Here is a 55,213-nt window from a genome sequence, read left to right as displayed (position 1 = left end):
GCCGCGCCGCACGCAATCACGCTCTGGTGAGCGCTCACCCTTGCGCAACCAATCATGCTTCCGACATCATTCACGGCAACGTGAATGATGTCGGAAGCGCGAACGGCGGGGTGGGTCATGGCGGGGAACAGAACGGCGGCTGACGAGTCGAGGACGACGGTGAAGGCAGGGAAGACGGCGGAGGCCGGGGCGGCCACGCCGCCCGTCCCGCTGCGACGAAACCTGCGCTTCCAGGCGCTCTGGGCCGGCCAGGCCGCCGCGACGCTCGGCATGCGGATCGGCGACACCGCCTTCCCGCTGCTGGTCCTCGCGCTCACCGGTTCCTCCACCGCAGCCGGGGCCTTCGGGGCCGTACAGATGGTCACGACCCTGCTGCTGGGCGTCCACGGCGGCGTGGTCGCCGACCGCCTCGACCGCCGCCGGGTGCTGATCGCCTCCGACGCCGCCCGACTGCTCGTCACGGCGACCGTCCCGGTGGCCATGGCCTTCGACCGGCTGACCCTGGCCCACCTGCTGCTCGTCGCCGCCGCCGTCGGGGCGACCATCGCGTACAGCGGCCCGATCCGACTGCTGGCGCTGCGCTCGGTGGTGGCGCCGGAGCAGCTGCCGCAGGCGCTCGCTCAGGACGAGGCCCGGATGACCGGGGCCGCGCTGGCCGGTCCGCCGCTGGCCGGCTTCCTGTACGGGCTCGGCAGCGCGGTGCCGTTCCTCGGCACCGCGCTCGCCTCCCTGCTCGCGCTGGTGGCCGCGCTCGTGGTGCGCTTCCCCGGCCGCCCCGCCCCCGCACAACCGAGCGGCGAAGCCGACGCGCGGCCGAGCGGCGAAGCCACCGCACAGCCGAACCGCGAACCGGGCGGCACGGAGCCGGCCCCCAAGTCCGGCGGCGCCCTGGCCGGGTACCGCCTGCTCGCCGCCTCCCCGCTGCTGCGCTCCGCCCTGGCCGTCCTGCTGGTGGTCAACCTCGCCGGGACGGCCCTGATGCTGCCGGTGATGGTGCTGCTGCGGGACGGCGGCACGGGCAGCGCCGGAATCGGCCTGGCGCTGGCCGGCGAGGCGGTCGGGGCGCTGGCCGGAACGGTCCTGGTGTCCCGGCTGCACCGGCTGGCCGGGCCGGGCGTCCTGCTGCTGGTGGTGGCCTGGACCGCCGTGCCGGTGTCGCTGGCGCCGCTGCTGCCGGGCGGGGTGGTCACCGTGTTCGCCGCGCTGTTCGTGGTGGGGATCGGCGTTCCGGCCCTGCGGGTGATGCTGGACCTGCTGGTGTTCCGGCAGGTGCCGGACGAGCTCCGCGGCCGGGTGATCGCGGCGACCATGACGCTGCTGACCGCGGGCATGCCGGCCGGGACGCTCGGCAGCGGCCTGCTGCTGGACCGCCTCTCCCCCGCCGTCGCGCTGACCGCGATCAGCGTCCTGCTCGCGGCCGCCCTGCTGCCCGCGACCGTGAGCCGTACGCTGCGTCGCGCCGTCTGGCCGGCCCCGCAGGATCCGGCGGCCCGCTCCTGACAGTCGCTCACCCGTGCGGGTGCACGCCGCATGCGGCGTCCTCGGCAACCGGGTGAACTGGCCGGGTACGGCCCGCCCCGGGGCCCTTCCCGGGCGGCGTCCGCGCCCGGGGCGCCTCCCGCCCGGACGTCGCGCAGCCGACCGGGGCCGTACCGGAGGAGGACAGATGGGTTCCACGGACGCGCCCTCGCCCGGCCGGGGCGGCCCCGGCGAGGCCGCTGCCCCCGACGGTTCCAGCAGGCCCGGCGACCCGAGCAGCCCTGGTGAGCAGGGAGACCCCAGCGGCCAGGGAGGCCCCGGTGACCGGGGGAGCCCCGGCGGACCGAGGAGCCCCGGCGCCCCGACCACCCGCGAGCGGACCGGCTCGGTGGCCGCCCGGGTGGTCACCGCCCCCCGGATGTCCTGGCTGACGCTCGCCCTGATGACCACGAGTTCGGTGGCCAGCCTGCGCTCCGCCCCGACCATGGCCGTCTACGGCCTGGCCTGCGTCTTCCTCTACCTCGTCCCGGCGCTGGTGTTCCTGCTGCCGACCGCGCTGGTCTCCGCCGAGCTGGCGTCCGGCTGGGAGGGCGGCGTCTACCGCTGGGTCTCGGAGGGCCTGTCGAAGCCGCTGGGCTTCCTCGCCGTCTGGTGCCAGTTCGCGATGACGATCTTCTACTACCCGTCGCTGCTGGCGTACGTGGCGTCGACGATCGCGTACGTCGTGAACCCGGGGCTGGCCAGCAACGGCCCGTACACCGCCGTGGTGATCATGGTGCTGTACTGGACCGGCGTCTGGGTCTCCTCGCGCGGGACGAAGGCCGTGGCCGGCCTGTCCTCGATGGGCCTGGTGATCGGCACGCTGATCCCCGGCACGCTGCTGGTGGTGCTCGGCTTCGTCTTCCTCGGCCAGGGCAACGGCTCCGCCGCGCCAATGGACTCCGCGCACCTGCTGCCGCAGTGGGCCGGCCTGGCCAGCCTGGTGCTGATCGTCAACAACTTCCTCAGCTACTCCGGCATGGAGATGAACGCGGTGCACGTCTCCTCGCTGCGCAATCCGGCGCGGGAGTTCCCGCGCTCGATGTTCACCGCGTCCGCGATGGTGCTGCTGATCTTCATCCTGCCGGCACTGGCGATCAGCTGGGTGGTGCCGTCCAGCGAGCTGAGCCTGACGGCCGGCGTGATGCAGGCCTTCGACGCCTTCTTCCAGTACTTCGACATCGGCTGGCTCACCCCGGTGATCGCGGTGGCGCTGATCTCGGCCTCGCTCGGCGGCATGCTGACCTGGCTGGCCGGACCGTCCAAGGGCCTGTTGATGATCTCCCGGCAGGAGGGCTACCTGCCGCCGTTCCTGCAGAAGCTGAACCGGGAGGGCGTCCAGCAGAACCTGCTGGTCGCCCAGGGTGTGGTCACCACGGCGATCGCCCTGCTGTACGCGCTGATCCCGAACGTCTCCAGCGCGTACTGGATCTTCTCGGTGATCACCACGCAGGTGTACCTGATCGTCTACCTGCTGATGTTCACCGCCGCGATCCGGCTGCGCCGCACCCGGCCGGACCACCCGCGCGGCTACCGGGCCCCGGCGCTGGTGCCGATCTGCGTGGTCGGGCTGCTCGCCTCGGCGTGCGCGATGGCGATCGGCTTCGTACCGTCCTCGCAGTTCGGCAGCGGCAGCGTCTGGACGTACATCGGGATCGTCGGCGGCGGTCTGCTGGTCCTCGGCCTGCTGGTCCCGTACCTGTTCCTGCGGCTGCGCAAGCCCGGCTGGCGCTCCCCGGAGGCGGCGGCGGAGCTGGCCGCGCAGGAGTCGGCCGAGCTGCGCGGCGCCGCGGGCGGTGCGGCATGACCACGAGCCTGATGGCCTCCCGGCACCGCTGGATCTACCTCGGGGCGATCGGGCTGCTGGTCGCGATGCTGATCACCGGCCTGCTCTCGTTCACCCGGCTGCACGCCACCGACCAGGCCGACCGCAAGGCCGGGCAGCTCGCCCGGGCACTGGGTTCGGCCGGCTATCGGGTGCCCGCGCGGGACCAGATCGTGCACACCCTGGGCGAGGACGGCGGCGCCGTCTGCGCGAACCCGTCGAACGCGCTGACCCAGGCGCAGTGGACGTCCGGCATGTCCAACGGCGCCGACGGGCCGGGCCAACGGCCGGTGCTGTCCGACCGCGACGCGGTGCGGGCCGAGGCGATCGTGCTCTCGGTGTACTGCCCGGGCAGGCTCGCCGAGGTCCAGGACAAGATCGACGACCTCAACTTGCAGGACACCGTCCGCAAGTAGCCCGCCCGGCTTTCGAGGAGGACCCGACCGTGCCTCGACCCTTCACCACCGAGGACTACACCCCGCACGAGCTGGGCTTCGTCTCATGACGGGGCCGTCACCCCGCTGCTCCGCCGTCAGAACGGCAGCCCGGCTGTGCGATTTTCTTACGAGGCGGTCATGGTTCACCCAGCGTCCTCCAAGTTTGCGTTGGTAGTTTCGGTGAGCATGACCAAGCTGCTCAGCCCGGCCCCGCCCACCCCGGCGCGGGCCGGGCGACTGCGACCCCTGACCGCCCGCCCCCGTCGTACCGGCCTGTCGAGACTCCGGCTGCTGGCCTGGCCGGTCTACCTGACCGCGCTCGTCTGGTTCCTACGCACCCAGGGTATGGCCTTCGCCAACGACGTGGTGTTCCTGTGGCTGATCGGTGCCCTGCTGACGGCGGCCGTGCACAGCGGGCACGGCCGCCGCGGCTTCCTGCTGGTGCTGCGCGACTGGGTGCCGGTGATGGCCGCGGTCTGGACGTACTCGCTGCTGCGCGGCTACGGCGCGCACACCCCGTGGGCCCCGCACTGGCTGCCGCAACTGCGCGCCGACGAGGTGCTCGGCTTCGGCGAGACCTGGACCGTCCGGCTCCAGCACGCGCTGTGGACGCCCGGCTCGCCGCACTGGTACGACTACGCGGCGACCGTCGTCTACCTCTCGCACTTCTTCCTGGTCTTCGTCCTGCTCGCGGTGCTCTGGCGGCGTCGGCACGACCGGTTCCGCCAACTGCTCGCCTGCTACCTGCTGCTCACCTTCGCCGGCTTCGCCACGTACCTGCTCTACCCGGCCGACCCGCCGTGGCTGGTCGCCCAGGAGGGCCACCTGCCGGGGCTCACCCGGGTCGTGTGGGACGTGATCTCCACGAGCGGGCTGCCGCAGGCCAACTCGCTGGTCGAGAACGGCAGCCAGTTCGCCAACGACGTCGCCGCGATGCCCTCGCTGCACTCCGCCTACCCGGCGATGCTGCTGTTCTTCTTCTGGCCGACGGCCCGCCCCTGGCTGCGGGCGCTGCTGGTCGCGTATCCGCTCGCGATGGCGTTCACCCTGGTGTACGGCGCCGAGCACTTCATCGTGGACATCTTCGCGGGCTGGGCGTACGCGGCGGTGGTGGTGTTGGGCCTGCGCCGGCTGCGGAACCGGCGTACCCGGCTCATCAGGGAGCGGGCAGACTTGGCCGGGTGCCGAACCAGCCCCTCCCTCCCGTGAAGCCCACCGCCGAACAGCTCCAGGCGGCCAAGGACACCACCATCCCGGACGTCACCGGGCCCGGACTGCGGGTGCTGTTCTGCGGCATCAACCCGGGCCTGTGGTCCGGCGCCACCGGGCACCACTTCGCCCGCCCCGGCAACCGCTTCTGGCCCGCCCTGCACCGCTCCGGCTTCACCGCGCGCCAGTTCCGCCCGGACGAGCAGGGCGAACTGCCCGCGCTCGGCCTGGGCATCACCAACGTCGCCCCGCGCACCACCGCCAAGGCCGACGAACTGACCGCCGAGGAACTGCGCGAGGGCGGCGCCGCACTCACCGAGCGCGTGCTGCGGCTGCGCCCGCGCGTCCTGGCCGTGCTCGGCATCGGCGCCTACCGGACGGCCTTCGGGCAGCGGCGGGCCGCGATCGGCCGCCAGCCGGAGGGCATCGGCGACACCGCGGTGTGGGTGCTGCCCAACCCGAGCGGGCTCAACGCGCACTACACGCTGGACGCGCTGGCCGCCGAGTTCCGCCGGCTCCGGGGCACCCTGGACGGCTGACGACTGACGGCTGACGGCTGACAGCTGAGGGCTGACGGCTGAGGGCTGACGGCCGTCGGATCCAGTGGCACGACCCGGTCACTCCGGCAGCACGGCCAGCTCCAGGGCGGCCAGCCGGGCCGGGTCGGCGACCACCTCGTAACCGGCCACCAGGCCGTCCGCCACCGCCACCCGCAGCACCAGCCGCAACCGCCCGCCCGGGGCGATCACGATCCCCGGCACCCCGTCCACCAGCGCCACCGCGCCGAACCGGGCCCGCCGGCCGAACACCGTCGTCTCCCGGGCCACCGTCTCCGCGCCCCGGGCCACCAGGGAACGCCCGGCCGGCAGCGCGGCCGGATCGGCCCGGCGCACCACGTCCGGCGCCAGCACCGCCAGCAGCGCGGCCAGGTCCCCGCCCCGGGCGGCGGACAGGAACGTCTCCACCACCCGCCGGTGCCCGGCCAGCCGCTCCGGCGGCAGCGCGGCCGCCCCGCGCACCCGCTGCCGGGCCCGGCTGGCCAGCTTCTTGGCGGCCACCGGGCTCCGGCCGACGATCGGCGCGATCTGCTCGAACGGCACCGCGAAGCCGTCGTGCAGCACGAAGGCGACCCGCTCGGCCGGCCCCAGCCGATCCAGCACGACCAGCAGCGCCCGGCCCACCGAGTCGACCAGCAGCGCCTCCCGCTCCGGATCCGCTCCCTCGGCCCCCGCGCCGGCCCCCGCGCCGGCCGCCAGGGCAGGCAGGCCGTCCGGCAGCGCGTCACCGGCCGGCTCCTCACGGCGCACCGCGCGGGCCCGCAGCACGTCCAGGCAGATCCGCGACACCACCGTGGTCAGCCAGCCCGGCAGGTTGTCCACCTCGTCCGGGCCGGCCCGGTCCAGCCGCAGCCACGCCTCCTGGACGGCCTCCTCCGCCTCCCCCGTCGACCCGAGCATCCGCTGGGCGACCGCCCGCAGCCGCCCCCGCTCGGCCTCGAACCGCGCCGCCAGCACCTCGTCCCGGTCCATCGGTCACCTTTCCTCGGCCCCGCCCGTCACACCGATGACGATCCACCCAGCACCGAAGTGACGGGAGAACGCTGTGACCACCACCACCCTGCTGCACCTGGACTCCAGCATCAGCCTCGGCGACTCGGTCAGCCGCGCGCTGACCGCCCGGTTCGCCGCCGCCTGGCGCGCCCGGCACGGCACCGCCGGCCGGTACGTCTACCGGGACCTCGCCGCCGAACCGGTCGCCGCGATCGGCGCCGGGTACGCCCTGCTCGGCCGCCGCGTCGAACGCAAGGGGACCATCCCGGTCTCCGACATCGCCGCCCTCGCCGAAGGCCCGGACGAGGAACACGAGTGGTCCCTCACCCACCCGCTGGTCGACCGGCTGCTCGCCGCCGACACCGTGCTGCTCGGCGTGCCGATGTACAACCTCACCGTCCCGGCCGTGTTCAAGGCGTGGATCGACCGGATCAGCTTCCCCGGCGTCTACACCGACCCGGCCACCGGCGAGAGCCTGCTGCGCCGCACCCGGGTCGTCGTCGCGGCCGCCCGCGGCGGCGGCTACGGCCCCGGCACCCCGCGCGAGGCCTTCGACTTCCAGACCCCGTACCTGCGGGCCTACTTCGCCAGGCTCGGCGTCCCGGCCGAGCACCTGCACATCGTCCCGGCCGAACTCACCCGCGCCGACGACATCCCCGCCCTGGCCGGGCTGCAGCCGCTCGCCGCGAAGTCCCTGGCCGACGCCGAGGCCGCCCTGGACGCGCTCGCCACCGCCTGATCTGCCTGATCCACCTGGTCTACAGCGGGGTGACGGCCTTCAGCACCACCAGCAGGGCCACGGCGGCGTTGAGCGCGCACAGCGCCGACGCCGCCGTACCGGCCGCGGCGACCATCGCGGCCAGGCCCGCCCGGGTCTTCGCCGGGGGCCAGTTGCGGGACGTCGGCACCGGGCCGAGCAGTGCGGCGACCCGGCGCGGCACCGGGCCGGGCGCGGGTGCCGGGGCGGCGAAGGCCGCGAAGCCGGGCGCCGGCGCCGCGTGCGACACCAGGGCCGCCCGGGCCACCGCCCGCGCGGTGATCCGGCGGTCCCCCACCTCCTGGGCCGACTCCTCGTCCGCCCAGCGCTCCGCGCTGAACGCCACCGCGTACTGCAGCGGCCGCAGGAACGGGTTGACGCAGGCGGCCAGTTGGGTGGTCAGCAGGTACCGGTGGTGGCGGTGGCGCAGGTGCGCCCGCTCGTGCGCGAGCAGCGCCTCGCGCTCGTCCTCGGGCAGCCCGGCCAGCATCCCGGTGGAGACCACCACCCGCCCCGGCGAACCGGGCAGCGCGTACGCGTACGGGCTGCGGTCCGGCAGCACCGCGAGGTCGCCGGCCGACTCCGGCCCCGCCGGCAGCCCGGTCAGTGCCCGCCGGGCCCGGGAGCGCACCCGCAGGTGCCGGCCGACCGTCCGGGCACAGGCCGCGGCCACCATGACCAGCAGCCACATCGCGGCCGTCCCGAACGTCTCGTGGTACGGCAGCGCGGCCCGCACCTCCGGGTCGGACCAACTGTCCGGCAGCGGGTTGCCGGGGATCTGCGCGGTGCCCACCACGCCGATCAGGCCGAGGCAGAGCACACTGCACACCGCCATCACCGCGCTGATCACGGTCATCAACCGGGCCGCACCGCGCGGGTGCAGGTGCTGCTCGGTGAGACGCGCGATCGGCACCGCGGTCAGCGGCAGGATGAGCGGGAGGAAGACGAAGAAGCCCACGGGTCAGCTCTCACGGTCGGCCGCTGCCGGATCGACGGACGCGGCGTCCAGCAGCGCCCGCAGCAGGTCCTCGTCGTGCGGGAGCAGCGCGCTCACGAAGCTGGCCAGGACGGCGTCCCGGTCCGCTTCTCCGTCGAGCATCCGGCGCATCCGCAGGGCCGCCAGCCCGGCCGCGTCGGAGGAGGCCTGCCACAGGTAGGAGCGGCCCGAACGGGACCGCGAGACGGCGCTCTTGGCATGTAGCCGGGACAGGATGGTCATCACGGTGGTGTACGCCAGGTCGCCCTCCAGGCGCTCCTGGACCCACCCCGCGGTGGCCGGGCCGGGCGCCTGCTGGAGCACAGCGAGCACCTGTGCCTCCAACTCGCCCTGGCCGCGCCGTCTGACGGGCGCTTCCGCGGCCGCCGAGGCGTGCCTCTCGTCTGCCATGACGGCCCACTCCCTCCGGATGTCGCGCCCCGTAGCCGGCGGGGCACGCGTTCATCCTAACGAGCGCGGGCCCGGCGCGAACCGGTTCGCGCAGGGATTCCCGCCTCCACCGCCCTCGACGCGTCGCCCGAACGGCCCCGGCCCGGTTGCCCGGCGCCCCGGCCCGGCGGACGGTCGAAGTCCGTACGGTCCGCCCGTAGGCCTGTTCGGCCCCTGGAGGAGTCCATGAGCAGCCCGTCGCCCGACCCCGCGCAGCCGGAGCAGCCCTCTCACACCGGCCCCGAGCCCGGGCAGCCCCCGCGCACCGACCCCGAGCAGCCCGGGCGGACCTGGTACACCGGCCCCAGCACGCCGCCGCCGGGCAACGAGTTCCGCGACTGGGCGCCCGGCCTGGTGATGTTCGCCGGTGTGCTGATGCTGATCAACGGCATCATGGAGGCCCTCCGGGGCATCATGGCGGTCTCCAACGACGACCTCTTCGTCCACACCCCCCGCTACGTCTTCCGGTTCGACCTCACCGGCTGGGGCTGGGTCCACATCGTCGTCGGCGTGCTGGTCGCGGTGACCGGCGCGTTCTTGCTCAAGGGCGCCTCCTGGGCCCGCTACGCCGGTATCTTCTTCACCTCGCTGAGCGCCCTCGACAGCTTCCTGGTCCTGCCGTACTTCCCGCTCTGGTCGCTCGTGGTGATCGCGCTGGACGTCTTCATCATCTGCGCGCTCTGCGTCTACCGCCCCCAGGAGGGCACCACGCTCTGACGGCCCGGCGGTCCGCGCGCCCGGACCCGTCTCAGGTCCGGGCCCGCCTCAGGTCCGGACGCACCTCGGGCCCGGGCCCGCCTCAGGTCCGGGCCCGCTGGGTGACCGCGATGCAGACCAGCACCACCACCGCCGTGACGGGTGCGGCCGCCGGCAGGTCCTCGCCCAGCAGCAGCACCGACCAGACCAGCGTCAACAGCGGCTGCGCGAGCTGCAGTTGGCTGGCCCGCGGCACCCCGATCTCCGCCATCCCCCGGTACCAGAGCACGAACCCGCCGAACTGCGACACCGCCGCCGTGTACGCCAGCCCGGTCAGCGCCTTCGCCCCGAGGTGGACCGGCTCGGCGGGCAGCGCGAGGGCCGCGGTCAGCAGCGTCACCGGCAGCGCGGCCACCACCGCCCAGGCGATCACCTGGGCTCCCGGCAGGTCCCGGGAGAGCCGCCCGCCCTCCGCGTACCCGGCCGCGCAGATCGCCACCCCGACGAACAGGAGCAGGTCCGCGACGGTCGGCCGACCGTGGCTCTGCAGCAGGGTGAAGCCGAGGACGGCCGCCGCCCCCGCCACCGCCGCCGCCCAGAACGCCCGGGACGGCCGACGGCCGGTGCGCAGCGCCGCGCACACCGCGGTGGCCAGCGGCAGGACACCGATGACGACGGCCGAGTGGGCCGTCGAGGAGGTCCGCAGGGCGAGCGTGGTCAGCAGCGGGAAGCCCAGCACGCAGCCGCCCGACACCACCAGCAGGGCGGGCCAGTGCCGCCGCTTCGGCAGCGGGGCGCCGACGGCCACCAGGTAGAGCGCGGCCAGCACTCCCGCCAGGGCGCCGCGCAGCCCGGTCGCGGTCCACGGGCCGAAGCCCTCCAGGGCCCACGCGGTCGCGGGGAAGCTGAGGGAGAAGGAGGCCACCCCGAGGGCGGCCAGGGCGGTGCCGGAGGCGGGGCTTCGCGGTGCTACCGCCGACGGGCGGGTAGCGCTATCTTGTGCCGTCATGAACGAGCGTAGCAGTGTGACCGAACTCGCTGACAGCCTGCGGCGGGAGGTCGAGCGCTACCCGGAGGGGCGAAAGCTGCCCTCCAGCCGGGTGCTGGTGGAGCGCCATCAGGTCAGCCCGGTGACGGTCTCCCGGGCCATCGCGGTCCTCGCGGCCGAGGGCCTGGTGGTCTCCCGGCCGGGCGCCGGGGTGTTCCGGGCGGCGGCCTTCGCCGGGCGCCCGGCCGGCACCGCCGCGCCCGCCGCCCGTCCCGGCGACCTCTCCTGGCAGGAGGTCGCGCTCAGCGCCGACTCCGACCCCCGCGACCTGCTGGCCGCCCCGGTGTTCGCCACCCTCCGCGTGCCCCCGCCCGACGTCATCGACCTCAACAGCGGCTACCCGCACGCCTCGCTGCTGCCCGAACGCCTGCTGGCCACCGCCCTCGCCCGGGCCGGCCGGCGCCCGGGCGCCTGGAACCGGCCGCCCACCGACGGCCTCACCGAACTGCGCGGCTGGTTCGCCCGCGACATCGGCGGCACCGGCGGGCCGATCGGCGCCGGGGACGTCCTGATCACCTCCGGCGGCCAGGGCGGGCTCACCGTGGCCATGCGCTCGCTCGCCGCGCCCGGCGCGCCCGTCCTGGTGGAGTCGCCGACCTACTCGGGCATCCTGGCGGTCGTCCGCGCGGCCGGGCTGCGGCCCGTCCCCGTCCCGGTCGACGCCGACGGCGTGCGCACCGACCTGCTGGCCGACGCCTTCGAGGCCACCCGGGCGCGGGTCTTCGTCTGCCAGCCGCTGTTCCAGAACCCGACCGGCGCGGTGCTCTCACCCACCCGGCGCTCCGAGGTGCTGCGGATCGCCCGGGCGGCCGGCGCGTTCGTCGTCGAGGACGACTTCGCCCGCCTGCTCGTCCACGCGGACGCCCCCGCGCTGCCGCGCCCGCTCGCCGCCGACGACCAGGACGGGGTCGTGGTGCACCTGCGGTCGCTGACCAAGGCCGCCTCGCCCAACCTGCGGGTCGGCGCGCTCACCGCGCGCGGCCCGGCCCTGGCCCGGCTCCGGGCCACCCAGGTGGTGGACAGCTTCTTCGTGCCCCGGCCGCTCCAGGAGGCGACGCTGGAGCTGGTCGCCGACCCCGGCTGGGCCCGCCACCTGCGCGCCCTCGGGGCGGAACTGCGGACCCGCCGCACCGCCACCGTCGCCGCCCTGCACCGCGAACTCCCCGGCCTGCTCGGCGTCTACCGGCCCGGCGGCTACCACCTGTGGCTACGGCTCCCGGACGGCGTCGACGACGCCGCCCTCACCGCCGCCGCCCTGCGCGCCGGCGTCCAGGTCACCCCCGGCCGCCCGTACCACGCCGCCGAACCCCCGGCCCCGCACCTGCGCCTCAGCTACGCCGCCGCCGAGAGCTCCGCGCACGCCGTCGAGGGGATCCACCGCCTCCGCCGGGCCTACGAGGACCTGCCGGCCTGACCTCCGACCCCGCGCGGAGCAGGTCTCAGCGCCCGTAACAGGCCTCAGCGCCTGTAGCAGGCCTCAGCGCCCGTAGCCCGCCATCCGCTCCAGCCGGGCGATGCGCTCCGCCATCGGCGGGTGGGTGGAGAAGAGCCGGGCGCCGGCCTCGCCGGGGCGGAAGGGGCTGGCGATCATCATGTGGCTGGCGGTCTGGATCTGCGGCTCCGGCGGGAGGGGCAGCCGGCGGGTGCCGGCGTCGAGCTTGCGCAGGGCGCCGGCCAGGGCGAGCGGGTCGCCGGTGATCCGGGCGCCGTCGGCATCGGCCTGGTACTCGCGGGAGCGGCTGACGGCCAGCTGGATGAGCCCGGCCGCCAGCGGGCCGAGGATCATGATGGCGAGCATGCCGAAGAGGCCGGGCCCGTCGTCGTCGTCGCTGCGGCCGAAGGGGATCAGCCAGGCGAAGTTCACCAGGAACATCACCACCGAGGCGAGCGCCCCGGCGACCGAGGAGATCAGGATGTCCCGGTTGTAGACGTGGCTCAGCTCGTGCCCGAGCACGCCCCGCAGCTCGCGTTCGTCCAGCAGCTGCAGGATGCCGTCGGTGCAGCAGACGGCCGCGTTGCGCGGGTTGCGGCCGGTGGCGAAGGCGTTCGGCGCGGGGGTCGGGGAGATGTAGAGGCGCGGCATCGGCTGGCGGGCCGCAGTGGAGAGCTCGCGGACGATCCGGTAGAGCCGTGGCGCCTCGATCTCGCTGACCGGCCGGGCCCGCATGGCCCGCAGCGCGAGCTTGTCACTGTTCCAGTAGGCGTAGGCGTTGGTGCCGAGGGCGACCAGCAGGGCGATCACCAAGCCGGTTCGGCCGAAGAATCCGCCGATCACCAAGATGAGCGCCGAGAGGCCGCCGAGCAGGACGGCGGTCCTCAGTCCGTTGTGCCGGCGGTGCACGTCAGGCCCTCCAATGGTGCGGTGGGGAAGCCCTTTCTGCCTCGTCCCTCTTGCCCGGTCAACGGGTGGGGGCACGGGCCTTGTTCCCTTGTGACCGGCGTGACACCGCCGCGGCACCCCGCCGGGCCGGGCCGCGACGGCCGGCCGGGCGGGTGCGCGCTCAGAACAGGCTTCCGCCGACGACCTGGAGGACCAGCTGCGGGGCGAAGGAGAGGACCACGGCCACCGAGGCGGTGAGCCCCAGCGTGGCGGTCAGGGTGGCCGGCAGCCGGCCTTCGGCCCCGGCCTCGCCGACCGGTGCGGCGTCCGGTGCGGCACCCTCTTCGACACCCGGCGCCGGGGCGAACAGCCGGGTCGTCCAGAGCAGGTAGTAGTACAGCGCGACGACCACGTTGACGGCCATCACGACGGCCAGCCAGCCCAGCCCCGCGTCGACGGCCGCGCGGAACACCACGACCTTGCCGAACAGGCCGATCACGCCCGGGGGCAGCCCGGCCAGGCAGAGCAGGAAGAAGGCGAGCGCGAGGGCCGTCCAGCGGCGCCGGGCGAACAGGCCGCGGAAGTCGTCCACGCTGGTCCCGGCCCGGCGGCCGACCGCCGCGACCACGCCGAACGCGCCGAGGTTCACCACGCCGTAGATCAGCGCGTACGCGGCGGTGGCGCCGAGCGGGTCGACCCCGGTGGGCGCGTAGCCGGCGGCGGCGAGCGGCACCAGCAGGTAGCCGGCCTGGCCGACGGACGACCAGGCGAGCAGCCGCACCGCGCTGTAGCGGGTGTCGAAGCGCTGGCGCAGCGCGCCGACGTTGCCCACCGTCATGGTGACGGCGGCCAGCACGGCGAGCGCCAGGCCCCAGGTGTGCGCGTACGGGCGGAAGGCGATGGTGGTGGCGAGCGCGAGGCCGGACAGGCCGGCCGCCTTGCCGACCACCGAGAGGTAGCCGGCCACCGGCAGCGGGGCGCCGATGTAGGTGTCGGGCACCCAGAAGTGGAACGGGACGGCGGCGACCTTGAAGGCGAAACCGACCAGGGTCAGCACGGCGCCCGCCTCGGCCAGCGGCTTGAGCTGCCCGGGGGCGTGTTCCAGGCCCTGGGCGACGGCGCCGAGGTGCAGGCTGCCGCTGGCGGCGTAGACGAAGCCGACGCCGAGCAGCATCACGGCCGTGGCGGTGACGGAGGAGATGAAGAACTTGAGCGCGGCTTCGGCGCCCCGGCCGTCCCGGCGCAGCGCGACCAGCGCGAAGGCGGGCAGCGAGGCGACCTCCAGCGCGATCACCATGGTGGCGAGGTCGCGGGAGGCGGGCAGCAGCGCGGCGCCGGTGGCGCTGGAGAGCAGCAGGAACCAGTACTCGCCGCCGGGCAGCTTCTCCTCCTCGACGGTGTGCGCCGAGAGCAGGGCGGCGATCAGCGCGCCGCCGAGGGCGAGCAGCTGGAACACCAGGGCGAAGTGGTCGGCGACGTACGAGCAGCCCGCATTGTCAGACCCCCCTGCTACGTTCTGCACACAGAAGGTCGCCCGGGGTGATCCCCCGGTGAGGGGGAGGAGTGCGATGAGGGCGAGGGCGAGTCCGGCCGCGGCGAGGCGGCCGAGCCACTTCCGGTGCCGCTCGGGCAGGAACAGGTCGGTGAGCAGGACGGCGAGGGCGGCCACCGCGGCGATCAGCGGGGGCGCGATCGCCACCCAGTCCACGGACTGGATCAGGCTGCCCGGGTTGGCTACGGCGAGGGAGGTCACAGTGTGCTGCCCCGTGGAGTGAGGTCCGAGTGCGGCGATCTGGGCTCCGAGCACGGTCAGCCACCCCCGAGGAGGTGCTTGACGGCGGGGTCGGAGAGGCCGAGCAGGAGCGCGGGCCAGAGGCCGGCGAGCAGGGTGAGGGCGGCCAGCGGCGTCCAGCTGACGGCCTCGTACGGGCGCAGGTCGGCGACCTGGTCCACCGGGGCGGGCTGCTGGGGGTCGCCCATGCAGACGCGCTTGACCACGATCAGCAGGTAGGCGGCGGTGAGGAGGGTGCCGAGACCGGCCAGGACCATGTAGGTGACGAACGCGGGGCGCGACAGGCCGTCGGCCGGGTCGAACGCGCCGAACATGGCGAGCAGCTCGCCCCAGAAGCCGGCCAGGCCGGGCAGGCCGAGGCTGGCCACGGCGGCGAAGGCGAGCAGCGCGCCGATCCGCGGGGCGCGGCCGTACAGGGCGGCGCCGGTGGCGCCGGAGAGGGTGTCGAGGTCCGCCGTGCCGTAGCGGTCCTTGAGGGCTCCGACGAGGAAGAACAGCAGACCGGTGATCAGACCGTGGGCGATGTTGGCGAACAGCGCGCCGTTGACGCCCACCGGGGTGAGGGAGGCGATGCCCAGCAGCACGAAGCCCATGTGGCCGACGGAGGAGTACGCGATCAGGCGCTTGAGGTCGCCCTTGGCGCCGGGGCGGGCCAGCGCCAGACAGGCCAGTGATCCGTAGACGATGCCGACGGCGGCGAACGCGCCCAGGTAGGGGGCGAGCGTCGCGGTGCCGTCGGGCACGACCGGGAGGAGGACGCGGACCAGACCGTACGTGCCCATCTTCAGCAGCACGCCGGCGAGCAGCACCGAGCCGACCGTCGGAGCGGCGGTGTGCGCGTCCGGGAGCCAGCTGTGCAGCGGCCAGGCGGGGGCCTTGACCGCGAGCCCGACCATGATCGCCAGGGCGGCGATCACCTGGGTGGTGTGGCTCAGGCCGTTGCCGTGCGCGGCGGCCAGGGCCTGCATGTCGAAGGTGCCGGCCTTGCTGCCGATCAGCAGGAAGCCGAGCAGCATCACGGCCGAGCCGAGCAGCGTGTACAGGATGAACCGGTTGGCGGCCGGGGCCTTCGCCCCGCTCCCCCAGCGGGCGATCAGGAAGTACATCGGGATCAGCACGATCTCGAAGGCCAGGAAGAAGAGCAGGAGGTCCAGCACCGCGAAGGTGGCGAGCATGCCGACTTCGAGGAGGAGGAACAGCCCGACGAAGGCCTTCGCCGACGGCACGCCATCCCCGCCCGGCAGCCGCTTCTCCGAGTACAGCGCGCAGAGGAAGGTGAGCAGTGCGGTCAGCACGATCAGCGGCAGCGAGATGCCGTCCACGCCGAGGTGGAGGCGCACGTTGAGGGCCGGGATCCAGGACACGTCGGTGGTGGCCTGCATCCGGGCGGGCTCGTCGTGGTCGAAACCGGCCGCCAGGGCGATGGTGAGCAGCAGCACCGCGCCGGTGACGACACTGTTCAGCCGCAGCGCCCGCCGGTCGGCGGCGGCCGGCTCCCGGCCGAACACCGGCGCCAGGGTGAGCGCGGCGCCGAGCAGCGGCAGCACCAGGAGGGCGATGAGGACTGCGTTCATCGGGGGCTCCTACGGGCGGCGGTCGGAATCGGGAGAACCGGGGAGAGGGGGTACGGCATCCGCTACACCGCCACCAGGACGGCCAGCAGGACGACGCCGGCGAGCAGCGCGCTGAGGTAGGTCTGCGCGTTGCCGGTCTGCGCGAGCCGGACGGCCCGGCCGAGCAGGTTGGCGCCGGCCCCGCTGCCACGCACGTAGGTCTCGACGACCTCGCGGTCGAGGAAGCGGACCAGCCGGGCGGCGGCGGTCACCGGGCGGACGAACAGCGCGTGGTACAGCCGGTCGACGCCGAAGCCGTGCCGGGCCGGGCCGAACAGCGGGCCGAGCAGGGTGCGCCCGGGGTCGGCGACGATCACCTCGGCGGCCGGGGCTCCGGCCTGCTCGGGCACCCGGCCGGCGTCGGCCGGGGCCGGGCGGCCGGTGGCCAGCCGCGCGGTCGCCGAGCGCCAGGCGCCGTACGCCGCGAGCACGCCGACCACGGCGAGCCCGGTGCCGATGACGGCGGTGACGGCCGAGGGGCGCAGCGAGCCGCCGTCCAGCAGCGCGGGCAGCCAGTCCGAGCGCAGGCCGGCGACGCCGAAGCCCATGGTCGGGATCGCCAGCACCCAGAGCGGCCAGCGCATCGCGGGCGGCTCGGCGGTGGCCGGGTCGGCCTCGTCGAGCTCGGGCGAGTACGGCGCGCCCGCCTCGTGCCCGGCCGCAGACGCCACGGCCTGCGGCACTGCGGCCTGAGACGCCCCGGCCTGCGACGCCCCGGCGGCCTGCGCCCCGCCAGCCTGCGGGCTGTGGAAGCTGACCAGGAAGAGCCGGGTCGCGTACGCGGCGGTGAGCAGCGCGGTGAGTCCGGCGGAGATCAGCACGATCCACCCGGCGGCCTCCGGCACGGCCGAGGCCGGGCCGAGCCCGTTGGTGAGCGCCTCGCCGTTGGCGGCGTGCTCGGCGGCGGTCAGCACCGCCTCCTTGCTGAAGAAGCCGGAGAACGGCGGCAGCCCGACCAGGGCGACGAGCGCGATGCCCATCGTCCAGTAGGCGTCCGGGACGCGCTTGCGCAGCCCGGGGATCCGGGACATCGCGGAGATCGAGTTGGTGTGCGCGGCGTGGATCACCACACCGGCGGCCAGGAACAGCAGCGCCTTGAAGGCGCCGTGGCTGACCAGGTGGAAGACGGAGGCCTCGCGGTCGCCGGTGGCCAGCGCCCCGGCCATGTAGCCGAGCTGGCCGACGGTGGAGTAGGCGAGCACCCGTTTGAGGTCGTCCTGGGCGAGCGCGCAGAGCGCCGAGCCGATCATCGTCACGGCGGCCATCACGGCCAGCACGACCAGCGCCGCGCCCGACAGCAGGAACACCGGCAGCAGCCGGGCGACCAGGTAGATGCCGGCCGCGACCATGGTGGCGGCGTGGATCAGCGCGGAGACCGGCGTCGGGCCGGCCATGGCGTCCGGGAGCCAGGTGTGCAGCGGGAACTGCGCGCTCTTGCCGGCCACCCCGGCGAGCAGCAGCAGGGCGATCAGCGTCGGGTGGCCGAGCCGCCCGTCGGTCGCGGCGGCCAGCACGTCGGGGATCCGGAAGCTGCCGGCGTCCGCACCGAGCAGGAAGATCCCGAACAGGAACGGCACGTCGCCGAGCTTGGTGACCAGGAAGGCCTTCAGCGAGGCCGAGCGGGCGTCCTCGGTCTCCCAGTGGTGGCCGATCAGGAAGTACGAGCAGATGCCCATGACCTCCCAGCCGACCAGCAGCACGATCAGGTCGCCCGAGTAGACCACCAGGAACATCGCCGCGGTGAACAGCGAGACCAGCGCGGCGTACGACGGGTAGCGCGGGTCCTTCCTGAGGTACGCGGTCGAGTAGACCTGCACGCAGGTGGCGACCAGGCCGACCAGCACGGAGATCAGCGAGCTGAAGCCGTCCAGGTGGAGGGCGAGCGCGATGTCCGGGCCGCCGGTCGGAGTGAGCCGGGTGGCGGCGTCCAGCGCCTGGCCGGTGCCGAGCTGGAGGGCGACGACCAGGGCGAGCACGGCCGAGACGGCGACCGGCACGATGGCCAGCGGCCGGGCCAGGCCGGGCGCCTTCTTGCCGACGGCCAGGGTCGCGGCGGCCCCGAGTGCGGGCAGCGCGGGGACGAGGGCGGGCAGGGCGAGGTTCATGCGGCGGCCTGGCCCTTCAGCGCCTCGGCTCCGGCCGGCGTCTCCTCGGCGAGCGGCTCCGCCGGATCGCCGAGCGCGGTGGCCCGGTCGATGTCCGCGGTGCCCCGGGCCCGGAACAGCAGCAGGACGATGGCGAGCCCCAGCCCGATCTCGGCGGCGGCGACGGTGATGGTGAACAGGGTGAGCGCCTGACCGGCGTGCAGCGAGTCGCGCAGCCAGGTGTCGAAGGCGACCAGGTTGAGGTTGACGGCGTTGAGCATCAGCTCGACGGACATCAGGACCAGGACGGCGTTGCGCCGGGCGAGCACGCCGTACACGCCGACGCTGAACAGCAGCGCGGCGAGGACGACGGGGTAGGCGAGGTGCATCAGCTCTCCTCCGACGCGGACGGCGCGGACGGCGCGGACGGCGCAGCGGGCGCAGCCTCTGCGGCCTCAGGGGCCGCCGGGTTCTCCGGCGCAGGCCGGGGCACGGTGGCGGCGACGGTCCCGTTCGAGCCCACCGGCCGGCCGGCCCGCAGCCGGCCCGCCCGGGGCGGCGGCACCCGCCGCGTCGAGCCGCGCGACAGCACGATCGCGCCGACCAGCGCCGCCAGCAGCAGCACGGAGAGGGCCTCGAAGGGCAGCACCCAGTGGCGGAACAGGCTCGCCCCGATGACGGCGGCCGAGCCGCCCCCCGCGCCGAGGTCGATCCAGGAGGTCCGGAAGGCGTCGACGACCAGCGTCACCAGCGTCCCGGCCGAGGCGAGCGCCACGCCCAGGGCCACCCAGCGGTTCTTGGAGTCGGCGTCCGGGGAGCGCCCGATCGGCGCCTTGGTGAGCATCAGCCCGAACAGCACCAGGACGATCACCGAGCCGAGGTAGATCAGCACCTGCACCCAGGCGATGAACTCGGCGGTGAGCAGCAGGAACTCCACCGCCAGCCCGCCCAGCGCGACCACCAGCCAGAGCGCGGCGTGCACCAGTTGCTTGGTGCTGACGGCGACCACGGCCGAGCCGAGCACGGCGATGCCGACCAGCAGGAAGACGATCTCCACCCCGGTCGGGGACAGGAACGAACGGGCGGCCGGCTCCAGCGAGCCGGTCGCCGCGAGCAGGGTGGCGGCGCTCACTGGGCCTCCCCCTCATCCGAGGCCGCCGAGGCAGCCGCTGCGGCCGCTGCGGCGGCGGCCAGCTTGTCCGCCGCCTTGCGCGCGGTGGTGATCTCCTTGGGCTCCTCGGCCGCCGGGTCCAGCGCCGGCGGCGCCGGGACGGTCCACATCCACTCGCGGAGCTTGTCCCGCTCGTGGGTCAGCTCCAGGATGTCGGTCTCGGCGTACTCGAACTCGGGCGACCAGAACAGCGCGTCGAAGGGGCACACCTCGATGCAGATCCCGCAGTACATGCAGAGCGAGAAGTCGATGGCGAACCGGTCCAGCACGTTGCGGGTGCGGGCCCGCGCGTTCGGCTCGGCGGCCGGCAGCGTCTCCTTGTGGGAGTCGATGTAGATGCACCAGTCCGGGCACTCGCGCGCGCAGAGCATGCACACCGTGCAGTTCTCCTCCAGCAGCGCGATGACGCCGCGCGAACGCGGCGGCAGCACCGGCTGCACGTCGGGGTACTGCGCGGTGACGGTCTTCTTCGTCATCGTCCGCAGGGTCACGGCCAGGCCCTTGGCCAGGCCGGCACCGGGAAAACTCATGAGATCGCCACCTTGATGACGCCGGTCAGGGCCAGCTGGACGAGGGCGAGCGGGATCAGCACGGTCCACGCGAAGCGCATCAGCTGGTCCTCGCGCAGACGCGGGTAGGTGACCCGCAGCCAGATGACCACGAAGGCCAGCGCGAAGGTCTTCAGGATCATCCAGAGCCAGCCGAGCTGGTCCGCCAGCGGGCCGTGCCAGCCGCCCAGGAAGAGCACCGCGGTCAGCGCCGACACCACCAGGATGCCCGCGTACTCGGACAGCAGGAACAGCCCGAAGCGCAGGCCCGTGTACTCGGTGTACGCGCCGAAGATGATCTCCGAGTCGGCGACCGGCATGTCGAACGGCGGGCGCTGGAGCTCGGCCAGACCGGCCGTGAAGAACACGAACGCGCCGATGAGCTGCCAGGGCAGCCAGTACCACTCCCAGGCGTCCACGATCCCGGGCAGCGAGAGCGTGCCGGCGGCCATCGCCACCGAGGCCGCCGCCAGCACCATCGGCAGCTCGTACGACATCAGCTGCGCGGCCGTGCGCAGGCCGCCGAGCAGCGAGAACTTGTTCGCCGAGGCCCAGCCGGCCATCAGCTTGCCGATCACGCCGACGCCCATCACGGCCAGCACGAAGAACAGGCCGGCGTCGATCGCCTGGCCGACGAAGCCGTTCGGGCCGACCGGGATCGCCAGCAGCACGAAGAGGTACGGCAGCAGCGAGACGGCGGGCGCCAGCTGGAAGATCCGGCGGTCCGCCCCGGCCGGGACGATGTCCTCCTTCTGCGCGAACTTCACGCCGTCCGCGACGAGCTGCGCCCAGCCGTGGAAGCCGCCCGCGTACATCGGGCCGAGCCGGCCCTGCATGTGCGCCATGACCTTGTGCTCGATCTGGCCGATGACCAGCGGGAGGGTGAGGAAGACGACCAGGGTGGCGACGCAGCGCAGCACCGTGTCGAGCAGGTTCACGCGCCGTCTCCGTCCTGGCCGGCCGGGCCGGCCGACGTCTCGTCCTGCTCACCCGCGGGCGCGGCGGGCTTCGCCGGCCCGGCGGGCGACTGCTCCTCGGCAGACTCCTCCGCAGGCTTCTCCACAGGCTTCGCGGCCTCGGCCGGTGCCTTCGCCTCGGCGGGCTTCGCGGGCTCGTCGTGCGCGGGCACCGGGTTGTGCCAGGGCGCGTCCGAGGACCGGGTCCGCGGCGACGCCGAGCCCTCGGCCTTCGGCTCGGCAGGCGCAGCGGCCTCGGCAGCCTCGGCGGGCGCCGGCTCCGCAGCCTGACTGACCGATCCGTCGGACACCGACCTGACCCGGCGCGGCCGGTCCGCCCGCACCACGGGCGCCGCCTCGCCAGCGGCCGAAGCAGTGGCCGAAGCAGCAGCCGAACCAACGGTCGGAGCAGCAGCCTCACCAGCAGCCGAAGCAGCATCCGGAGCAACGGCACCAGCCGCCTCGGCCCCCGCCTGACTCGCCGACCCCTCCGCCACCGTCCTGGTCCGCCGCGGCCGGTCCGCCCGCACCGCCGCACCCTCGGCACCGGTGCCGGCACCGGCAGCAGCACCGGCCCCAGCACCAGCAGCACCAGCAGCCCGGGGCGTCCGCCCGGCCGCGCCCGCCGCCCGCGCACCACGCGCGGGCCGCTCCGCGACCGGCGGCAGGGTGCCCTTCAGCGGCCCCCACTCGTTCGGGTCCGGCACCCCGGCCGGCTGCATCTTGCGCCGGGCGGGCCCGTCGCCGTGGTCCGACTCGCCCGGTTCCTTGGCGCCCGGCCAGGCCTTGGCGACCCGCGCCGCGAGCACGAACTCCTTGCGCAGCGGGTACCCCTCGAAGCCGTCCGGCAGCAGCAGGGTGGCGAGGTAGGGGTGTCCGGGGAAGTCGATGCCGAACATCTCGTGGGTCTCGCGCTCGTGCCAGGCGGCACCCGCGTAGACGGGGACGGCGGTTGGCAGCGCGGCCTTGTCCCGCGGCACCCGGGTGCGCAGCGCCAGGTGGCGCAGCACGCCCGGGGCGTCGGCGGAGGCGAGGTGGGCGACCACGGAGAAGCCCTCGGCCAGTTCGTCGACGGCGCTCAGCCAGTCGAAGTAGCCCAGGCCGAGCGCGTCGCGGGCGTTGGTGAGCGCCTCGATCCAGTGCTCGGCGGGGACGTCGACGGTGACCAGCCCGTAAGCCTCGGCGCCGGTCGCCCACTCCCCGACCGACGCCGCGTACTGCTCGGCGGAAGTCATGAGGCCCCTCCCTCGGTCGAAGGCCCCGTCACCAGCGGGCGGCGCAGCGCCACCGCGGGCGCGGTGTAGCGGTCGGGCAGCGACTCGGCGGCGATCTTCTCCTGGAGCTTGAGGATGCCCTGGAGCAGCGCCTCGGGCCGGGGAGGGCAGCCGGGCACGTAGACGTCGACCGGGATGATCTGGTCCACGCCCTTGGTCACCGAGTAGGAGTCCCAGTACGGGCCGCCGGAGTTGGAGCAGGCGCCGAAGGAGATGACGTACTTCGGCTCGGGCATCTGCTCGTAGAGGCGCTTGACGGCGGGCGCCATCTTGTCGGTCACCGTCCCCGAGACGATCATCAGGTCGGCCTGACGGGGTCCGGGCGCGAACGGAATGACACCCATCCGGATGAAGTCGTGTTTGGCCATGGACGCGGCGATGAACTCGATCGCGCAGCAGGCCAGGCCGAAGTTGAAGCACCAGAGGCTGTAGCGGCGGCCCCAGTTGAGCACGACCTTGACCGGGTCGGGCGCGAGCCGGGCCAGCGGGCCGATGCCACGGCGCTCGACGGCGCCGGGGCGCGACGGGTCCGGGAGGCCGAGTGGGACCGGCCCGCCCTGGGCGCCGTGCGAGTGGGTGTGCGTCACGTCCATTCCAGAACGCCCTTCTTCCAGGCGTAGAGCAGGCCGACCGCGAGGAAGCCGATGAAGAGGAACATCTCGATCAGCGTTCCGGCGCCGTACCCGGCGGTGGCGAAGACCGTCGCCCACGGGAACAGGTAGATCGCGTCGACCGCGAAGATCACGTACAGGAAGGCGTACACGTAGTAGCGGATCTGGGTGTGCGCCCAGTCCTCGCCCACCGGGTCCACCCCGCACTCGTAGGCGAGGAGTTTCTCGGGCGAGTACACCACCGGCCGCAGCAGGCGGTTGGCCGTGAACGCCGCGGCGACGAAGAGCACCCCGACGACGGCCAGCAGGCCCATCGCGGCGTACGCGTCGAAGTAGCCGCCGCCGACCGCCGGGTCGGCCGCGACGGCAGCCGCATGCTGCCCCTCCATGCCTTCGCCCTCCACCTCGGCCGTGAACAACCCCTCAAGGCAGTTCTACGACGTTTCCTCGCACGGTCATAACCATGGCCAATGCGTGAGTCTAAGGGGACGGCTCCGCTCCGCCCGAACCCTGCCCGCTCCGCAAGACGTCCGGTGGACACTCCCGCGAGCACCGGGCAGTGGCCCGACGACCAGGACGGGGGTAGGGATAACCCCCGTCCCGGAAGATGTATCACCCCCATGGCATCTCCCGCCCCGGGTTCGGGAAGCTTGCTCCACCAGCTCGACCAAGAGGGACGGTAGATCCAGATGAAGCCGCTGCACCGCCGCACCGTGGATGCCATCAAGGAGCAGGACGCTCAGATGGTCCGCTCGCCGCTGTACGGCGCGCAGATGTGGCGGCAGGTCGGCCAGCTGCTGCTCAACCTGCCGCTCGGCGTCGCCGGCTTCACACTCACCGCCATCACGCTCACGGCCGGCCTGGGGATGTCGATCACCGTGGTCGGCCTGCCGCTGCTGGCCGGCGGGCTGGCCCTCTCCCGCGCCCTGGGCGGGCTGGGCCGCTGGCGGGCCCGCGCGGCGTACGACTCCGCGATCCACGAGCCGGAGCCGGTGCAGCAGCGTCGGCCGGGGGTGGTGGGCTTCACCATCGCCCACCTGACCGACCTGCTGAACTGGCGCTCGGCGCTCTACAACGTGCTGATGCTGCCCTGGGGCATCCTGAGCTTCACGGTGGCCCTGGTCGCGGTCACCGTGATGTGGCCGGTGCTGCCCTGGGTGATCCGGGCGCTGGCGGCGGTCGACCGGATCCTGGTCGAGTCGCTGCTCTTCCCGGGCGCCCTGGCCGAGCGGGTGCGCGAGCTGGAGGACGACCGCGGCACGGTGGTCGACACCGCCGCCGCCGACCTGCGCCGGATCGAGCGCGACCTGCACGACGGCGCCCAGGCCCGCCTGGTCGCGCTGGCCATGGACCTGGGCATGGCCAAGGAGCGGCTGCGCGAGGTCGAGACCGAGGACGACGTGGTGGCCGCCACGAAGATGGTCGACAACGCGCACGGCGAGGTGAAGCTGGCCCTCCAGGAGCTGCGCGACCTGGCCCGGGGCATCCACCCGGCGGTGCTCACCGACCGCGGCCTGGACGCGGCCCTGTCCTCGGTCGCCGCCCGCTGCACCGTCCCCGGCGGGGTCAAGGTGAACGTCGACCTGAAGGGGCCGGACGGCCAGGCCGAGCGCCCGGACTCGGCGGTCGAGGGCATCGCGTACTTCACCGTCAGCGAGCTGCTGACCAACGTCTCCAAGCACGCCGGCGCCCGCACCGCCTCGGTCGACGTCTGGCGCTCCGACAACCAGCTGATGGTGCTGGTCCAGGACGACGGCAAGGGCGGCGCCGCCCCCTACCCGGGCAGCGGCCTGGCCGGGCTGACCGAGCGGATCCGCGCGGTGGACGGGGTGCTCCTGGTGCAGAGCCCGGAGGGCGGCCCGAGCAGCATCACCGTCGAACTGCCCTGGCGCACCCGCACCGCCCGCCGCTGAACCGGGGCGCGGCACGGCGCCGGGACCTCGTCGAGGCGATGACGAGGTCCCGGCGCCGGTCCGGTGGGGCGGCCCGGTCCGCGGAGCCCTTGCACGGCGTGCGGCCCGGCCGGCCGGGTCCTACGGGCTCTCCAGGGCGCCGAGGGTGACGTCGGCGGTCCGGCTGTTGCCGTCCCTGGTGTAGGCGACGGTGGCCTTGTCGCCCGGGGTGAGCGAGGCGAGCGCGGTGGTGAGCGCGTTCAGCGAGTCGACCGCGGCGTCCCCGATCTTGGTGATCACGTCGCCGGCCTGCATCCCCGCCGAGGCGGCCGGGCCGCCCGCGGTGACCGCCACGATGACCGCGCCGGCGGGCTTGAACTGCTGGTTGAAGCTGGTCCGGGCGGTGATGCCGAGCGCGGCCCGGCCGGAGTTGGTGACCTTGCCCTGCTTGATCAGCTGGTCGGTGATGTTGGTGATGGTGGACGCCGGGATGGCGAAGCCGATGCCGGGCGCGGCCGCGCCGTTGGCCTCGGGCTCCGTCGCCGCGAGCGTGTTGATGCCGATCACCTGGCTGTCCAGGTTGACCAGCGCGCCGCCGCTGTTGCCCGGGTTGATCGCGGCCGAGGTCTGCACCATGTTGCCGATGGTGGCGCCGGGCGAGCCGCCGCCCCTGGGTTCGGAGACGGTCCGTCCGGTGGCCGAGACGATGCCCTGGGTGACGCTGCTGGAGAGGCCGAGCGGGCTGCCCATGGCGAGGGTGATCTGGCCGAGCTGGACCTTGCCGGAGTCCCCGAAGGCGGCCGGCTTGAGGCCGCTCGGCGGGCTGCTCAGCTTGATCACCGCGAGGTCGGTGTCGGGGTAGCTGCCGACCAGGGTGGCGTCCAGCGACTTGGTGCTGTTGGCGAGGGTGACGGTGAAGGTGGTCGCGGTGCCCACCACGTGGGCGTTGGTGACGATGTCGCCCTTGTCGTCGTAGACGATCCCGGAGCCGAGGCTGTCGCCGGTGGTGATCTGCACCACCGAGGGCAGCACGTCGGCGATGACCCGCTGGTAGTCGTCCTGCAACTGGTTCCCGTCGGCCGACCGCGCGGGGGCCGACGAGGCCGGCCGGGCCGAGCCGGAGCTCGACGGGGAGCCCGCGGCCTGCGAGGCGGACGAGGAGGAGCCGCTGCTGCACCCGGCCAGCGCCAGCGCGGTCAGTACGGCCACCGCGCCGGGGACGAGCAACCGGCCGTGGGCCGTCCTGGGGCCGGTCGGCCGGGGCCCGGCCGGCAGGGGGCGGGCGTGTTCCTTCTTTCGGCTCACCTGACTGCCTCCGATTCGTCACCACGCTGAGAGCACGGAAATCTTTGTCAGCATTTCACCGATTTGTCCGATTTGACGGCTCGACTCGCCCGGCACTCACCACGGAAACCCGAACACCCTAGAATCGGCCCATGACTTGGTTGATCACCGGCGGTGCCGGATACATCGGCGGGCACGTCGTCCGCCAGCTGCTCGACGCCGGTGAGCGCGTCGCCGTCCTGGACGACCTCAGCACCGGCGACGCCTCCCGCCTGCCGGAGGGCGTCGCCCTGGTCGAGGGCTCCACCCTGGACCGGGCCGCCCTGGACGCCGCCATCCGCGAGCACGCGATCGAGGGCATCCTGCACTTCGCCGCCAAGAAGCAGGTCGGCGAGTCCGTCGAGCAGCCGTTCTTCTACTACCGGGAGAACATGATCGGCCTGCAGACCGTCCTGGAGGCCGCCGCCGAGGGCGGGGTCAAGCGCTTCCTCTTCTCCTCCTCCGCCGCCGTCTACGGCATGCCGGACGTCGACCTGGTCACCGAGTCGACCCCGTGCGCCCCGATGAGCCCGTACGGCGAGACCAAGCTGGCCGGCGAGTGGCTGGTCGCCGCGGCCGGGAAGGCCCACGGCATCTCCACCGTGGCGCTGCGCTACTTCAACGTGGCCGGTGCCGCCTCCCCCGAGCTGTCCGACACCGGGGTCTTCAACCTGATCCCGATGGTCTTCGAGCGGCTCACCGCCGGCGAGGCCCCGCGGGTCTTCGGCGACGACTACCCCACCCAGGACGGCAGCTGCGTCCGCGACTTCATCCACGTCTCCGACATCGCCTCGGCCCACGTCGCGGCCGCCAAGCGGCTGGCCGCCGACCCGGCCGGCGAGACCTCGCTGGTGCTCAACATCGGCCGCGGCGAGGGCGTCAGCGTCAAGGAGATGCTGGAGGTGATCGGCAAGGTCACCGGTTACGACACCACCCCCGAGGTGACCCCGCGCCGCGCCGGCGACCCCGCGCGGGTGGTGGCCTCGGCCGACCTGATCCGCCGCGAGCTGGGCTGGGGCGCCCGCCACGACGTGGCGGAGATGGTGGCCTCCGCGTGGGACGGCTGGTGCAGCCGCCACCCCGGGGCCCGCAAGGCCTGATCGGACGCGTCCGACGGCGGCGGGGCGCCCGCCCCGCCGCCGCGCCGGTTCAGCGCGCCGGGACGGCCGTGCCGTAGAAGGCGTCCAGCGCGTACACGCAGCGGTCCTTGGAGCCGACGAAGACCCGGCCGCCGACCGCGACCGGCGAGCCGGTCAGCTCGCCCTTGGTGCCGAGCTCCCAGCGCAGCTGACCGCTCGCCAGGTCCAGGGTGTGCAGCGAGTGGTCCCGGCTGCCCAGGTGCACCAGGCCGTCGGCCACCGCCGGGGAGCCGACGATCTCGCCGCGCGCCGTGTAGCGCCAGCGCTCCCGGCCGCTCGCCGCCTCGAAGGCGTACAGCACCCCGCCGCTGCCGACCAGCACCATGCCGTCCCCGACCACCACCGGCTCGGCGCCCTGGCGGTTGCCGGTGACCCCGCGCCAGCGGTCCCGGCCGGTGGCCGCGTCCAGCGCGTACACCGTCCCGAGGTAGTCGGCCACGTAGACCGCGTCGGCGTCCAGCGCGGGCGGGGTGAACAGCACCACCGGGGCCTCGAAGCGCCAGCGCTCGACCCCGCTGGCCGCGTCCAGCGCGTACACCCGGGAGCCGGCCGTCACGTACAGCACGCCGCCGCGCTCGACCGGGTGCGAGGGCACGTCCTCGCCGACCGGGAAGGACCAGCGCAGGCCGGCCCCGTGCGGGTCGATGCAGCGCAGCCGCCCGGCCCCGTAGTAGTAGGCCGCGCCGGCCACCAGGACCGGTCCGGACTGCGGGTTCTCGTAGTCCTGCTGGGCGTCGTCGGCCCGCCACAGCTCGGCGCCGTTGGCGGCCGAGCGCAGCTGGACGCCGCCGCCGCGGACGCCGCAGCACAGCACCCCGTCGGCGGCGGAGAGCGAGTAGACCCAGCCGTCCAGTGAGGTGCGCCAGCGCTCGGTGCCGTCCGCGACATCCACGGTGTACAGGTGCGGGCCGTCGGCCGCGTGCACCCGGCCGGCGTCCACCGCGAGCGCCCAGGCGACGTCCCGGGTCTTGTAGCGGCGCTCGCCGGAGGCGATGTCCAGCGCGTGCACCTCGAAGCTGGAGACGAAGAGCGTGCCGTCGGCGACCACCGGGGTGCCCCAGACGTCGTTGGACATCCGGAACCGCCAGGGGCGCCAGCGGGCGGCCGGCGCCGGCGGCGGGGTGATCCGGCGGACCCAGTCGGTCTCGGCCGGGGCGGTGCCCGGGCCGGGCTGCTCGTGCTCGGCCCGCGGCCCGGGGCCTATCCGCACCGAGGCTCCGGACAGCCGCACCTCGACGGCCCCGCCGCCGCCCGGCGCGCGGTGCTTGTTGGGGGAGGCGATCTTCGCGGTCGGGATCTCGCCGTCGGACACCGGGCCCGGCCTCCGCCCCGTGTGCACCGGCCCGGACGGCGGCGGCGCGTGCCCCCCGCCCGGGTGGGTGCGCGGGTCGTCCAGACCGGGGCGCTGCACCGGGACCGGCTGGTGCGGCTGCGGCGGCTGGTGGGGCTGGAGCGGGCCGGCCTGCGGCGGCCCGGCCGGGGGCGGCGGCGCGCCGCCCGGCAGCTGGACGGCCCGGGGCGGCGCGCTCGGGCGGCGGCCGCGCTTGCGCTCGATCAGCTCCAGCGCGTTCACGGGGAGCCAGTCGCCGACCTCGCCGGCGGCGTCGTCCCGGGAGAACAGGTGCGGGGCCAGTTCGGCCTGGATCTGCGCCGGGGTGGGCCGGTGCTCGGGCGAGGGCCGCATGCAGGCGCGGACCAGGTCCATCAGCTCGCGTGGCATCCCGGACAGGTCCGGCTCCTCGCGCAGCAGCTGGAACACCGTCTCGACCGGGTTGGAGCCGCTGAAGGGCGGGTGCCCGGTCGCGCAGAACACCATCAGCGAGCCGAGCGAGAAGACGTCGCTGGCGCCCCGGACGTTACGGCTGTCCTTGGCCTGCTCGGGGGACATGTAGGCGGGGGTGCCGACCGCGACGTTGGTCATGGTGAGCCGGGTGCTGGAGACGCCGGAGGCGATGCCGAAGTCGATCACCTTCGGGCCGTCCTCGACCACCAGCACGTTGGAGGGCTTGAGGTCCCGGTGGATCAGCCCGGCCGCGTGGATGGACTGCAGCGCCTCGGCGATGCCCGCGATCAGCCAGCGGGTGGCGTCCACCGGCAGCGGACCGCACTCCTCGACCAGGTCCTCCAGCGAGGGGGCCGGGATGTACGCGGTGGCCAACCAGGGCACCCGGGCGTCCGCGTCGGCGTCCACCACGGCCGCGGTGTAGAAACCGCCGACCGTCTTGGCCGCCTCGATCTCGCGCGCGAAGCGGACGCGGAACAGCTCGTCCTCGGCCAGTTCCCCCCGGACGGTCTTGATGGCCACCCGCCGGCCGGAGGCGGAGCGCGCCAGGTAGACCAGCCCCATCCCACCCGCGCCGAGCCGCCCCAGCACCTCGAAGGGCCCGATCCGCCTCGGATCGTGCGCCGTCAGCTGGTCCACTCCGCTGCCACCTCCCCGTTTTCCGCACCCGCCGCGTGGTGCCGGACCCGATTCTCCAATGCCGCCCGGCCCATCTCCAACCTCCCCCGCCCAGAGCCGACGGCCGCCCCGGGAGCGCCGCCGTCCGGCCGGTGATGACGGAACGGCCGGATTCTGACGCCCGTTCCGGCCGCGGCTTGCACCCGGACGCCCGGACCCTCCCCTTCGGCGCCGATCTTCCGACGCCGCCAGTCGTCACGCTCTGTCACTCGATCACCCCTCAGCGGACTCGCCGTCACGCTGTGGGGTCAACGGCACACGGGGGGGCTTCAACGACGCCTGCGGAGCGCGGTGAATATCCGTCCGAAGTGGTTCATGCCCCTATAGCAACCCCCCGTGCGGAGTAATAGTCGCATCACCGAATCGCGCCAAGATCGTGCCACGGTAAGCTGACGGCATGACAGGACAAGTTCGCACCGTCGACGGTCGCGTCGCCGGGCGACGCGGACAGGAAACGCGGCAGAAGCTGCTCGACTGCCTCCGCGAGATGCTCAGCACGTCGCCGTACCGGGACGTCAAGGTCATCGACGTCGCCCGTATGGCGGGTACCTCCCCCGCGACCTTCTACCAGTACTTCCCGGATGTCGAGGGCGCTGTCCTCGAAATCGCCGAGGAAATGGCCAAGGACGCCGACACCCTCAAAGAGCTGGTGGCCGGAAAGTCCTGGGCAGGGAAGTCCGGTCCGACCACTTCGGAAGAACTGGTCGACGGATTCCTCGCCTTCTGGCGCAAGAACGACGCCATTCTCCGAGTGGTCACGCTCGGTGCCGCCGAAGGGGACAAGCGGTTCTTCAAGATCCGCATGACGGTCCTCAACGCGGTCGCCAAGCCGCTCGCGGAGGCCGTCAAGGAACTCCAGGCGAAGGGCCAGGCCGACAAGTCGCTCGACCCGAACGCCGTCGCCGGGGCCCTGGTCTCGCTGCTCGCCTCGGCGGCCGAGCACCAGAAGGCCTTCACCGCCTGGGGCGTCAAGGTCAAGGACCTCAAGCCCAACCTCGCTCCCCTGGTGTACCTGGGCGTCACCGGCAAGAAGCCGCCCAAGTAGACCATCCGCTCAACCGACCATCCGCTCCGCGCGCAGCCCCGGCCTCCTGTCCGGGGTACGACGGACGGCGGCCGTGTCCTCGGGGGAGGTCCGCCGACGTACCGCACGCGCGCCAGACATGCCGGTGGGCGGGCACCCCTCACACAGGGTGCCCGCCCACCGGCATGTTCGCGTTGCGGCCCCTCAGGGGCCCCAGGGCGTGTCTTCAAACCCCCGTCGTCCGCCCGGAGGGCGGGCGTGGCGGCGTTGGGGTGCGTGCATCGCAAGGCGGAGGAGGGAGTCCATGCGGAGCATCGGCGACCGACGACAACGCGGCGAGGTGCGTGCCCCGGCGTCGGCGCGCAGGCGGGGGTTTGAAGACACGCCCTAGGACGTCCGGCTCCGCGCCGTCAGGGGCAGCGGACCACCTGGCCGGCGTAGGCGAGCCCGCCGCCGAAGCCGAAGAGCAGGACCGGGTCGCCCGGGGACAGCTCGCCGCGTTCGACCAGCTTGGAGAAGGCCAGCGGGATGGAGGCGGCCGAGGTGTTGCCGGAGTCGACCACGTCCCGGGCCACCACCGCGTCGGTGAGGCCCAGCTTGGCGGCGATCGAGTCGATGATCCGCAGGTTGGCCTGGTGCGGCACGAAGCCCTTCAGCTCCGACGGGTCGATCCCGGCCTGCTCGCAGGCCCGGCGGGCCAGCGGGGCGAGCTGGGTGGTGGCCCAGCGGAACACCGACTGGCCCTGCTGGCTGATCACCGGGTCCCAGCCGGTGATCACCACGGCGTCGCCCTTCTCCGGCTCGGAGCCCCAGACCACCGGGCCGATGCCGGGCTCGGCACCGTCCTCCTGGGCCTCGACCACTGCGGCGCCGGCGCCGTCGCCGAAGATCACGCAGGTGGTGCGGTCGGTCCAGTCCAGCGTGTCCGACATCCGCTCGGCGCCGATCACCAGCGCGCGGCGCGCCGCGCCGGCCCGGATCGCGTGGTCGGCGGTGGCCAGGGCGTACGAGAAGCCGGAGCAGACCGTGTTGATGTCGTACGCGGCGGGCGCCCGGACGCCGAGCCGGGCGGCCACGGCGGCGGCGGTGTTGGGGCTGCGCTCGATCGCGGTGCAGGTGGCGACCACGATCAGGTCGATCTCGTCGGCCGTCCGGCCGCTCTTGGCGAGCGCCTTCTGCGCGGCCTCGGTGGCGAGGTCGACCAGGGTCTCGCCCTCGGCGATGTGCCGGGTTCTGACGCCCACCCGGCTACGGATCCACTCGTCGTTGGTGTCGACGAGCGCCTCCAGGTCGTCGTTGGAGAGGACCTTGGGGGGCTGGTAGTGGCCGAGTGCCACAATGCGCGAACCGCTCATACTGCCATGGAACCGGGTTACCCACTGGTCAGCGGGGCGCGCCCGGCTACAGGATCCGCCCCCGCGATCTGTAGGAGCCCGACAAGGGGCGTTGCGGCGACTGGCCTCCGGTCGCGCCGGGATCGACGCCGATGCGGACGACGGGGCGGGCACCGCCGCCGATGACGGGGCCGACACCGCCCGGAACACCGTGCGGACGCCCCCGGAACGCCGGTGTCGGGCCGGGGGCAGGTCGGGGGCAGGCCGGGGCCGGAACGCCGGGGTCAGGCGGACAGCGAGGCGGCGTCGCCCATCACGATCACCGGGTGGGCCGCCGGGTCCAGGGTGCGGATCAGCTCGGCCATCTTGTCCTCGGGGATCGAGACGCAGCCGTGGGTGGGGCCGTCGTGGTCGACGTGGATCCAGATCCCGCCGCCCTTCTTCGCCCCCATCGGGCGGCGCGGGTCCAGCGGGGAGTTTCCGGGCACCCGGTTGTAGTTGATCGCGACCACGTAGTCGAAGGAGCCGGCCAGCTGGTCGCCGAAGAAGCCCGTCCCGGAGACCACGAAGCTCGGGTCCTTGTCGTACGGGAGCTTGCTGCCCGGGTCGGCCTTGCGGCCGCCCGCGTCGGAGAGCGCGAAGACGCCGATCGGGCTGCGCAGGTCGCCCTCGTTGTGGTCGGCGGTCCAGCCGTTGTTGCCGTTGTGGCCCTGCCAGGTCTCGCCGGCCAGCCAGCGGCCCTCGGGGGTGCGGGTCCAGAGGGTGACGGTGTTCTTGTTGCCGTTCTTGTCCTGGCCGGAGGCGAGCACCACCTGGGTGGTCTCGGTGGGTATCTTCGCGACGAAGTCGGCGCCGAGGCCGGGTATCGCGGCGACCGAGCCGTCCGTGCGGACCTGGCTGCGGTCGGCGGCCGGGGGCTGGGTCTGCCGGTCGGCGGCGGCACGGGCGGCGGGAGCCGGCTGGTCGGGCGTGCTGACGCCTTCCGGGCCGGGGCCGTCGGCGGCTGCGGCGACGGGCTTGGCGTCGTCCTGGCCGACGGTGTACCAGCCGGCGGCGGCCGCGACCAGCAGCGCGGTGCCGGCCATCACCGCCTTGCCGTGACGCTTCTTCTTCGCCTTCCGGCGGTGCCCCCGGGCGGCCGCCCGGGCACCCACGGGCGCCGCCACGGGCGGGGGCGTGGGCTGCCGGACGGGCTCCGGCTCGAACGCGTACACCGGTTCGGCGTCGTACACCGACTCGGGGGCGTACACCGGCTCGGCGTCGTACGCCGGCCCGGGGGTGTAGACCGGCTCGGGGGCGTACACCGGCTCGGGGGCGACGAGCGGGTCGGGCCCGGCGGCGTACGGCTGGAACGGCTGGGATGGCTGGAACGGCTGCTCGTACGCCTCGAAGTACCCGTCAGGGGCCTGCGGGAGCTGCCCGTACTCGCCGTAGTGGTCCTGCCGGACGGGCTGCTGGTACGGCTCACCCGCCCCGTACGGCTGCTGCGGCACCCCGTACACCGGCTCCGCTATCGGCTCGTACGACGGGTACGTGGTGGCGCGATGAGAACCGGACATACCGCCGATCCTGCCAAACGGTGTACCGGTTGGTAAACCCGGGGCGGGTGCGGGGGCGGTGAAGAAACGCCGCCGCCCGGGCCGGGGCCCGGGCGGCGGGGGAGTTCTCCGGTCAGAGGCGCATCGCCTGCGGGGCCTCGCGGCGCCCCAGGTCCGGGCCCTCGTACTCGCGGATGATCTCGTAGCGGGTGTTGCGCTCGACCGGGCGGAAGCCGGCGTCGCGGATCAGGTCGAGCAGGTCGTCGCGGCCCAGCTTGTTCGGGGTGCCGAAGTTGTCCGCGTCGTGGGTGATCTTGTACTCGACCACCGAGCCGTCCATGTCGTCCGCGCCGTGGCTGAGCGCCAGCTGGGCGGTGGTGACGCCGTGCATCACCCAGAAGACCTTGACGTGCGGGACGTTGTCGAAGAGCAGCCGGGAGACCGCGAAGGTCTTCAGCGCCTCGGCGCCGGTGGCCATCTCGGTGCGGGCCATCAGCTTGTTGCGCACGACGCCGTCCTTGGAGTCGTGGAAGTCGTGCTGGTAGCGCAGCGGGATGAAGACCTGGAAGCCGCCGGTCTCGTCCTGCAGCTCGCGCAGCCGCAGCACGTGGTCCACCCGGTGGCGGGGCTCCTCGATGTGGCCGTACAGCATGGTGGCCGGCGTCTTGAGGCCCTTGCTGTGGGCGAGGCGGTGGATCCGCGACCAGTCCTCCCAGTGGGTGTCGTGGTCGACGATGTGCTGGCGGACCTCCCAGTCGAAGATCTCCGCGCCGCCGCCGGTCAGCGACTCCAGGCCGGCGTCGATCAGCTCGTCCAGGATCTCGTCGGCGGGCAGGCCGCTGATCTTCTCGAACCAGTGGATCTCGGTGGCGGTGAAGGCCTTCAGCGAGACGTTCGGCAGGGCCGCCTTCAGCTCCCGCAGCGAGCGCGGGTAGTAGCGCCAGGGCAGGGTCGGGTGCAGGCCGTTGACGATGTGCAGCTCGGTGAGGGAGTCGACCTCCATCGCCTTGGCGAGCCGGACGGCCTCCTCGATGCGCATCGTGTAGGCGTCCTTCTCGCCCGGCTTGCGCTGGAACGAGCAGTACGCGCAGGACGCGCTGCACACGTTGGTCATGTTGAGGTGGCGGTTGACGTTGAAGTGGACGACGTCGCCGTTCTTCCGCGTCCGCACGTGGTGGGCCAGACCGCCCAGCCAGGCCAGGTCGTCGCTCTCGTAGAGCGCGATCCCGTCCTCGCGGGTCAGCCGCTCACCCGCGTAGACCTTCGCCTCCAGCTCGCGCTTCAGCCCTGCGTCCATGCGGTGCCCCGCCTCCTCCGACTTCGATTCCTTGCCGGACCGAGCGTACGCCTATGCCGACAGCAGCTCAGCGAGCAGTGCAGGGTCGATGTTGCCACCACTGACCACGGCCGCGACCGTCCGGCCCCCGGTCTCGGCGGCGCGGTGGAAGTAGGCCGCCGGGGCGACCGCGCCGGAGGGCTCGGCGACCAGCCGGCCGCGGCGGGCCAGCAGGGCGACGGTGGCGCGGATCTCGTCCTCGGTGACGGTGACGATGTCGTCCACGTACGCGGTCAGGTGCTCGAAGGGCAGCTCGCCGACCGACGGGGTGCGCAGGCCGTCCGCGATGGTCCGGTAGGTGTCGGCGACCGGCCAGGCCAGCCGGCGGCCGGCCCGGAAGCTGGCCTGCGCGTCGGCGGCCAGCTCCGGTTCCACGCCGATCACCCGGATGCCCGGGCGGGTGAGCTTGAGCGCGGCCGCCGTCCCGGAGATCAGGCCGCCGCCGCTGACCGGCACCAGGACGGTGTCCAGCCCGGCCGGGGCGTCCTCGGCGATCTCCAGGCCGACCGTGCCCTGGCCCGCGATGATGAACGGGTCGTCGTACGGCGGCACCCAGACGTAGCCGTGCCGCTCGGCCAGTTCGGCGGGCAGGGTGTCCCGCTCCTCCGGCGACACCAGGACCACCTCGGCGCCGAACCCCCGGGTGGACTCCACCTTCACCGCCGGCGAGGTGTCCGGCATCACGATCACGGCCTTGATGCCGAGCAGCGCCGCCGCGTACGCCACCGCCTGCGCGTGGTTGCCGCTCGACTGGGCGACCACGCCGCGGGCCCGCTCGGCCTCGGTGAGCGCGGCCAGCCGGTTGTACGCGCCGCGGGTCTTGAAGGCCCCGGTCGGCTGGAGGTTCTCGGGCTTCAGCCAGAGCCGGCGCTCCCCCTCGTCCGCCCACGGGGCGGGAACCAGCGGGGTGCGCACGGCCACCCCCGCGATCCGCTGCCGAGCGGCGCGCAGCTCCTCCAGACCGACCAGTGCCATCCGTCACTCTCCTTCGGGAGGGAGCTCGCTCACCCGGTTCTCCCACTTCGTGGAGAGTACGACGGTGGTGCGGGTGCGGGCCACGCCTTTCGTGCCCGAGATCCGCTTGACCACCGATTCCAGGCCAGCCACGTCGGCCACCCGGACCTTGAGCATGTAGGAGTCGTCACCCGCGATGAACCAGCAGTCCTCGACCTCGTTGAGGTCCTTGAGCCGGTGCGCGACGTCCTCGTGGTCGGCGGCATCGGTCAGCTGAAGGCCGATCAGGGCCGTGACGCCGAAGCCGAGCGAGGCCGGATTGACCGTCGCGCGGTAGCCGGTGATGACACCGGCCTGCTCCAGTCGGTTGATCCGGTCCGTGACGCTCGGGCCGGAGAGCCCGACCAGCCGGCCCAGCTCGGCGTAGGACGCGCGGCCGTTCTCCCGGAGCGCCTGGATGAGCTGTCTGTCCACCGTGTCCATATACCGTCCGCGTCCTTCCGAACCTCACCAGACCCACAGATCATTATCCGGATTCCAAGGCGCCATGCGCGGAACAACCCGGATATCGCAGAGAAGATACTCTCCCGCCCCCAGCCTCCTCACTCCCCCTCAGCCGACACGCTGCCGTTCTCGTCGGCCCGGCGGGCCGCCGCCCCCAACTCCCCTTCCCAGCGCAGGTACAGGGAATGCGGGACGCCGACCGCGTCCAGCACCCGGCCGGCCACGAAGTCGACGAGTTCCCGCACGGTCGAGCCGCCGGCGTAGAACCCGGGAGAGGCGGGGAGGACGACGGCGCCCTGCGCGTCGAGCTCCACCAGGTGCTTCAACGTCACCCCGTTGAGTGGCGCCTCGCGCACGCACACGACCAGCGGGCGGCGCTCCTTGAGGGTGACGCTGGCCACCCGCTGCAGCAGGTCCTTGCTCAGACCGAGCGCGATCCCGGCCACCGCACCGGTGGTCGCGGGCACCACCAGCATGCCCTTGGCCGGGTACGAGCCGCTGGACGGGCCGGCCGCGAAGTCCCCGGCGGGCCAGTAGCGGACGTCGTCCAGGCCCTCGTCGGAGCCCAGCCAGGCGGCCAGGTCGGCGCGCCAGTGGGCGTCCCGGAAGGAGATGCCGGTCTCGTCGAGGATGGTGAGCCGGGCGGCTCGGCTGACGATCAGGTCCACCGGCTCCCCGGCGGCGAGCAGCGCCCGGATCACCGAGGCGGCGTACGGCGTCCCCGACGCACCAGAGACCCCGACCACCCACGGCTGACGCTTGACTGTTCCCATGTCCCATTTCTATCCGGACTCACCCGGTCGGGCCTCATCCGCGGGCTCCCCTGGAAGGATGGGGGCATGGCAGCGACCCTCGTCGACCTCACCCATCAGGTGACCACCGCGATGCCGGTCTACCCCGGCGATCCGGCCGTCCTGTTGGAGCCCGCGCTCACCACCGCCACCGCCGGGGTGAACGTGCTGGCCCTGCACCTCGGCTCGCAGTCCGGGACGCACGTGGACGCGCCCTACCACGTGGACGTCACCTGGCCGACCCTGGACGGGCTGCCGCTGGAGCGGTTCACCGGCCCTGCGGTGCTCGCCGACCTGCGCGGGCTGGAGCCCCGGGCCGCCGTCACCCCCGAGCTGCTCGCGCCCGCCCTGGCGCGCGTCGGCGAGGGGTCCGTCCTGCTGCTCGCCACCGGCTGGGCCCGGCACTGGGGCACCGACGCCTACCTCGCGCACCCCAGCCTGACCGCGGCCGCCGCCGAGGCGATCGTCGCCGCCGGGGTGCGGACCGTCGGGGTGGACGCGCTGAGCGTCGACCCCACCCCCGACCCGGGCCCGGGCGACCCGGCGGTCGCCGCGCTGCTCGCGGACCTCACCGACGAGCACGACCAGCCCGGCGCCGACGAGCCGACCCTCGCCGCGCACCGGGTGCTGCTGGGGGCGCCCGGCGGCGGGGTGATCGCCGAGAACCTGACCGATCTGCGGGCGCTGCTGGACGCCCAGGAGGCCGGGCGGCCGGTCGAGGTGTCGCTGTTCCCGCTGCGGCTGGCGGCGGCGGACGGTGCGCCGGTCCGGGCGGTGGCGCGGCTGGGCTAGGGAGTTCGAAGACCCGCCCCGGGCCGTTCCGGCCAGTCGCCGCACGGGACTTGGTCTAGACCATCCCCCGGCGCCGCCGCTACGCTGTCCGCCCATGGCAGAGATCATCGGAGTGATCGAGCGACTCTGGCGCTACCCCGTGAAGTCCACCGGCGGCGAGCGGCTCGACTCCGTCGAGGTGGACGAGCGCGGCCTGGCCGGCGACCGCCTCTACGCCGTCCGCGACGCGGACGGCAAGCTCGGCTCGGGCAAGAACACCCGCCGCTTCCGCCGGATGGACGGCCTGCTCCGCCTCTCCGCCCGCCTCGGCCACCGGATCGACGGCCCCGAACTGTTCGACCCGCTCGGCCGCCCGGTCGCCGACCCGGGCGCCTTCCTGCGCGCCTACCTCCAGCGCGAGGACGTCGAACTCGCCCGCGAGGACGCCGTCTCCCACTTCGACCAGCTGCCGGTCAGCGTGCTCACCACCGCCACCCTGGACTGGGTCCGCGAGGCCGCCCCCTTCACGGTGGTCGACGAGCGCCGGTTCCGCCCCAACATCCTGCTGCGGACGCCCCCGGGCACCCCGCCCTTCGTCGAGGACGGCTGGTTCGGCCGGGAGGGGCACGGCCGCGCCGGCGCCCGCCTCGCCTTCGTCCGCTCCAGCGAGCGCTGCGCGATGACCGGCGCCCCGCAGCCGGGGCTGCCGCACGCCCCCGAGATCCTCAAGGCGATCGTGCACGCCCATGACGGCCGGCTCGACGCCCTCGCCGAGGTCGCCGCCCCCGGGCGGCTGAGCGTGGGCGACGAGCTCGCGCTGCACTGAGCCCGGCGGGCGCTGGAGAGCGGAACCGCAGGTCAGGGCGGTCTCAGAGGTTTTCGAAAAAACTTTTGGATCACCTGCAACCCCGGCGGCCGCCGCACGTCTATGTCAGTGAGAGGCGGGGAAGCCCGCCGAACCCGGACCGCGAGAGGCGCTGGGGGCGACGCCCTCGAACTTCGGGTCCGACTGCAACCACACGTACCGGCCAGCGGCTGAAATGCCGACGGCAGAACACCCCGGGGGGTATTTCCATGCCTGCTGTCCGCGCCCGTCGTTCCCGCTCCACCGTCCTCACCGCCGCCACCCTCGGCGTGCTGCTGGCCACCGGCGCGGTGCTGTCCTCCCCGGCCGCGTACGCCGCCGAGGCACCGGCGGCCGCCACCGCCGCGGCGGAGGGCACCGCGAAGGCCGCGAACGAGGCCACCAAGCCGGAGCTGACGGTCAACGCACCGGCGTCGATCGGCCACGGCGGCGAGCCGGTCGAGTTCACCGAGACCGTCTCCAACCCCGGCACCGACGAGGCGACGTTCACCCTGGAGCTCAACGCGAGCAGCACGACGGCCATCTCGAACGGCAGCATCACCCTCGACTACCGCGGTGCCGACGGCACCTGGAAGCCCGTCACGTCGGCCTCCAGCCAGTCCACCGGCGCCACCGGCGAGATCACCGGCGTGACCGTCGCCGCCGGCGCCACCAAGACGCTCCAGCTGCGCATCGCCACCCCGGTCCACAACACCTGGGGCAACCAGGACTCGCCCGTCACCCTCCGCTCCGCCCTCACCAACCCGGCCGGGACCGTTCTCGCCGAGAGCACCAAGCAGATCACGGCCAAGGCCCTCACCGTGCAGGTCAAGGACGCGCCGACCACCGCCGTCGCCGGCGGCGCCCCGGTCGAGTTCGACGTCACCGTGAACAACCCCAGCGCCTCGCGCTACACCACCGTCGACAAGGTCGTGGAGGCGGACAAGCACAGCACGCTCCAGGTGCGGAAGGCCGACGGCAGCTGGGAGAACATCACCGGCACCGCCAGCAGCCAGCCGGGCTCCGACCGCGTCACGTACCACCTCACCGACGACAGGACCATCGCCGCCGGCAGCAGCGACACCCGGCACGTCCGCTTCGCGTTCGCCGCCGACGCCCCGCTCGGCACGGCCTACATCCACCCGTGGGCCATGCTCGACAGCGGCCCCGGCTTCATGCCCCTCGTTCTGGGCCCCCAGTTCGTCGCGATCGACGTCACCGCCGCCCCGGTCACCGCCAAGCCGGCGCTGACCATCCAGGAGCCGTCCCCGATCGGGTTCGGCGGCGAGCCCGTCGAGTTCTCCGAGACCGTCACCAACCCGGGCACCGCCGAGGCCCCGTTCACCCTGAAGCTCAACGTGAGCAACGTGCACGCCCGGGTTCACGACGCGTTCGCCATCGATTACCGCGACGCCGACGGCACCTGGAAGCCCGTCGAGCTGACCTTCAAGCAGAGCGACAGGACCTTCAACTTCAGCGGCAAGGTCGCCGGCCTGACCGTCCCCGCCGGCGCCACCAAGACCTTCCAGCTGCGGCTCGCCGCCGTGGGCAACAACGACGCGGGCGGCTACAACCAGCCGACCAAGCTCTACTCCGCCGTCGTCGACCCGGCGGCCGAGGACACCGTGCTCGCCGAGGCCACCAAGGACGTCACGGTGAAGTCGCTGGCCGTCGAGCTCAAGAACGCGCCGACCACCGCCGTCGTCGGCGGCGCCCCGGTCGAGTTCGACGTCGCCGTCAACAACCCCAGCGCCTCCCGGTTCGGCAAGCTCGCCACCATCCTGTGGATCGACCCGCACAGCGTCCTGGAGATGCAGAAGGCCGACGGCGCCTGGGAGACCGTGCCCGGCACCCCGGGCCCCCAGTCCGGCGGCCCCGCCCGCTACCTCATCAGCGACGACGCCCTCGCGGCAGGCGCGACCATCACCAAGCACGTCCGCCTCGCCTACACCGCCGAGGCCCAGGTCGGCCAGACCGCCGTCAGCCCGTTCGCCCACATCAACGAGGGCACCGCCCACGCCGCCATCGCGGGCCCGCAGGGCACCGCGATCCAGCTCACCGCCGACACTTCCGGCATCGGCACCGGCCCCGTCATCCGGACCAGCTACACCACCGGCACCGCCGACGAGACCGACACCACCAGCGCCACTGGCACCACCGGCACCACCCAGCTGGCGGGCGGCGAGCTCGCCCACACCGGGTCGGACGGCGTCATCAAGACCGCGGCGGGCGCCGCCGCCCTGCTCGTCAGCGGCATCGGCGCGCTCTTCGTCGCGCGCCGCCGCCGCAGCGCCTGACCGCCTCCGTCCGAGCCCCGGCTCCCCGGCTTCGCCCGGCGCGCCGGGGCTCGGCGTTTCCCGGGAGGTGCGCTCTAGGAACGGATCAGGCAGAAGGGGTGCCCGGCGAGGTCGGCGTAGATGCGCCAGCGGCCGGCGTCGTGCAGCCGGACGGCGCCGAGGGCGAGCACCTCGCGCTCGGCGGCGGCCAGGTCCTCGACGTCGATGTCCAGGTGCGCCTGCTGGGGGTGGGCCGGGTCCGACCAGCGCGGCGGGCGATGGTCGACGACGCCCTGGAAGCTGAGCACCGTGCCGTCGTCGAGGTGCAGGGTGGACCAGCCCTCGCCGAGCGACCAGCGCGGGTCCGGACGGTCGACCTCGCCGCCCAGCAGCCCCGCGTAGAAGCGGGCCAGCACGGCCGGGTCCGGGCAGTCGAGCACGAGGCACTGCAGCTTGCCGATCACGGTCTTCCCCTCCGCCGGGTTCTGCGGCCGTGATTCTCGCAGGCGCCCCGGAGGGGTGAAGCCTTCCGGCCCCGCTACGGCAGGGCGACCGCCCGCAGGTAGGCCTCGGCGAAGAGGTCGATGGACTCCTCCAGCGAGGGCAGTCCGGCGCCGAGGGCCGGTTCGAGGACCGGCCGCAGCAGGATGTGGTTGATCAGCGGGCCGAACAGCAGTTGGAGCAGCACCGGGAGCGGCAGCGGACGCAGCCGTCCGGCCTCGATGTATGGCAGCAGCAGCCGGCCGAGGCCGTCGAACAGTCGCGGCAGGTGGGCCGCCATCATCCGGGAGGCGGGGCCGTCCGGTCGGGCGAACAGGTCGGCGAAGACCGCCGGCATGACCCGGGGCTGGCGGTCGAAGGCCGCGGCGAAGGCGCGGTGGAGCGCCCGGACGGTGTCCTCCAGGCGCTCCGGCGGGTTCGCGGCGAGCGCTTCCAGGTCCGGCAGCGGGCCGTACTGGAGGAAGACGGCGGTGAGCAGGCCGTCCCGGCCCTCGAAGACGGTGTGCAGGCTGGGCAGCGAGCACTCGGCGCGGTCCGCCACGGCGTCCAGGGTGACCCCGCCCAGGCCGCGTTCGGCCACCAGCCCGGCCGCCGCCGCGATCGCACGCTCCCGTACCGGCGGCCGTCCGCCCGGGTCGACGCCCGCCTGCCGGACCGCCTCGTCCAGCGGTGCCCGGCAGCCGCCGAGCCTGCGCAGCAGGGTGCTGCGGGAGATGCCGGCCGTCGCGGCGATCGCCGTCAGCGGGACGTCCGCGACGTCCTGGCCCCGGTCCTTCGCCGCCGTGAGGGCGGCCGCCACCAGATCCTTCATGTGAAGCAGCATACTACTTGACACCTGAGACAGTTCCAGAGACTCTGTAAATGCAAGTTCCACACGGAAGGTGATCAACCGAGCACAGCAAGGGAGAGAGCCATGAGCGTCGTGATCTCCGGGGGCGGACCGGCCGGAATGATGTTGGGCCTGCTGCTGGCCCGGGCGGGTGTCGAGGTGACCGTGCTGGAGAAGCACGGGGACTTCCTGCGGGACTTCCGCGGCGACACCGTCCACGCCTCCACCGTGCGGCTGATGGACGAACTCGGCCTCGGCCGGAAGTTCGCCGCGCTGCCGCAGAGCCGGCTCGGCAACCTGGTGGTGCCAGTGCCCGGCGTCGGCCAAGTCCCGCTGAGCGCCTACGACCGGCTGCCCGCGCCGTACAACTACATCGCGATGATGCCGCAGTGGGACCTGCTCAACTTCCTCGTCGAGGAAGCCCGGCAGGAGCCCACCTTCACCCTGCGGATGAACACCGAGGCCACCGGGCTGATCCGGGAGGGCGGCCGGGTCGCCGGCGTGCGCTACCGCACCCGGGACGGCGAACAGGGCGAGCTCCGCGCCGACCTCACCGTCGGCACCGACGGCCGGCACTCCACCCTGCGCAAGGCGGCCGGGCTGGTGGCCGAGGAGTACCCGGTGCCCTTCGACGTCTGGTGGTTCCGCCTGCCCCGGCACGCGGAGGAGCAGGCCGCGCCGCCCAGCCTCGTCGCCGGCTTCGGCGACGGCGAGCTGGCCCTCAGCATCGCCCGCGACAGCTACTTCCAGATCGCCTACTTCAAGCCGAAGGGCTCCGACCCGCAGCTGCGCGCCGAAGGCGTGGAGCGCTTCCGCGAGCGGATCGCCCGGCTGCTGCCCCAGTACGCCGACCGCGTCGACCAGTTGGCGGGCATGGACGACGTCCACATGCTCGACGCCCGGCTCAACCGGCTGGACCGCTGGTACACCGACGGGCTGCTGCTGATCGGCGACGCCGCCCACGCGATGTCCCCGGCCGGCGGGGTGGGCATCAACCTCGCCATCCAGGACGCCGTCGCGGCCGCCACCCTGCTCGCCGAGCCGCTGCTGCGCGGCCGCCCGACCACCGCCGCGCTCGCCCGGGTGCAACGGCGGCGCCAGATGCCGACGGTGGTCATCCAACGGCTGCAGCGGATCCTGCACGGCGTGATGTTCGTCCCGGCGCTCACCGGCCGGCGGTCCGGCCCGCCGATGGGATTCGCCGCGCTCGTCCGCCACGTCCCGGCGGTCCGGCTGGGCATCTCCCGCCTGATCGCCTTCGGCCCCCGCCCCGAACACGCCCCGGACTTCGCCCGACGGCCCATGGCGTAGCCGCCTGCCGCACGGGCCGGCGACCGGCCGTTCGGGCGGGAGGCTTTCCGGGAAGGACCGAGGGCATGACGATCCCTCACCGCTCGACCGGCACCGGCGACCACCACGTCCTGGTCCTGCACGACTGGTTCGGCACCAGCGCGGGCTGGGGCCCCTTCCTCGACTACCTCGACGGCAGGGCCTTCAGCTACGCGTTCCTCGACTACCGGGGCTACGGGGAACGGAAGGACGTCACCGGCTCCTACACGCTCGCCGAGATCGCCGCCGACGCGCTCGCCCTGGCCGATCAACTCGGCTGGGACCGCTTCTCGCTGATCGGCCACTCGATGGGCGGCAAGGCCGCGCAGCAGGTGCTGGCCGAGGCGCCGCTGCGGGTGCGCAAGCTCGTCGGCCTGGCGCCCGTCCCCGCCGGGGCCTACCCGCTGGACGCCGACGGCGAGGCGCTGTTCTACGGCGCCGCCGAGGACCGCGAGAAGCGGTACGCGATCCTCGACCTGGTCACCGGGCAGCGGGCGGGCCGGGTCTGGCTGGACCGCATGGTCGACCAGTCGCTCTGGCTCTCCACACCCGAGGCCTTCGGCGGGTACGTGCGGGACTGGGCGACGGCCGACCTGGAACGCCGCATCAGCGGGAACCCCGTCCCCGTCAAGGTGATCGTGGGCGCACACGACCTCGCCCTGACCGCCGACGTGATGCGCGGCACCTGGCTCGCCCACTACCCCAACGCCGAACTGGAGGAGCTCGACGGCAGCGGCCACTACCCGATGTACGAGACGCCGGTGGCGCTGGCCACCTCGCTGGAGTCCTTCCTGCACAACTGACACCCGCCTTCACCCGGCCGGGTGCGCTTCGCGGCGAGGGGCGGAGACCTGTAGCAGGCTCCTCCGCATGACTGACGATCCGTCAGTGCAGTCGCCTCGACCTCGCGGAGATCTCCATGGCCAACGTCCCGAAAGACCTCAAGTACACCAAGGACCACGAGTGGGTGCGGACCACCGGCAAGGACAAGGCCCGCGTGGGCATCACCGACTACGCGCAGAAGCAGCTCGGCGACGTCGTCTTCGCCGACATCCCCACCATGGGGAAGCAGCTCGAATCCGACGAAGCGTTCGGCACGGTGGAGTCCGTCAAGGCGGTGAGCGAGATCTTCATGCCGCTCACCGGAACGGTCACCGCGGTGAACGAGGGCCTGGGCGACGAACCCGAGCTGATCAACACGGACCCGTACGGCGACGGCTGGATCATCGAGCTCACCGTCGCCCAGCCTGACGAGCTGAAGCAGTTGCTCACGGCCGCCCAGTACGAGGCCTTCATCTCCAGCCGTTCGGAGTAGCCACCCCGGGCCGAGCGCACAGGAAGTCGGACTTGCCGACCTCCTGTGCGCAGCCGGCGCCCGGCCAGGTGGCGGGGGCCAGGGCGAGGTCGGCGCGCGAAGCACTCGGGGGCGCACGGGAGTTGGCGCACGCCTGGTAGACGATGGCGCATGAACCGGAGACCCGCACACATGGGGCGTCTCATACTTCTCGCCTACGTTCGAGTCATGACAGAGAAGCGAGTTGACGAGACGTCACCCGTGCTGGCGGTCGGCGTCCCCGGAGCGGTCGAGCGACACGTCGGGCTGCAGCTCGCCGCCGCCGGGGTGCGCGTGCGGACCCTGACACAGCGGGCCCTGCTCGACCCGGCATCGCTGGAGGCGGCGGTCCAGGAGGCGGGCGCGGTGCTGCTGGGGTGGCCGTTCCCCACGGCGGACGAGGCGGCGGACGCGGTGGGGGTGCTGGCCCGGGAGGTCGGGCGGGTGGTGTTCCTCTCCTCGACGACCGTCCGGGCCGAGGGCGAGGTGGAGGCGCTGCTCGCCGGGAGCGGGGTCCGGCACACGGTGCTGCGGGCGCACGGGTTCACCGCCGCGCTCCAGTGGGCGCAGGAGATCCGCTCCGGGGGCGCCGTGCAGGGCTACGGCGGCGCGGCCGGACTGAACCCGGTGGACGAGCGGGACATCGCGGCGGTCGCCGTCCGCGCCCTCACCGAGGACGGCCACGACGGCGCGCACTACCTGCTCACCGGCCCGGAGTGCCCGACCCAGGCGGAACAGGTGGACATCATCGGCGAGGCCGCCGGCCGCCCGGTGAAGTGGCAGGAGATCCCCCGCGAGGCGGCCCGCCGCCGCATGTCCGCCACCGGCCGGCCCGGGGCGGCCGTCGACAGCGCACTGGAGTTCATCCACGCCCGCATCACCACCCCAAACCCGGCCACCACAACGGTCCAGGACCTCACCGGCCACCCACCCCGCAACTTCCGCACCTGGGCCACGGATCACGCGTCCCTGTTCCGTTAGGGCGTGCCCGGCCGGCGGCCGGGCCGCTCAGATCCCCAGGCCCCGGATGATCAGGTCCAGCAGGGCGAAGACGAACAGCGAGATGCCCACGAAGCCGTTGGTCTGGAAGAACGCCCGGTTCAGCTTGGAGAGGTCGTTCGGCTTGACGATGGTGTGCTCGTAGACGAACGCCCCCGCGACGACGACCAGGCCGACCCAGAACGCCGCACCGGCGTGGGTCAGGAGCGCGAACCACCCCAGCAGGAGCGTCGTGACGACGTGGCACACCCGTGCGCCCCAGATGGCCGCCGGGATGCCGAAGCGGGCCGGTACCGACCGCACCTTGCCGTGCCGGTCGGACTCGACGTCCTGGCAGGCGTAGATGAGGTCGAAGCCGCCGATCCACACGCCGACCGCGACGCCCAGTACGAGGGCGTCCCACGACCAGGTGCCGGTCACCGCGAGCCAGGCGCCGACCGGGCCCATGGCCTGGGCGAGGCCCAGGATGGCCTGCGGGAAGTCGGTGAAGCGCTTGCCGTACGGGTAGACCACCATCGGCACGACGGCGACCGGCGCGAGCGCCAGGCAGAGCGGGTTGAGCATCGCCGCCGCGCCGAGGAAGACGATCAGCGCCACGGCCGAGCCGGCGTACGCCGTCTTCAGCGACACCGCGCCCGTGACGAGTTCGCGCGAGGCCGTGCGCGGGTTCCGGGCGTCGATCTCGCGGTCGATGATCCGGTTGGCGGCCATGGCGAAGGTGCGCAGGCCGACCATGCAGACGGTGACGATGAACAGCTCGCCCCAGTGCACCCGCTTGTCGGCGAGGAACATGGCCGTCAGTGCGGCGGTGTAGGCGAAGGGCAGGGCGAAGACCGAGTGCTCGATCATCACCAGGCGCAGGAAGGCCTTCGTGCGCCCCGGGGTTTCGACGGCAGCCGTGCTCACAGCCCGTATTCCTTCCAGCGGCGGGACACCAGGGCGGCCGTGGCCGGGTCCGACTCGACCATCTCGGGCCACCCGCCGTCGCGGGTGTACCCCTCCTCGGGGAGCTTGCGGGTCGCGTCGATGCCGGCCTTGCCGCCCCAGAACTGCTGGTAGGAGGCGTGGTCGAGGTGGTCGACCGGGCCCTCGACGACGGTGAGGTCGCGGCTGTAGTCGACGTTGCCGAAGGCCCGCCAGGCGACCTCCTGGTAGTCGTGCACGTCGCAGTCGGAGTCCACCACGATGATCAGCTTGGTCAGCGACATCATGTGGGCGCCCCAGATGGCGTGCATCGTCTTCTGGGCGTGCTTGGGGTACTTCTTGTCGATCGAGACGATCACGCAGTTGTGGAAGCCGCCGGCCTCGGGCAGGTCGTAGTCGACGATGTCCGGGATGATGATCTTCAGCAGCGGCAGGAAGAACCGCTCGGTGAACTTGCCCAGCGGGCCGTCCTCGGTCGGCGGGCGGCCGACCACGATGGACTGGAGGATCGGGCGGCGGCGCATCGTCACGCAGTCGATCTTCAGCGCCGGGAACGGCTCCTGCGGGGTGTAGAAGCCGGTGTGGTCGCCGAACGGGCCCTCGGGGAGCATCTCGCCGGGCTCCAGCCAGCCCTCCAGCACCACCTCGGCGTCGGCCGGGACCTGGAGCGGGACGGTCTTGCAGTCGACCATCTTCACCCGCTCCCCGGCGACGAAGCCGGCGAACAGGTACTCGTCGATGTCGCCGGGCAGCGGCGCGGTGGCCGCGTAGGTCACGGCGGGCGGGCAGCCGAAGGCGATCGCGACCGGCAGCCGCTCGCCGCGCTTCGCGGCCACCGCGTAGTGGTTGCGGCTGTCCTTGTGGATCTGCCAGTGCATGCCGATGGTGCGGCGGTCGTGCCGCTGGAGCCGGTAGAGCCCGAGGTTGCGGATGCCGCTGTCCGGGTCCTTGGTGTGGGTGAGGCCCAGGTTGAAGAAGGAGCCGCCGTCCATCGGCCAGGTGAACAGGGCGGGCAGCTCGTCCAGGTTGACGTCGTCGCCGGTGAGCACGACCTCGTGGACCGGTGCGTCGCCGGACTTCACGTGCCGGGGCGGCACGTGCGCCATCGAGGCGAGCTTGCCGAAGGCGTCCCGGAAGCCGGTGAAGCCCTGCGGCAGCTCGGGCTTGAGCAGGCCGGCGATCTTCTCCGCGATGTCGTCCGGGCCCTTGAGGCCGAGCGCCTTGGCGAGGCGCCGCTCGGTGCCGAAGACGTTCATCGCGAGCGGCATCGACGAGCCCTTGACGTTCTCGAAGAGCAGCGCGGGGCCCTTGGCCTTCTGGACCCGGTCGACGATCTCGCCGATCTCCAGGTGCGGGTCCACCTCTGCCTTGATGCGCTTGAGGTCGCCCTCACGGTCGAGTGCCCGCAGGAACGAGCGGAGATCGTCGTATGCCATGCCTGTCAGTATCCGCCACCGGATAGCCTGGCTCCGTCAAGGGCCCCGGGAAGGCACCCGCCCCGACCGCCCCGCAGGGAGATCGCCGCCGTGCTGAGAATTCTTCTGACCATCGTCCTTCCGCTCGCGCTCTGGGTGTGGGCGTTCATCGACTGCCTGACCACGCCCGAGGACCTGGTGAAGCACCTGCCCAAGCCGGTGTGGGTGCTCATCGTGCTGCTGTTCCCGCCGGTGGGCCCGATCGCCTGGCTGGTGGCCGGCAAGCAGCGCGGCCTCCTGCGGACCGGGGCGCCCGACGACGCCGACGGTCGTCCGGGGCAGCCGGTCCGGCGCGACGGCCGCCCGCTCGCACCGGACGACGACCCCGAATTCCTCGCTTCGTTGAAGAGGAGCGACAACGATCACGAGGACATGCTGAAGCGGTGGGAGGCCGATTTGCGCCGCCGCGAGCAGGAGCTGCGGGGCGAGGACGAGCCCGAGGACGGCCGAAAGAGCTGATCGGAGCCACTGGGGGGATCCCCCGGACAGCCCACCCGAACGGCACCGGGTGGGCTGTGGTGTTTTTGGCGCTTCCCTACGACTCGGCGCCGTCTAGCACGGATCCGCACCGGTTCCCGACCGGACTTGAGCGGGGCTTGAGCAAGGCGCAAGAGAGCCGCCCTACATTACTGAACGAGGGCCCTGACCTGCGCTTTTCTTCATGTTCAGATCATCGGGCCATCACCTGACCGACAGCCCCCGGTATTCGAACGGACACCCAGTGCTCCGGCTTCGACACCACCGCTTCTGTGCAGGCCTGACATCTAAACGGACCTGACCTTGTACGGAATCGACGCCGAAACCAACGCACGGCCCCTCGTACAGTCATAAGTGAAGAAAGTGATTCGCAGCCGGGGGCACAGCAGACGTTGGCTGTCGGACAGTTCCCTCACCCTTGGAGTGGTTCGAGATGACGGTTGTGCATGAGGCGCCAGTCGACGGCGAGGTCCCCGAGGTCGCGGCCGACGCCCGCGGGCGGGTCGCCGAGCTGCACGAACTGCGCGAGAAGGTGCGGCGCGGCCCCAGCGAGAAGGCCACCGAGGCCCAGCACGCGAAGGGCAAGCTGACCGCCCGCGAGCGCATCGACCTGCTGCTGGACGAGGGCTCCTTCCGCGAGGTCGAGCCGCTGCGCCGGCACCGCGCCCAGGGCTTCGGCCTGGAGGCGAAGAAGCCGTACACCGACGGTGTGATCGTCGGCTGGGGCACCGTGCACGGGCGGACCGTCTTCACCTACGCGCACGACTTCCGGATCTTCGGCGGCGCGCTGGGCGAGGCCCACGCGCAGAAGATCCACAAGATCATGGACATGGCCATCGCCGCCGGAGCCCCCCTGGTCTCCCTCAACGACGGCGCCGGCGCCCGCATCCAGGAGGGCGTCACCGCCCTCGCCGGCTACGGCGGCATCTTCCAGCGCAACACCAGGGCCTCCGGCGTCATCCCGCAGATCTCCGTCATGCTCGGCCCCTGCGCCGGCGGCGCCGCCTACTCCCCCGCGCTGACCGACTTCGTGTTCATGGTCCGCGAGACCTCCCAGATGTTCATCACCGGACCCGACGTCGTCCAGGCCGTCACCGGCGAGAAGATCAGCCAGAACGGCCTCGGCGGCGCCGACGTCCACGCCGGCGTCTCCGGCGTCTCCCACTTCGTCTACGACGACGAGCAGTCCTGCATCGAGGAAGTCCGCTACCTCCTCTCCCTGCTCCCCCAGAACAACCGCGAGATGCCGCCCCCCGCCGTCAACGACGACCCCGTCGAGCGCCGCAACGACACCCTCCTCGACCTCGTCCCCGCCGACGGCAACCGCCCCTACGACATGCGCAAGGTCATCGAGGAGATCGTCGACCACGGCGAATACCTCGAAGTCCACGAACGCTGGGCCACCAACGTCCTGTGCGTCCTGGCCCGCATCGACGGCCACGTCACCGGCATCATCGCCAACCAGCCCCAGTCCCTCGCCGGCGTCCTCGACATCAACGCCAGCGAGAAGGCCGCCCGCTTCGTCCAGATGTGCGACGCCTTCAACATCCCCCTCGTCACCATGCTCGACGTCCCCGGCTTCCTGCCCGGCGTCGACCAGGAGCACGACGGCATCATCCGCCACGGCGCCAAGCTCCTCTACGCCTACTGCAACGCCACCGTGCCCCGCATCCAGCTCATCCTGCGCAAGGCCTACGGCGGCGCCTACATCGTCATGGACTCCCGCTCCATCGGCGCCGACCTCTCCTACGCCTGGCCCACCAACGAGATCGCCGTCATGGGCGCCGAAGGCGCCGCCAACGTCATCTTCCGCCGCGACATCAACGCCGCCGAAGACCCCGACGCCATGCGCGCCCAGAAGATCAAGGAATACAAGAACGAACTGATGCACCCGTACTACGCGGCCGAACGCGGCCTCGTCGACGACGTCATCGACCCCGCCGAGACCCGCCAGGTGATCGCCTCCGCCCTGGCCATGCTCCGCACCAAGCACGCCGACCTGCCCAGCCGCAAACACGGCAACCCGCCGATGTAACGCCCGCGCCCACGCGCGGCCCGCAGCACGCAGTTCCGAGCGACCACCACACACCACAAGCCACCGGGGGAGAAAACCAGACCATGACTGCTTCCGCCGAACCCCTCGTCCGTATCGTCCGCGGCTCGCTCTCCGACGAGGAGCTGGCCGCCCTCACCGCCGTGCTGATGGCCCGGGCGGCCGTCGCGCAGCAGGCCGCCGCGACCGCGCAGGTCGAGCCGATCGCCAACTGGCAGCGCCTGGAGCGCCGCCCGGCCTACTACTCGCCGGTCAGCTGGCAGCAGGCCGCCTGACGGCCCGGAACCTCCCGCGACGGCCGGTCACCCCACCCGGGTGGCCGGCCTTCCGGCCTTCCCGGCGGCCTGGGGCACCCGTCCCGGCCGGTCCGACCACCGGGTGTCCGCTCCGCCCCGGCGCGGCTCGGTAGAATACCTACTGGACGGTATGCGGCCCGCCGCCCCGTCGGCCCCCATAGGATCGGCCGCTGCCGATGGACCAGAACTATCCAGGGAGGCTGCGATGGCCAGGCAGGCCCGCGCGCTGGCGACCCGCCAGACGGTACTCCTCGCGGCGGCCGAGGTGTTCGACGAGCGGGGCTACGCCGCCGCCACGATGTCCGAGATCCTGGACCGGGCCGGTGTCACCAAGGGCGCGCTGTACTTCCACTTCCACTCGAAGGAGGAGCTGGCGCTCGCCGTCATCGAGGGGCAGGGCGCCTGGCTGGGCACCTGGCAGCCGTCCTCGGACAGCCCGGTGCAGACCCTGATCGACCTCGGGTACGCCTTCGCCCACGCCCTCCAGGACGACCCGCTGGTGCGCGGCAGCATCCGGCTGACGATCGAGCACGGCAGCTTCACCCAGCCGCAGATCGCCGCCTACCAGGGCTGGTCCGACGTGGCCCGCGGGCTGCTGGAACGCGCCCGGGACGCCGGGGACCTCCACCCGGGGATCGACCTGGCGGCCGCCGCCGGGGTGATCACCGGGGCCGTCACCGGGATCCAGCTGAGCTCCCAGGTGCTGACCGACCGGCGGGACCTGATCCAGCGGATGTCCGACCTGTGGACACTGGTGCTGCCCGGCCTGGTCCAGCCGCACGCGCTCGCCCGGCTGAGCGTCGCCGAGCGCGTGCCCTCCTAGGGGCTCTAGAAGCCTCTTGAAGATCTTGCTCTGGCCGCCCGACTCACCCCAGATTGCCGGTAAATGTCAATCAGGTCGAACTGGTACAAGCCGGGCGCGCTTTCAACATCTTCATCAGTCTTCTAGGGGCTCTCCGCCCAGGGCCGCTCAGAGCCGGTAGCCGGCGCAGTGCTCCACCGCCACCAGGGCCGGCAGCGCGGCCGCCCAGAGCCGGCCGACGGCCTCCGGGCCGGGCCGGTCGGCCTCCTCGGCGGCGAGCAGCACCTGGCCGGCCGCCATCGTCGTCAGCAGTTCGGCGGCGGCCCGGCGGTCCAGCCCGGGGCGCAGCTCGCCGGCCTCGGCGGCGCGGTCCAGCAGCCGGTGGACGACGGCGGTGAGGCTGCGCCAGGCGGCGTCCGTGCCGGGCGGGCCGTCCGGGGTGTCGGCCCGGGGCGGGCCCTGGCGGCCGAGCCGGACGCCGGCCCGGACCATCACGTCCTCGCGCAGCAGCCGGGCGAGTTCGTGCGAGAAGTCGATCAGGCCCTGGAGGGCCGGTCCGCCGGAGCGCAGGGCGCGCAGCGCGGCCGAGCCGATCTCGCGCCCGGCGGCGGCGCGCACGCCGTCGGCGAGGGCCTGCTTGGAGACGAAGTGGAAGTAGAGGGCGCCCTTGCTCACCCCGGCCCGGCGGCTGATGTCGACCAGGCTGGCGGCCTCGAAGCCCACGCCGGCGAACGTGTCCGCCGCGGCGAGCAGCACGGCACGCCTGGTCCGCCCCGCGCGTTCCTGCTTGACCACTGGGCCCCTCCGGACTCGGCCGGACGCGTTTCCCCCCGCCCGCCCCGCTGCTGTCAGCGCGCCGCCGTTGGGGGCGACGCCTCGCATGCGGACGGCGCCGACCGAAACCGCATGGTTGGTATCTAATCTAGCTCCTTCGCGGACCCCGCCGTCCAGTGGGGAGCACCCCCGCCCCGGGCCTGCCGCCCCCCGGGCGGCCATTACCCCAGTCCAGGGTAGGGGTAGCGTGGTCGCGTCGGGCTGCGCGGCAGGGGCCACCCCAGACGCAGAAGAGAAACCGGGTGGTCTGTATGTTTTATCTCAGGCGACCGTACCGGCCGCTCGACCGTCACCCTGGAGTAGGGCCCGTCATGCCATTGATCGTAGAGCCGGACGCCCACGGTCCGTACGCCCACCCCGGTCCCGGCTACGACTTCCACGAGCGGACCGTCTCCCGCCACCTGGTGCACCGCACCTCGGTGTCCGAGGTGTTCCTCACCGGCTGGCAGGCCACCGGTCCGTACGACTTCCTGCTCGGCGCCCAGTGGCCCCGGCTGCACGCCTTCTACCGCCTGCCCGGGGACCGCTTCCACGACCCGGTGCTGATGGCCGAGACCATCCGGCAGGCCGGGCTGCTGATCGGCCACGCCGGCTTCGGGGTGCCGCGCGGCCACCACTTCGTCATGGAGGACCTCTCCTACGCGCTCGGCCCGGACGGGCTGCGCGGCCTGGCCGTCACCACCGGGCCGGCCTCGCTGATGCTCGCGGTCGGCTGCGAGGACGTCCGGATGCGGCACGGCCGGCTGGTCTCGCTGCGGGTGCACATCGACATATCCCGGGACGGCCACCCGATCGGCCACGGCTCCGGCCAGTTGCGGGTCGTCTCCCCCGCCTCCTACGCCCGGCTGCGCGGCCCCGAGCGGCGGGCCGCCACCCTGCCCCGGCCGCCCGCGCCCACCGCGCCCGAGCTGGTCGGCCGCGCACAGCCCACGGACGTCGTGCTCAGCCCCACCCTGCGGCCCGACACCTGGCTGCTGCGCACCGACGCCGGGCACCCGGTGCTGTTCGACCACGAGCTGGACCACGTGCCCGGGATGCTGGTGCTGGAGGCCGCCCGGCAGGCCGCCCAGCGGCTGCGCCACCCCGAACCGGTGGTACCGGTCGAGCTGGTGACGTCCTTCGACCGCTACATCGAGCTGGACCGGCCCTGCCTCGTCCAGGCGGTCCACGAGCAGGCGCCGGACGGCCGCCGGCTGCCCGTCCGGGTGCTGCTGGTCCAGGACGGGCGGACGGCGGCCGACTGCCGGCTGCTCACCGAACCGATCGACGGGCCCGCCGACGGATCGGCGGACAGGCCGGCGGACAGACGGGGTGACAGACCCGGCGACAGACCGGCCGAGCCGCCGACGGTGCCCGCCCGGCGGGAGGCCTTCGACGACCGCCCCGCCGACCAGCGCATCGGCAGCCCCCGGCTGCCGCTGGCCAGTTGAACGGCCTCCCCTGAGCACCCCTTGAACGCCCCTTGAGCGCCCCTTGAACACCCCCTGAGTACCCCCTGGCCGCCCGCTAGGCGGCGACCAGTGCCGACGGCCGACCCGCGTGCATCACGCTGAGGTTGGTGGCCAGCCGGACCGGGTCCTGGGCCAGCCAGAGCCGCAGCGCCGCGCCCAGCATCGCGCTGGCCGACTCGATCCGGACCTCGGTGACCTGCGCGATCCGCGCCGCGCCGGGCACCAGCAGGTCGGCCAGCGGGGTCGGCAGCCAGACCGTCAGCGCGCACGGCGCCGGCGCCGTCAGAGCGCCCAGCAGGCGGTAGGCGTCCCCCGGCGAGCTGAGCGTGGGGATGATGTCCAGCAGGCCGTCGGCCACCACCTCGGACACGTCGCTGCGGTGTCCCTGGGCGAGCCGGCGGAGCAACGTGCGCTCGGCGGCGGTGATTCGGACGGTCAGCATGACCTCGTCGCACTCCATGCGCGATTTCCTCCTCGTTCCTCCCCGTGCCGGCCGGCGGCCGGCACGAACTACCCCTGTCGCACCTCGGCCCGGCTACCTTCTGCGGAGAGCCGGGCCGGTGGGTGACTGTGTGCCCCGGTCAGATCCCCGCGTAGGAGTGCTTGCCGGTGACGAAGATGTTCACGCCGTAGTAGTTGAAGAGCCAGCAGGCGAAGGCCGCCAGCGCCAGGTAGGCCGCCTTGCGGCCCTTCCAGCCGGCCGTCGCGCGGGCGTGCAGGTAGCAGGCGTAGGCGACCCAGGTGATGAACGACCAGGTCTCCTTCGGGTCCCACTCCCAGTACTTGCCCCAGGCCGCCTCGGCCCAGATCGCGCCCGCGATGATGGTGAAGGTCCAGAGCGGGAAGACCAGGGCGTTGATCCGGTAGGACAGCTTGTCGAAGGTGGAC

At 73.2% G+C, this 55,213-nt stretch carries 53 protein-coding genes (1 of these 53 running past the window's edge); 23 read left to right on the top strand and 30 right to left on the bottom strand.

Annotation, left to right across the window (positions count from 1 at the left end):
- Positions 1-159: 159 nt before the first annotated feature.
- From AB0R04_RS25475 to mug, 5 genes are all read left to right on the top strand, one after another.
- The gene (locus AB0R04_RS25475) at positions 160-1,500 is read left to right on the top strand and encodes an MFS transporter (protein ID WP_363374988.1); all 1,341 of its coding nucleotides are present in this window, start codon (positions 160-162) and stop codon (positions 1,498-1,500) included.
- A gap of 397 nt (positions 1,501-1,897) precedes the next feature.
- Positions 1,898-3,325: an APC family permease gene (locus AB0R04_RS25470; RefSeq protein ID WP_363375025.1), complete on the top strand. Its 1,428-nt coding sequence runs from the start codon at positions 1,898-1,900 to the stop codon at positions 3,323-3,325.
- Positions 3,322-3,759 (top strand): hypothetical protein, encoded by a 438-nt coding sequence (locus tag AB0R04_RS25465; protein ID WP_363374986.1) that lies wholly within the window; start codon positions 3,322-3,324, stop codon positions 3,757-3,759. The genes AB0R04_RS25470 and AB0R04_RS25465 overlap by 4 nt, the downstream gene beginning before the upstream one ends.
- Before the next feature lie 207 nt (positions 3,760-3,966).
- The gene (locus tag AB0R04_RS25460) at positions 3,967-4,989 is read left to right on the top strand and encodes a phosphatase PAP2 family protein (protein WP_063348911.1); all 1,023 of its coding nucleotides are present in this window, start codon (positions 3,967-3,969) and stop codon (positions 4,987-4,989) included.
- Positions 4,962-5,528: a G/U mismatch-specific DNA glycosylase gene (mug, locus tag AB0R04_RS25455; RefSeq protein WP_363374983.1), complete on the top strand. Its 567-nt coding sequence runs from the start codon at positions 4,962-4,964 to the stop codon at positions 5,526-5,528. The genes AB0R04_RS25460 and mug overlap by 28 nt, the downstream gene beginning before the upstream one ends.
- Positions 5,529-5,606: 78 nt before the next feature.
- Here the strand turns inward: mug and AB0R04_RS25450 are convergent, their stop codons facing one another.
- Entirely contained in the window at positions 5,607-6,518 is a 912-nt protein-coding gene (locus AB0R04_RS25450; protein ID WP_363374980.1) for a sigma-70 family RNA polymerase sigma factor, read from the bottom strand.
- A gap of 73 nt (positions 6,519-6,591) precedes the next feature.
- On the opposite strand from AB0R04_RS25450, the gene AB0R04_RS25445 reads away from it, so the two are divergent.
- Positions 6,592-7,278 carry an NAD(P)H-dependent oxidoreductase gene (locus tag AB0R04_RS25445; protein ID WP_363374978.1) on the top strand — a complete coding sequence of 229 codons (687 nt, stop codon included), beginning with the start codon at positions 6,592-6,594 and terminating at the stop codon, positions 7,276-7,278.
- Positions 7,279-7,297: 19 nt separating this feature from the next.
- Here AB0R04_RS25445 and AB0R04_RS25440 read toward each other — a convergent pair whose 3' ends face one another.
- Entirely contained in the window at positions 7,298-8,254 is a 957-nt protein-coding gene (locus AB0R04_RS25440; protein ID WP_363374975.1) for a M48 family metalloprotease, read from the bottom strand.
- Between the two features lie 3 nt (positions 8,255-8,257).
- Positions 8,258-8,683, bottom strand: coding sequence for a BlaI/MecI/CopY family transcriptional regulator (locus tag AB0R04_RS25435; protein WP_063348908.1), 426 nt, complete (start codon positions 8,681-8,683; stop codon positions 8,258-8,260).
- 225 nt (positions 8,684-8,908) lie between these two features.
- Between AB0R04_RS25435 and AB0R04_RS25430 the strand changes: the two genes are divergently transcribed.
- Positions 8,909-9,439 carry a hypothetical protein gene (locus AB0R04_RS25430; protein WP_363374972.1) on the top strand — a complete coding sequence of 177 codons (531 nt, stop codon included), beginning with the start codon at positions 8,909-8,911 and terminating at the stop codon, positions 9,437-9,439.
- Between the two features lie 82 nt (positions 9,440-9,521).
- Here the strand turns inward: AB0R04_RS25430 and AB0R04_RS25425 are convergent, their stop codons facing one another.
- Positions 9,522-10,427, bottom strand: a complete 906-nt coding sequence (locus AB0R04_RS25425; protein WP_363374971.1) for a DMT family transporter — start codon at positions 10,425-10,427, stop codon at positions 9,522-9,524.
- Between AB0R04_RS25425 and AB0R04_RS25420 the strand changes: the two genes are divergently transcribed.
- On the top strand, positions 10,426-11,880 hold the full coding sequence (locus tag AB0R04_RS25420; protein ID WP_363374970.1) for a PLP-dependent aminotransferase family protein: 1,455 nt from the start codon (positions 10,426-10,428) through the stop codon (positions 11,878-11,880). The genes AB0R04_RS25425 and AB0R04_RS25420 overlap by 2 nt on opposite strands.
- A 63-nt stretch (positions 11,881-11,943) precedes the next feature.
- Here AB0R04_RS25420 and htpX read toward each other — a convergent pair whose 3' ends face one another.
- The 11 genes from htpX to AB0R04_RS25365 form a co-directional block, all read right to left on the bottom strand.
- On the bottom strand, positions 11,944-12,807 hold the full coding sequence (htpX, locus tag AB0R04_RS25415) for a zinc metalloprotease HtpX (RefSeq protein ID WP_350876984.1): 864 nt from the start codon (positions 12,805-12,807) through the stop codon (positions 11,944-11,946).
- Between the two features lie 160 nt (positions 12,808-12,967).
- Entirely contained in the window at positions 12,968-14,539 is a 1,572-nt protein-coding gene (locus AB0R04_RS25410; RefSeq protein ID WP_363374969.1) for an NADH-quinone oxidoreductase subunit N, read from the bottom strand.
- Between the two features lie 56 nt (positions 14,540-14,595).
- Complete coding sequence (locus AB0R04_RS25405) at positions 14,596-16,152, bottom strand: NADH-quinone oxidoreductase subunit M (RefSeq protein ID WP_363374967.1); 1,557 nt, start codon at positions 16,150-16,152, stop codon at positions 14,596-14,598.
- Positions 16,153-16,214: 62 nt separating this feature from the next.
- Positions 16,215-18,296: an NADH-quinone oxidoreductase subunit L gene (locus AB0R04_RS25400; RefSeq protein WP_363374966.1), complete on the bottom strand. Its 2,082-nt coding sequence runs from the start codon at positions 18,294-18,296 to the stop codon at positions 16,215-16,217.
- A complete protein-coding gene (gene nuoK, locus AB0R04_RS25395) occupies positions 18,293-18,664 on the bottom strand; it encodes an NADH-quinone oxidoreductase subunit NuoK (protein ID WP_350876976.1) in 372 nt (123 codons plus the stop codon). Before nuoK ends, AB0R04_RS25400 begins: the two co-directional genes overlap by 4 nt.
- Entirely contained in the window at positions 18,664-19,407 is a 744-nt protein-coding gene (locus AB0R04_RS25390; protein ID WP_363374964.1) for an NADH-quinone oxidoreductase subunit J, read from the bottom strand. Before AB0R04_RS25390 ends, nuoK begins: the two co-directional genes overlap by 1 nt.
- The gene (locus AB0R04_RS25385) at positions 19,404-19,976 is read right to left on the bottom strand and encodes an NADH-quinone oxidoreductase subunit I (RefSeq protein ID WP_363374963.1); all 573 of its coding nucleotides are present in this window, start codon (positions 19,974-19,976) and stop codon (positions 19,404-19,406) included. Before AB0R04_RS25385 ends, AB0R04_RS25390 begins: the two co-directional genes overlap by 4 nt.
- Entirely contained in the window at positions 19,973-20,926 is a 954-nt protein-coding gene (gene nuoH, locus AB0R04_RS25380; RefSeq protein WP_363375023.1) for an NADH-quinone oxidoreductase subunit NuoH, read from the bottom strand. Before nuoH ends, AB0R04_RS25385 begins: the two co-directional genes overlap by 4 nt.
- Before the next feature lie 2 nt (positions 20,927-20,928).
- On the bottom strand, positions 20,929-22,185 hold the full coding sequence (locus AB0R04_RS25375; protein ID WP_363374960.1) for an NADH-quinone oxidoreductase subunit C: 1,257 nt from the start codon (positions 22,183-22,185) through the stop codon (positions 20,929-20,931).
- Entirely contained in the window at positions 22,182-22,817 is a 636-nt protein-coding gene (locus AB0R04_RS25370; RefSeq protein ID WP_363374958.1) for an NADH-quinone oxidoreductase subunit B family protein, read from the bottom strand. The genes AB0R04_RS25375 and AB0R04_RS25370 overlap by 4 nt, the downstream gene beginning before the upstream one ends.
- Positions 22,808-23,224: an NADH-quinone oxidoreductase subunit A gene (locus tag AB0R04_RS25365; RefSeq protein WP_063351317.1), complete on the bottom strand. Its 417-nt coding sequence runs from the start codon at positions 23,222-23,224 to the stop codon at positions 22,808-22,810. Before AB0R04_RS25365 ends, AB0R04_RS25370 begins: the two co-directional genes overlap by 10 nt.
- Positions 23,225-23,578: 354 nt before the next feature.
- Here AB0R04_RS25365 and AB0R04_RS25360 point away from each other — a divergent pair, with 354 nt between their 5' ends.
- Positions 23,579-24,748 carry a sensor domain-containing protein gene (locus AB0R04_RS25360; RefSeq protein ID WP_363375020.1) on the top strand — a complete coding sequence of 390 codons (1,170 nt, stop codon included), beginning with the start codon at positions 23,579-23,581 and terminating at the stop codon, positions 24,746-24,748.
- A gap of 120 nt (positions 24,749-24,868) precedes the next feature.
- Here the strand turns inward: AB0R04_RS25360 and AB0R04_RS25355 are convergent, their stop codons facing one another.
- The gene (locus AB0R04_RS25355; RefSeq protein WP_363375018.1) at positions 24,869-25,918 is read right to left on the bottom strand and encodes a trypsin-like peptidase domain-containing protein; all 1,050 of its coding nucleotides are present in this window, start codon (positions 25,916-25,918) and stop codon (positions 24,869-24,871) included.
- A gap of 245 nt (positions 25,919-26,163) precedes the next feature.
- On the opposite strand from AB0R04_RS25355, the gene galE reads away from it, so the two are divergent.
- On the top strand, positions 26,164-27,150 hold the full coding sequence (galE, locus tag AB0R04_RS25350; protein WP_063348897.1) for a UDP-glucose 4-epimerase GalE: 987 nt from the start codon (positions 26,164-26,166) through the stop codon (positions 27,148-27,150).
- Between the two features lie 49 nt (positions 27,151-27,199).
- Here galE and AB0R04_RS25345 read toward each other — a convergent pair whose 3' ends face one another.
- Positions 27,200-29,611 carry a PQQ-binding-like beta-propeller repeat protein gene (locus AB0R04_RS25345; protein WP_363374955.1) on the bottom strand — a complete coding sequence of 804 codons (2,412 nt, stop codon included), beginning with the start codon at positions 29,609-29,611 and terminating at the stop codon, positions 27,200-27,202.
- Between the two features lie 436 nt (positions 29,612-30,047).
- Between AB0R04_RS25345 and AB0R04_RS25340 the strand changes: the two genes are divergently transcribed.
- Complete coding sequence (locus AB0R04_RS25340) at positions 30,048-30,695, top strand: TetR family transcriptional regulator (protein WP_063348895.1); 648 nt, start codon at positions 30,048-30,050, stop codon at positions 30,693-30,695.
- Between the two features lie 389 nt (positions 30,696-31,084).
- Here the strand turns inward: AB0R04_RS25340 and AB0R04_RS25335 are convergent, their stop codons facing one another.
- The 6 genes from AB0R04_RS25335 to AB0R04_RS25310 form a co-directional block, all read right to left on the bottom strand.
- Positions 31,085-32,029, bottom strand: a complete 945-nt coding sequence (locus AB0R04_RS25335; protein ID WP_063348894.1) for a beta-ketoacyl-ACP synthase III — start codon at positions 32,027-32,029, stop codon at positions 31,085-31,087.
- A 263-nt stretch (positions 32,030-32,292) separates the two neighbouring features.
- Positions 32,293-33,567, bottom strand: a complete 1,275-nt coding sequence (locus AB0R04_RS25330) for a L,D-transpeptidase family protein (protein ID WP_363374951.1) — start codon at positions 33,565-33,567, stop codon at positions 32,293-32,295.
- Positions 33,568-33,679: 112 nt separating this feature from the next.
- The gene (gene mqnE / locus AB0R04_RS25325) at positions 33,680-34,843 is read right to left on the bottom strand and encodes an aminofutalosine synthase MqnE (protein WP_063348893.1); all 1,164 of its coding nucleotides are present in this window, start codon (positions 34,841-34,843) and stop codon (positions 33,680-33,682) included.
- 51 nt (positions 34,844-34,894) lie between these two features.
- Positions 34,895-35,857, bottom strand: coding sequence for a threonine/serine dehydratase (locus tag AB0R04_RS25320; protein WP_063348892.1), 963 nt, complete (start codon positions 35,855-35,857; stop codon positions 34,895-34,897).
- 3 nt (positions 35,858-35,860) lie between these two features.
- On the bottom strand, positions 35,861-36,319 hold the full coding sequence (locus AB0R04_RS25315; RefSeq protein WP_063348891.1) for an Lrp/AsnC family transcriptional regulator: 459 nt from the start codon (positions 36,317-36,319) through the stop codon (positions 35,861-35,863).
- A 119-nt stretch (positions 36,320-36,438) separates the two neighbouring features.
- Positions 36,439-37,113, bottom strand: coding sequence for a UbiX family flavin prenyltransferase (locus AB0R04_RS25310; protein WP_363374948.1), 675 nt, complete (start codon positions 37,111-37,113; stop codon positions 36,439-36,441).
- Between the two features lie 66 nt (positions 37,114-37,179).
- Here AB0R04_RS25310 and AB0R04_RS25305 point away from each other — a divergent pair, with 66 nt between their 5' ends.
- The 3 genes from AB0R04_RS25305 to AB0R04_RS25295 all read left to right on the top strand — a co-directional run bounded on the left by AB0R04_RS25305 (position 37,180) and on the right by AB0R04_RS25295 (position 41,043).
- Entirely contained in the window at positions 37,180-37,923 is a 744-nt protein-coding gene (locus AB0R04_RS25305) for a cyclase family protein (protein ID WP_063348889.1), read from the top strand.
- Positions 37,924-38,017: 94 nt separating this feature from the next.
- Positions 38,018-38,728 carry an MOSC N-terminal beta barrel domain-containing protein gene (locus tag AB0R04_RS25300; RefSeq protein ID WP_363374946.1) on the top strand — a complete coding sequence of 237 codons (711 nt, stop codon included), beginning with the start codon at positions 38,018-38,020 and terminating at the stop codon, positions 38,726-38,728.
- 248 nt (positions 38,729-38,976) lie between these two features.
- Positions 38,977-41,043, top strand: a complete 2,067-nt coding sequence (locus tag AB0R04_RS25295; RefSeq protein ID WP_363374943.1) for a hypothetical protein — start codon at positions 38,977-38,979, stop codon at positions 41,041-41,043.
- 74 nt (positions 41,044-41,117) lie between these two features.
- Here AB0R04_RS25295 and AB0R04_RS25290 read toward each other — a convergent pair whose 3' ends face one another.
- Together AB0R04_RS25290 and AB0R04_RS25285 are read right to left on the bottom strand one after the other, a co-directional pair.
- Positions 41,118-41,486, bottom strand: a complete 369-nt coding sequence (locus AB0R04_RS25290; RefSeq protein WP_363374940.1) for a VOC family protein — start codon at positions 41,484-41,486, stop codon at positions 41,118-41,120.
- Between the two features lie 74 nt (positions 41,487-41,560).
- On the bottom strand, positions 41,561-42,334 hold the full coding sequence (locus tag AB0R04_RS25285) for a TetR/AcrR family transcriptional regulator (protein ID WP_363374937.1): 774 nt from the start codon (positions 42,332-42,334) through the stop codon (positions 41,561-41,563).
- A 102-nt stretch (positions 42,335-42,436) separates the two neighbouring features.
- Between AB0R04_RS25285 and AB0R04_RS25280 the strand changes: the two genes are divergently transcribed.
- The 4 genes from AB0R04_RS25280 to AB0R04_RS25265 all read left to right on the top strand — a co-directional run bounded on the left by AB0R04_RS25280 (position 42,437) and on the right by AB0R04_RS25265 (position 45,995).
- Positions 42,437-43,663 (top strand): FAD-dependent oxidoreductase, encoded by a 1,227-nt coding sequence (locus AB0R04_RS25280; protein ID WP_063348886.1) that lies wholly within the window; start codon positions 42,437-42,439, stop codon positions 43,661-43,663.
- Between the two features lie 65 nt (positions 43,664-43,728).
- On the top strand, positions 43,729-44,484 hold the full coding sequence (locus tag AB0R04_RS25275; RefSeq protein ID WP_363374934.1) for an alpha/beta hydrolase: 756 nt from the start codon (positions 43,729-43,731) through the stop codon (positions 44,482-44,484).
- Positions 44,485-44,600: 116 nt separating this feature from the next.
- The gene (gene gcvH, locus AB0R04_RS25270; protein ID WP_363374933.1) at positions 44,601-44,996 is read left to right on the top strand and encodes a glycine cleavage system protein GcvH; all 396 of its coding nucleotides are present in this window, start codon (positions 44,601-44,603) and stop codon (positions 44,994-44,996) included.
- Positions 44,997-45,203: 207 nt separating this feature from the next.
- The gene (locus AB0R04_RS25265; protein WP_363374930.1) at positions 45,204-45,995 is read left to right on the top strand and encodes a hypothetical protein; all 792 of its coding nucleotides are present in this window, start codon (positions 45,204-45,206) and stop codon (positions 45,993-45,995) included.
- A gap of 27 nt (positions 45,996-46,022) precedes the next feature.
- Here AB0R04_RS25265 and mqnP read toward each other — a convergent pair whose 3' ends face one another.
- Positions 46,023-46,928 carry a menaquinone biosynthesis prenyltransferase MqnP gene (gene mqnP / locus AB0R04_RS25260; RefSeq protein ID WP_363375016.1) on the bottom strand — a complete coding sequence of 302 codons (906 nt, stop codon included), beginning with the start codon at positions 46,926-46,928 and terminating at the stop codon, positions 46,023-46,025.
- Positions 46,916-48,373: a menaquinone biosynthesis decarboxylase gene (locus tag AB0R04_RS25255; protein ID WP_063348882.1), complete on the bottom strand. Its 1,458-nt coding sequence runs from the start codon at positions 48,371-48,373 to the stop codon at positions 46,916-46,918. Before AB0R04_RS25255 ends, mqnP begins: the two co-directional genes overlap by 13 nt.
- A gap of 90 nt (positions 48,374-48,463) precedes the next feature.
- Here AB0R04_RS25255 and AB0R04_RS25250 point away from each other — a divergent pair, with 90 nt between their 5' ends.
- From AB0R04_RS25250 to AB0R04_RS25235, 4 genes are all read left to right on the top strand, one after another.
- Entirely contained in the window at positions 48,464-48,871 is a 408-nt protein-coding gene (locus AB0R04_RS25250) for a PLD nuclease N-terminal domain-containing protein (protein WP_363374928.1), read from the top strand.
- A 451-nt stretch (positions 48,872-49,322) separates the two neighbouring features.
- The gene (locus AB0R04_RS25245; RefSeq protein WP_363374925.1) at positions 49,323-50,924 is read left to right on the top strand and encodes an acyl-CoA carboxylase subunit beta; all 1,602 of its coding nucleotides are present in this window, start codon (positions 49,323-49,325) and stop codon (positions 50,922-50,924) included.
- 83 nt (positions 50,925-51,007) lie between these two features.
- Positions 51,008-51,217 carry an acyl-CoA carboxylase subunit epsilon gene (locus AB0R04_RS25240; RefSeq protein ID WP_063348879.1) on the top strand — a complete coding sequence of 70 codons (210 nt, stop codon included), beginning with the start codon at positions 51,008-51,010 and terminating at the stop codon, positions 51,215-51,217.
- 226 nt (positions 51,218-51,443) lie between these two features.
- A complete protein-coding gene (locus AB0R04_RS25235) occupies positions 51,444-52,061 on the top strand; it encodes a ScbR family autoregulator-binding transcription factor (protein ID WP_063348878.1) in 618 nt (205 codons plus the stop codon).
- A 147-nt stretch (positions 52,062-52,208) separates the two neighbouring features.
- Here the strand turns inward: AB0R04_RS25235 and AB0R04_RS25230 are convergent, their stop codons facing one another.
- A complete protein-coding gene (locus tag AB0R04_RS25230; RefSeq protein ID WP_363374920.1) occupies positions 52,209-52,835 on the bottom strand; it encodes a ScbR family autoregulator-binding transcription factor in 627 nt (208 codons plus the stop codon).
- A gap of 350 nt (positions 52,836-53,185) precedes the next feature.
- Here AB0R04_RS25230 and AB0R04_RS25225 point away from each other — a divergent pair, with 350 nt between their 5' ends.
- Complete coding sequence (locus AB0R04_RS25225) at positions 53,186-54,304, top strand: ScbA/BarX family gamma-butyrolactone biosynthesis protein (protein ID WP_363374917.1); 1,119 nt, start codon at positions 53,186-53,188, stop codon at positions 54,302-54,304.
- A gap of 76 nt (positions 54,305-54,380) precedes the next feature.
- Here the strand turns inward: AB0R04_RS25225 and AB0R04_RS25220 are convergent, their stop codons facing one another.
- Complete coding sequence (locus AB0R04_RS25220) at positions 54,381-54,785, bottom strand: hypothetical protein (protein WP_063348875.1); 405 nt, start codon at positions 54,783-54,785, stop codon at positions 54,381-54,383.
- 121 nt (positions 54,786-54,906) lie between these two features.
- Positions 54,907-55,213 carry the 3' end of a c-type cytochrome biogenesis protein CcsB gene (gene ccsB, locus AB0R04_RS25215; protein ID WP_063348874.1) on the bottom strand. 818 nt of this gene lie beyond the right edge of the window, so 307 of the gene's 1,125 nt are visible here — the last part of the coding sequence; its start codon lies off the right edge, out of view; its stop codon occupies positions 54,907-54,909.

Origin of the sequence: Kitasatospora sp. NPDC056731, assembly GCF_040687675.1 — a bacterium.
In the GTDB taxonomy this organism is placed as follows: Bacteria; Actinomycetota; Actinomycetes; order Streptomycetales; family Streptomycetaceae; genus Kitasatospora.
Note: the sequence above shows the minus strand (reverse complement) of the source record. Positions and strands in the feature narration are given on the sequence as shown.

Coding starts and splice junctions, on each gene's coding strand:
- AB0R04_RS25225 (WP_363374917.1), top strand. CDS start 53,186: ATGCCATTGATCGTAGAGCCGGACGCCCACGGTCCGTACGCCCACCCC.
- AB0R04_RS25315 (WP_063348891.1), bottom strand. CDS start 36,319: ATGGACACGGTGGACAGACAGCTCATCCAGGCGCTCCGGGAGAACGGC.
- AB0R04_RS25370 (WP_363374958.1), bottom strand. CDS start 22,817: ATGGACGTGACGCACACCCACTCGCACGGCGCCCAGGGCGGGCCGGTC.
- AB0R04_RS25430 (WP_363374972.1), top strand. CDS start 8,909: ATGAGCAGCCCGTCGCCCGACCCCGCGCAGCCGGAGCAGCCCTCTCAC.
- AB0R04_RS25220 (WP_063348875.1), bottom strand. CDS start 54,785: ATGGAGTGCGACGAGGTCATGCTGACCGTCCGAATCACCGCCGCCGAG.
- AB0R04_RS25470 (WP_363375025.1), top strand. CDS start 1,898: ATGTCCTGGCTGACGCTCGCCCTGATGACCACGAGTTCGGTGGCCAGC.
- AB0R04_RS25335 (WP_063348894.1), bottom strand. CDS start 32,029: ATGAGCGGTTCGCGCATTGTGGCACTCGGCCACTACCAGCCCCCCAAG.
- AB0R04_RS25265 (WP_363374930.1), top strand. CDS start 45,204: ATGACAGAGAAGCGAGTTGACGAGACGTCACCCGTGCTGGCGGTCGGC.
- AB0R04_RS25240 (WP_063348879.1), top strand. CDS start 51,008: ATGACTGCTTCCGCCGAACCCCTCGTCCGTATCGTCCGCGGCTCGCTC.
- AB0R04_RS25340 (WP_063348895.1), top strand. CDS start 30,048: ATGACAGGACAAGTTCGCACCGTCGACGGTCGCGTCGCCGGGCGACGC.
- AB0R04_RS25365 (WP_063351317.1), bottom strand. CDS start 23,224: ATGGAGGGGCAGCATGCGGCTGCCGTCGCGGCCGACCCGGCGGTCGGC.
- nuoK (WP_350876976.1), bottom strand. CDS start 18,664: ATGCACCTCGCCTACCCCGTCGTCCTCGCCGCGCTGCTGTTCAGCGTC.
- AB0R04_RS25460 (WP_063348911.1), top strand. CDS start 3,967: ATGACCAAGCTGCTCAGCCCGGCCCCGCCCACCCCGGCGCGGGCCGGG.
- galE (WP_063348897.1), top strand. CDS start 26,164: ATGACTTGGTTGATCACCGGCGGTGCCGGATACATCGGCGGGCACGTC.
- AB0R04_RS25295 (WP_363374943.1), top strand. CDS start 38,977: ATGCCTGCTGTCCGCGCCCGTCGTTCCCGCTCCACCGTCCTCACCGCC.
- AB0R04_RS25405 (WP_363374967.1), bottom strand. CDS start 16,152: ATGAACGCAGTCCTCATCGCCCTCCTGGTGCTGCCGCTGCTCGGCGCC.
- AB0R04_RS25235 (WP_063348878.1), top strand. CDS start 51,444: ATGGCCAGGCAGGCCCGCGCGCTGGCGACCCGCCAGACGGTACTCCTC.
- AB0R04_RS25420 (WP_363374970.1), top strand. CDS start 10,426: ATGAACGAGCGTAGCAGTGTGACCGAACTCGCTGACAGCCTGCGGCGG.
- AB0R04_RS25285 (WP_363374937.1), bottom strand. CDS start 42,334: ATGAAGGATCTGGTGGCGGCCGCCCTCACGGCGGCGAAGGACCGGGGC.
- AB0R04_RS25435 (WP_063348908.1), bottom strand. CDS start 8,683: ATGGCAGACGAGAGGCACGCCTCGGCGGCCGCGGAAGCGCCCGTCAGA.
- AB0R04_RS25275 (WP_363374934.1), top strand. CDS start 43,729: ATGACGATCCCTCACCGCTCGACCGGCACCGGCGACCACCACGTCCTG.
- AB0R04_RS25305 (WP_063348889.1), top strand. CDS start 37,180: ATGGCAGCGACCCTCGTCGACCTCACCCATCAGGTGACCACCGCGATG.
- AB0R04_RS25310 (WP_363374948.1), bottom strand. CDS start 37,113: ATGGGAACAGTCAAGCGTCAGCCGTGGGTGGTCGGGGTCTCTGGTGCG.
- AB0R04_RS25385 (WP_363374963.1), bottom strand. CDS start 19,976: ATGAGTTTTCCCGGTGCCGGCCTGGCCAAGGGCCTGGCCGTGACCCTG.
- AB0R04_RS25400 (WP_363374966.1), bottom strand. CDS start 18,296: ATGAACCTCGCCCTGCCCGCCCTCGTCCCCGCGCTGCCCGCACTCGGG.
- AB0R04_RS25280 (WP_063348886.1), top strand. CDS start 42,437: ATGAGCGTCGTGATCTCCGGGGGCGGACCGGCCGGAATGATGTTGGGC.
- gcvH (WP_363374933.1), top strand. CDS start 44,601: ATGGCCAACGTCCCGAAAGACCTCAAGTACACCAAGGACCACGAGTGG.
- AB0R04_RS25375 (WP_363374960.1), bottom strand. CDS start 22,185: ATGACTTCCGCCGAGCAGTACGCGGCGTCGGTCGGGGAGTGGGCGACC.
- AB0R04_RS25300 (WP_363374946.1), top strand. CDS start 38,018: ATGGCAGAGATCATCGGAGTGATCGAGCGACTCTGGCGCTACCCCGTG.
- AB0R04_RS25320 (WP_063348892.1), bottom strand. CDS start 35,857: ATGGCACTGGTCGGTCTGGAGGAGCTGCGCGCCGCTCGGCAGCGGATC.
- AB0R04_RS25425 (WP_363374971.1), bottom strand. CDS start 10,427: ATGACGGCACAAGATAGCGCTACCCGCCCGTCGGCGGTAGCACCGCGA.
- AB0R04_RS25465 (WP_363374986.1), top strand. CDS start 3,322: ATGACCACGAGCCTGATGGCCTCCCGGCACCGCTGGATCTACCTCGGG.
- AB0R04_RS25360 (WP_363375020.1), top strand. CDS start 23,579: ATGGTCCGCTCGCCGCTGTACGGCGCGCAGATGTGGCGGCAGGTCGGC.
- AB0R04_RS25450 (WP_363374980.1), bottom strand. CDS start 6,518: ATGGACCGGGACGAGGTGCTGGCGGCGCGGTTCGAGGCCGAGCGGGGG.
- AB0R04_RS25330 (WP_363374951.1), bottom strand. CDS start 33,567: ATGTCCGGTTCTCATCGCGCCACCACGTACCCGTCGTACGAGCCGATA.
- mqnE (WP_063348893.1), bottom strand. CDS start 34,843: ATGGACGCAGGGCTGAAGCGCGAGCTGGAGGCGAAGGTCTACGCGGGT.
- AB0R04_RS25255 (WP_063348882.1), bottom strand. CDS start 48,373: ATGGCATACGACGATCTCCGCTCGTTCCTGCGGGCACTCGACCGTGAG.
- AB0R04_RS25245 (WP_363374925.1), top strand. CDS start 49,323: ATGACGGTTGTGCATGAGGCGCCAGTCGACGGCGAGGTCCCCGAGGTC.